The sequence below is a fragment of the Sphingobacterium sp. UBA3519 genome (assembly GCF_002377215.1).
In the GTDB taxonomy this organism is placed as follows: Bacteria; Bacteroidota; Bacteroidia; order Sphingobacteriales; family Sphingobacteriaceae; genus Sphingobacterium; species Sphingobacterium multivorum.
Map to the genome: position 1 here is coordinate 1 of NZ_DFPI01000019.1, position 57671 is coordinate 57671.

Annotated in this window: 46 protein-coding genes and 1 pseudogene (1 of these 47 running past the window's edge); 36 read left to right on the forward strand and 11 right to left on the reverse strand. The window is 41.5% G+C overall.

Annotated features, from left to right (window positions below):
* Nucleotides 1-348: 348 nt before the first annotated feature.
* Nucleotides 349-834 (reverse strand): hypothetical protein, encoded by a 486-nt coding sequence (locus tag B3297_RS09445; protein ID WP_182983091.1) that lies wholly within the window; start codon nucleotides 832-834, stop codon nucleotides 349-351.
* Nucleotides 835-1710: 876 nt separating this feature from the next.
* Between B3297_RS09445 and B3297_RS09450 the strand changes: the two genes are divergently transcribed.
* From B3297_RS09450 to B3297_RS09465, 4 genes are all read left to right on the forward strand, one after another.
* On the forward strand, nucleotides 1711-2094 hold the full coding sequence (locus tag B3297_RS09450; protein ID WP_286766745.1) for a hypothetical protein: 384 nt from the start codon (nucleotides 1711-1713) through the stop codon (nucleotides 2092-2094).
* Nucleotides 2091-2705 (forward strand): TlpA family protein disulfide reductase, encoded by a 615-nt coding sequence (locus B3297_RS09455; protein WP_286766746.1) that lies wholly within the window; start codon nucleotides 2091-2093, stop codon nucleotides 2703-2705. The genes B3297_RS09450 and B3297_RS09455 overlap by 4 nt, the downstream gene beginning before the upstream one ends.
* The gene (locus tag B3297_RS09460; RefSeq protein ID WP_286778819.1) at nucleotides 2702-5848 is read left to right on the forward strand and encodes a SusC/RagA family TonB-linked outer membrane protein; all 3147 of its coding nucleotides are present in this window, start codon (nucleotides 2702-2704) and stop codon (nucleotides 5846-5848) included. The genes B3297_RS09455 and B3297_RS09460 overlap by 4 nt, the downstream gene beginning before the upstream one ends.
* 83 nt (nucleotides 5849-5931) lie before the next feature.
* The gene (locus B3297_RS09465; RefSeq protein WP_286766748.1) at nucleotides 5932-7251 is read left to right on the forward strand and encodes a RagB/SusD family nutrient uptake outer membrane protein; all 1320 of its coding nucleotides are present in this window, start codon (nucleotides 5932-5934) and stop codon (nucleotides 7249-7251) included.
* Between the two features lie 65 nt (nucleotides 7252-7316).
* On the opposite strand, the gene B3297_RS09470 is transcribed toward B3297_RS09465, so the two are convergent.
* Together B3297_RS09470 and B3297_RS09475 are read right to left on the reverse strand one after the other, a co-directional pair.
* On the reverse strand, nucleotides 7317-7712 hold the full coding sequence (locus B3297_RS09470; protein ID WP_286778820.1) for a hypothetical protein: 396 nt from the start codon (nucleotides 7710-7712) through the stop codon (nucleotides 7317-7319).
* Between the two features lie 314 nt (nucleotides 7713-8026).
* Complete coding sequence (locus B3297_RS09475; RefSeq protein WP_286778821.1) at nucleotides 8027-8998, reverse strand: helix-turn-helix domain-containing protein; 972 nt, start codon at nucleotides 8996-8998, stop codon at nucleotides 8027-8029.
* A gap of 325 nt (nucleotides 8999-9323) precedes the next feature.
* On the opposite strand from B3297_RS09475, the gene B3297_RS09480 reads away from it, so the two are divergent.
* The 10 genes from B3297_RS09480 to B3297_RS09525 all read left to right on the forward strand — a co-directional run bounded on the left by B3297_RS09480 (nucleotide 9324) and on the right by B3297_RS09525 (nucleotide 18189).
* Nucleotides 9324-9452, forward strand: coding sequence for a hypothetical protein (locus tag B3297_RS09480; RefSeq protein ID WP_286766751.1), 129 nt, complete (start codon nucleotides 9324-9326; stop codon nucleotides 9450-9452).
* Between the two features lie 84 nt (nucleotides 9453-9536).
* Nucleotides 9537-10460: a hypothetical protein gene (locus B3297_RS09485; protein ID WP_286778822.1), complete on the forward strand. Its 924-nt coding sequence runs from the start codon at nucleotides 9537-9539 to the stop codon at nucleotides 10458-10460.
* A gap of 179 nt (nucleotides 10461-10639) precedes the next feature.
* Nucleotides 10640-11668 (forward strand): hypothetical protein, encoded by a 1029-nt coding sequence (locus B3297_RS09490; protein ID WP_286778823.1) that lies wholly within the window; start codon nucleotides 10640-10642, stop codon nucleotides 11666-11668.
* Nucleotides 11669-11694: 26 nt separating this feature from the next.
* Nucleotides 11695-12468, forward strand: a complete 774-nt coding sequence (locus tag B3297_RS09495) for a LytR/AlgR family response regulator transcription factor (RefSeq protein ID WP_286778824.1) — start codon at nucleotides 11695-11697, stop codon at nucleotides 12466-12468.
* Nucleotides 12469-12534: 66 nt separating this feature from the next.
* Nucleotides 12535-12816 (forward strand): hypothetical protein, encoded by a 282-nt coding sequence (locus tag B3297_RS09500; protein ID WP_286766755.1) that lies wholly within the window; start codon nucleotides 12535-12537, stop codon nucleotides 12814-12816.
* A gap of 313 nt (nucleotides 12817-13129) precedes the next feature.
* Entirely contained in the window at nucleotides 13130-13708 is a 579-nt protein-coding gene (locus B3297_RS09505; protein ID WP_070570023.1) for a hypothetical protein, read from the forward strand.
* A gap of 3 nt (nucleotides 13709-13711) precedes the next feature.
* On the forward strand, nucleotides 13712-14164 hold the full coding sequence (locus B3297_RS09510; protein ID WP_286766756.1) for a DUF5675 family protein: 453 nt from the start codon (nucleotides 13712-13714) through the stop codon (nucleotides 14162-14164).
* Nucleotides 14165-14187: 23 nt separating this feature from the next.
* Nucleotides 14188-14466, forward strand: a complete 279-nt coding sequence (locus B3297_RS09515; RefSeq protein ID WP_286766757.1) for a hypothetical protein — start codon at nucleotides 14188-14190, stop codon at nucleotides 14464-14466.
* Between the two features lie 516 nt (nucleotides 14467-14982).
* Entirely contained in the window at nucleotides 14983-17004 is a 2022-nt protein-coding gene (locus B3297_RS09520; protein WP_286778825.1) for a glycoside hydrolase domain-containing protein, read from the forward strand.
* 90 nt (nucleotides 17005-17094) lie between these two features.
* Nucleotides 17095-18189, forward strand: coding sequence for a PAS domain-containing sensor histidine kinase (locus B3297_RS09525; RefSeq protein WP_286766759.1), 1095 nt, complete (start codon nucleotides 17095-17097; stop codon nucleotides 18187-18189).
* A 143-nt stretch (nucleotides 18190-18332) separates the two neighbouring features.
* Here B3297_RS09525 and B3297_RS09530 read toward each other — a convergent pair whose 3' ends face one another.
* The 5 genes from B3297_RS09530 to B3297_RS09550 all read right to left on the reverse strand — a co-directional run bounded on the left by B3297_RS09530 (nucleotide 18333) and on the right by B3297_RS09550 (nucleotide 25631).
* On the reverse strand, nucleotides 18333-18479 hold the full coding sequence (locus B3297_RS09530) for a hypothetical protein (protein WP_313234329.1): 147 nt from the start codon (nucleotides 18477-18479) through the stop codon (nucleotides 18333-18335).
* Between the two features lie 664 nt (nucleotides 18480-19143).
* Complete coding sequence (locus tag B3297_RS09535; RefSeq protein ID WP_286778826.1) at nucleotides 19144-20136, reverse strand: phosphodiester glycosidase family protein; 993 nt, start codon at nucleotides 20134-20136, stop codon at nucleotides 19144-19146.
* Between the two features lie 2 nt (nucleotides 20137-20138).
* Entirely contained in the window at nucleotides 20139-20951 is an 813-nt protein-coding gene (locus B3297_RS09540; RefSeq protein WP_286778827.1) for a DUF4397 domain-containing protein, read from the reverse strand.
* An 18-nt stretch (nucleotides 20952-20969) separates the two neighbouring features.
* Nucleotides 20970-22535 (reverse strand): SusD/RagB family nutrient-binding outer membrane lipoprotein, encoded by a 1566-nt coding sequence (locus B3297_RS09545; protein ID WP_286735659.1) that lies wholly within the window; start codon nucleotides 22533-22535, stop codon nucleotides 20970-20972.
* A gap of 12 nt (nucleotides 22536-22547) precedes the next feature.
* Nucleotides 22548-25631: a SusC/RagA family TonB-linked outer membrane protein gene (locus B3297_RS09550; RefSeq protein ID WP_286778828.1), complete on the reverse strand. Its 3084-nt coding sequence runs from the start codon at nucleotides 25629-25631 to the stop codon at nucleotides 22548-22550.
* Nucleotides 25632-26061: 430 nt separating this feature from the next.
* On the opposite strand from B3297_RS09550, the gene B3297_RS09555 reads away from it, so the two are divergent.
* The 10 genes from B3297_RS09555 to B3297_RS09600 all read left to right on the forward strand — a co-directional run bounded on the left by B3297_RS09555 (nucleotide 26062) and on the right by B3297_RS09600 (nucleotide 39715).
* Nucleotides 26062-26922 (forward strand): ROK family protein, encoded by an 861-nt coding sequence (locus B3297_RS09555; protein WP_286778829.1) that lies wholly within the window; start codon nucleotides 26062-26064, stop codon nucleotides 26920-26922.
* Complete coding sequence (locus tag B3297_RS09560; protein ID WP_286778830.1) at nucleotides 26919-28196, forward strand: sugar porter family MFS transporter; 1278 nt, start codon at nucleotides 26919-26921, stop codon at nucleotides 28194-28196. Before B3297_RS09555 ends, B3297_RS09560 begins: the two co-directional genes overlap by 4 nt.
* 160 nt (nucleotides 28197-28356) lie before the next feature.
* Nucleotides 28357-29523, forward strand: coding sequence for a glycoside hydrolase family 130 protein (locus B3297_RS09565; RefSeq protein WP_182983117.1), 1167 nt, complete (start codon nucleotides 28357-28359; stop codon nucleotides 29521-29523).
* An 80-nt stretch (nucleotides 29524-29603) separates the two neighbouring features.
* On the forward strand, nucleotides 29604-32750 hold the full coding sequence (locus B3297_RS09570; RefSeq protein ID WP_286766765.1) for a SusC/RagA family TonB-linked outer membrane protein: 3147 nt from the start codon (nucleotides 29604-29606) through the stop codon (nucleotides 32748-32750).
* A gap of 11 nt (nucleotides 32751-32761) precedes the next feature.
* Nucleotides 32762-34660, forward strand: a complete 1899-nt coding sequence (locus B3297_RS09575) for a RagB/SusD family nutrient uptake outer membrane protein (protein WP_286778831.1) — start codon at nucleotides 32762-32764, stop codon at nucleotides 34658-34660.
* Nucleotides 34661-34686: 26 nt separating this feature from the next.
* Entirely contained in the window at nucleotides 34687-35391 is a 705-nt protein-coding gene (locus B3297_RS09580) for a DUF3823 domain-containing protein (protein WP_286766767.1), read from the forward strand.
* A gap of 40 nt (nucleotides 35392-35431) precedes the next feature.
* Complete coding sequence (locus B3297_RS09585; RefSeq protein WP_286778832.1) at nucleotides 35432-36238, forward strand: endonuclease/exonuclease/phosphatase family protein; 807 nt, start codon at nucleotides 35432-35434, stop codon at nucleotides 36236-36238.
* Nucleotides 36239-36257: 19 nt separating this feature from the next.
* A complete protein-coding gene (locus tag B3297_RS09590; RefSeq protein ID WP_286766769.1) occupies nucleotides 36258-37589 on the forward strand; it encodes an IPT/TIG domain-containing protein in 1332 nt (443 codons plus the stop codon).
* A 47-nt stretch (nucleotides 37590-37636) separates the two neighbouring features.
* Nucleotides 37637-38461 (forward strand): endonuclease/exonuclease/phosphatase family protein, encoded by an 825-nt coding sequence (locus tag B3297_RS09595; protein ID WP_286766770.1) that lies wholly within the window; start codon nucleotides 37637-37639, stop codon nucleotides 38459-38461.
* 54 nt (nucleotides 38462-38515) lie between these two features.
* Entirely contained in the window at nucleotides 38516-39715 is a 1200-nt protein-coding gene (locus B3297_RS09600) for an endonuclease/exonuclease/phosphatase family protein (RefSeq protein WP_286766771.1), read from the forward strand.
* A gap of 69 nt (nucleotides 39716-39784) precedes the next feature.
* Here the strand turns inward: B3297_RS09600 and B3297_RS09605 are convergent, their stop codons facing one another.
* Together B3297_RS09605 and B3297_RS09610 are read right to left on the reverse strand one after the other, a co-directional pair.
* Nucleotides 39785-40804: a LacI family DNA-binding transcriptional regulator gene (locus B3297_RS09605; protein WP_286766772.1), complete on the reverse strand. Its 1020-nt coding sequence runs from the start codon at nucleotides 40802-40804 to the stop codon at nucleotides 39785-39787.
* Between the two features lie 376 nt (nucleotides 40805-41180).
* Nucleotides 41181-41621: a hypothetical protein gene (locus B3297_RS09610; protein ID WP_286766773.1), complete on the reverse strand. Its 441-nt coding sequence runs from the start codon at nucleotides 41619-41621 to the stop codon at nucleotides 41181-41183.
* A gap of 273 nt (nucleotides 41622-41894) precedes the next feature.
* Here B3297_RS09610 and B3297_RS24865 point away from each other — a divergent pair, with 273 nt between their 5' ends.
* The 8 genes from B3297_RS24865 to B3297_RS09645 all read left to right on the forward strand — a co-directional run bounded on the left by B3297_RS24865 (nucleotide 41895) and on the right by B3297_RS09645 (nucleotide 52227).
* Nucleotides 41895-42071, forward strand: a complete 177-nt coding sequence (locus tag B3297_RS24865) for a transposase (protein ID WP_376779830.1) — start codon at nucleotides 41895-41897, stop codon at nucleotides 42069-42071.
* A 58-nt stretch (nucleotides 42072-42129) separates the two neighbouring features.
* The gene (locus tag B3297_RS09615) at nucleotides 42130-43575 is read left to right on the forward strand and encodes a TlpA family protein disulfide reductase (protein WP_286778833.1); all 1446 of its coding nucleotides are present in this window, start codon (nucleotides 42130-42132) and stop codon (nucleotides 43573-43575) included.
* Between the two features lie 343 nt (nucleotides 43576-43918).
* Nucleotides 43919-44473 carry an RNA polymerase sigma factor gene (locus B3297_RS09620; RefSeq protein WP_286766775.1) on the forward strand — a complete coding sequence of 185 codons (555 nt, stop codon included), beginning with the start codon at nucleotides 43919-43921 and terminating at the stop codon, nucleotides 44471-44473.
* 46 nt (nucleotides 44474-44519) lie between these two features.
* Nucleotides 44520-45560, forward strand: coding sequence for a FecR family protein (locus B3297_RS09625; protein WP_286766776.1), 1041 nt, complete (start codon nucleotides 44520-44522; stop codon nucleotides 45558-45560).
* A 160-nt stretch (nucleotides 45561-45720) separates the two neighbouring features.
* Complete coding sequence (locus B3297_RS09630; RefSeq protein ID WP_286778834.1) at nucleotides 45721-48927, forward strand: SusC/RagA family TonB-linked outer membrane protein; 3207 nt, start codon at nucleotides 45721-45723, stop codon at nucleotides 48925-48927.
* A 5-nt stretch (nucleotides 48928-48932) separates the two neighbouring features.
* Nucleotides 48933-50528, forward strand: a complete 1596-nt coding sequence (locus B3297_RS09635) for a RagB/SusD family nutrient uptake outer membrane protein (RefSeq protein WP_286766778.1) — start codon at nucleotides 48933-48935, stop codon at nucleotides 50526-50528.
* Nucleotides 50529-50542: 14 nt separating this feature from the next.
* Nucleotides 50543-51418 (forward strand): endonuclease/exonuclease/phosphatase family protein, encoded by an 876-nt coding sequence (locus B3297_RS09640; RefSeq protein ID WP_286766779.1) that lies wholly within the window; start codon nucleotides 50543-50545, stop codon nucleotides 51416-51418.
* 8 nt (nucleotides 51419-51426) lie between these two features.
* Complete coding sequence (locus tag B3297_RS09645; protein WP_286766780.1) at nucleotides 51427-52227, forward strand: endonuclease/exonuclease/phosphatase family protein; 801 nt, start codon at nucleotides 51427-51429, stop codon at nucleotides 52225-52227.
* 321 nt (nucleotides 52228-52548) lie between these two features.
* Here the strand turns inward: B3297_RS09645 and B3297_RS09650 are convergent.
* Nucleotides 52549-53085: pseudogene (locus tag B3297_RS09650) on the reverse strand (helix-turn-helix transcriptional regulator); the annotation flags it as partial.
* 782 nt (nucleotides 53086-53867) lie between these two features.
* Here B3297_RS09650 and B3297_RS09655 point away from each other — a divergent pair.
* From B3297_RS09655 to B3297_RS09670, 4 genes are all read left to right on the forward strand, one after another.
* The gene (locus B3297_RS09655; protein WP_286766781.1) at nucleotides 53868-54959 is read left to right on the forward strand and encodes a mechanosensitive ion channel family protein; all 1092 of its coding nucleotides are present in this window, start codon (nucleotides 53868-53870) and stop codon (nucleotides 54957-54959) included.
* A 77-nt stretch (nucleotides 54960-55036) separates the two neighbouring features.
* Entirely contained in the window at nucleotides 55037-56110 is a 1074-nt protein-coding gene (locus B3297_RS09660) for an endonuclease/exonuclease/phosphatase family protein (RefSeq protein WP_286778835.1), read from the forward strand.
* 60 nt (nucleotides 56111-56170) lie between these two features.
* On the forward strand, nucleotides 56171-56848 hold the full coding sequence (locus B3297_RS09665) for an HAEPLYID family protein (RefSeq protein WP_286778836.1): 678 nt from the start codon (nucleotides 56171-56173) through the stop codon (nucleotides 56846-56848).
* A gap of 297 nt (nucleotides 56849-57145) precedes the next feature.
* Nucleotides 57146-57671, forward strand: the 5' end (the start) of a protein-coding gene (locus B3297_RS09670; RefSeq protein WP_286778837.1) for a sensor histidine kinase. Its footprint extends 2429 nt past the window's final position; the window shows 526 of its 2955 coding nt (coding positions 1-526); its start codon is at nucleotides 57146-57148; its stop codon lies off the right edge, out of view.

Here is a 57671-nt window from a genome sequence, read left to right on the forward strand (position 1 = left end):
CCCCAAGAAGTCTGCTTGATCCATCAAATACGGCTACGTTGTATTTATTTTGAGCCATTTCCGGAAGGGAGTGGCTTTTCATTTTAATGATAGAGTAGTTGTAAAAAAAACTCCCCATTCATCAAGTGATGCGAGAGGAGTACCTTTTATAAACTAAATATATTATGAAAAAAATCTGTTTTTATGTAGATGGGGTTGACTCTTTTAGTAGTAAAGCGCCCTAATAAATAAGGCGCTTCGCTAGATGTTGGTATATTTCAACCGGCTGATCTAATATAGAAATAATTTTTTGGAATTGGAAAAATAAAAATATTTTTTTATGTCTGCTTCTCCATTTTTTGAGCTGGCTTAGCTTAACCCAATTATTGGTCGCTCGCCATCGCGATAGAAGTAGTCGAAGAGTTGACTTGGTTTACACGCTAGAGCTTTAGAAAGGCCATATATTTCATCCGCATATAGTTCATTAAGTTCTCCTGAGAAAAGTCTATTAAATCTCTTCGCAATAATTTTAGAGCTATCACTAATTTGATTCTGGCTATTTATATAAGGATTGATCAAATCGTGAAATAAGTTTTCATTCTTTTTTAGACTCGCTAAAATATGGCCCTCATGTTTTCTAAAATAATTATTACAGAAAGTATCAATATCTTCTCCTAAAAAAATCAAGGTCTTATGAAAGATTCTGCCGTCTAGTTTGGGAGAGCTCTCACTAAGAAGATTTGATATTTCTTTAGATTTATTTTTTAATTCAGATTTATTTTTAATCTTTTTCTTAAGTATGGATAAAATATATTTGGAGAATTCTTCGAGTTTATTTGATTGATATTCAGTCATTTTTATTTGTTTTTTAAAATAAAAAGTCTCAAATGGGACTAATATTGATTTTTATATTTATATTTGTCTTATAATCAGTTGATCTGATTTAGTCTCGAATACGAAAACGACGAAATTTCAATGACGCGAGACGTAGGGTTTGCGAACCCCCTGTGCTTTTTGTATTTTCGCAAAAGGAAGGGGCAAGCTCCCCTATTGGAAACTGTGTCATGGGTATTCGTCGTACCTCGTATTTAGTGGAAGATAGTGGGGCTTGCCTCTTTTATATTTATAGATGCTTGCGTCTTACTTCCCCTTTGAGACTCTTATTGATAATCCAACTAGTAAATTATGAGACAAAAAGAGTCATTAACCACAACAGAATGGCGGCAGATTAAGAATCAGCTTCGTCAGCTTGCAGTATCACTGCTCATCAAGAACAAATACTGCCCACCAGAATAGCTCCTTAAAAGCTTAAAATTAACAATGGCCGATAGCCCCTGGGTATCGAATGGATATAAAAGCCGTAATGGGCTTATTATAGCATACCAATTGTTGATTTTGCCGGCCTATTTTTTTAGATCCACGCTCTAAAATTGAACAGCCCTCATCTCTTTTATCTTCGCACTTTAAAAGTAAGGGTTTCCGATTTCAAAAGCAAAGATTTGAGAAAAATACTGTTATAGAAATTCTATAAAAAAGGTCGGTTTTTTATTTTACCAACGGACGCGGTATCGTCTCTATCAAATTAGGTGTAACTGTCCTGCACCGCGCCCGATAACCTATTTCTTATTTTTTAACCGCTGTGACCTGAACCCATTCAGGTTCCCACAAAAAAGCTGATTTCGGTCGGATAGGGAATGCTATGTGCTATGGTCACAGCTAAAAACTAAACACATGAAAGCCATTTATGAAGATCTCCTGCATCTCGACAGGCCATTCTATGAGATCCATGAAGACAGTTACGATCCATTGAAATGTATCGAAAACCTTTGGGATCATTATTCGCTAGTCACGATACGCGAAAACCTCTATGCATTGGATCTCAAATGCAAAACCCTCGGCGAAGCTACCGAAAGCAAATTAGAAGCTCTACAGCAAACGTTGTTTTTGTCGGATATTTTGCGCGCGCTAATAGCCTATTTCCTGACGCATAGCCGCCATTTAGATACGGGCCAAATTAGACTGTCAGCTCTGGAAGCGAATCTGGAGGAAATCAGACTGACCAAAAAAATCAACGATTTTTTTCAATCCATTGACCAACCTAAAACCTTAAGATGATGAAAACAATACTATATAATTTATACAAGGCTTTTAAAAGCAAACGAGCACGAGCGATGCTGCTGTGTTTGGTTTCTATGTTTAGTTTATCTGCCCAAACGCCCCGCAAGGACAGCGGGGCCAATGGGCTTAATATTGCCCAGCCTGTCATGCTAGGATTTAGGGTGCCAGAAGAGTTTTGGTCGCACGAGTTCATGATCTTTGAGAACGGAAAATATACCCGTCAAACTCTCGAAAAATATCGTGGCAAACCGCTGATTCTGGACTTTTGGGCAACTTGGTGTACTTCCTGTATGCCCAATTTTTCTAAACTTGACCGTTTTAAAGAGCGCTATGGCGATAAGATAAATTTTTTGCTCGTCAATAGTTATGATAATGATACGGTAAAGGTGGCTGATATCTTTATTGGTGAAAAGTATGCTAAATATCGTACGAAAACGCCCTCAATAGTTTTAGGTAGTTATTTAAAACAGCTGTTTCCTCATCAGGCGGTGCCGATTTTTGTCTGGCTGGATGATTTTGGGCGCCTAGGGGCCACATCAACGTCTGACTTTCTAAACGAAAACCAGCTTGAAGCGCTGATCGCTAGAAGGAAAGGAGCGAAGAAATGAAATCGTTACTTATCGTGTTAATTGTACTATGTGCGAGTAATTTATACGGCCAAATAACTTTGTCAGGTAAGGTCCGGAATGAAGCAGGGGACCCCATCCCCCAAGTTATAATACGAAATGGCAAAAACAAATTATTAGCGACCACTGACAATACTGGTTTTTTTTCATGCGCTGTTTTAAAGTTGCCCCTACTGATCAATAGCAATAAGCTGGGGTATAGGCCGGATACCTTGTTGGTGACAAGAGACGAAGCCCTGAATATTGTGCTGAAAAGAAACCTTATACAGTTGGAAGAAGCAGTGGTGTATAGTGACGGTTTTCAAAAACTGCCACGAGAAAGGGCTACCGGCTCTTTCGAACAACTGAATGGTGAATTGCTCAGGAGAAGGGTGTCGACGTCAATACTAGGTCAATTGGATGGAACGGCGACGGGATTACAGTTTGATAATCGAACTAAAAATGCACAACTGAATATTCGTGGTCTAAATTCGTTTTCAGGGGCTAGCATAGCGCCATTGATTGTCGTAGACAATTTTCCATATGAAGGCTCTCTGGATCAGATTAACCCTAATGATGTCGAATCTGTCACCTTGCTCAAAGATGCGGCTGCCACTTCGATCTGGGGAGCTAGAGCCGGCAATGGTGTTATCGTGATCACTACGAAAAAAGCAAGTAATGGGTTTCAGGCCACCTTTTCTTCCAATTGGACTCTTCAGGCCCCTGAAGATCTTTATTATACGCCGGTCGTAAAAGCTACCGACGCCATCGATGTGGAAATGATGCTATTTGATAAGGGGTATTATAATAATCTCTTTACTAATCCGCTTTCACTAAGAAAGATTATTCCATCGCCAGTAGTCAACATGCTGCAAAAAGCCAAGACAGGCGTTATTTCTCATGAGTCAGCAATGCAGTATATCGATGGCCTGAGGGATCAGGATGTGCGTAAAGACAGGGAACGGTTTTTTCGCTGGGGCGGCCTACAGCAGCATTACCTGCGTATAAATAGTGGCTCACCACGATCTGACCATAGTCTTTCCGTTGGATGGGATAGATCCCTAGCAAATGAGTTAATGAAAAGTGATGACCGCATAAGCTTGAGACAGAATAATGTTTTTCGGATTGGAAGCCGCCTGCAAATCCAGGCGGATCTTTCTTACGCCACCAAGACTTTGAGGTCTTCACTCGGAATAAGTAATTACGTCACTTATCCATATACAAGACTTTTTGACGATAGTGGCAATGGTATCACACTGCCTTATTTATTAAACCCAGACTACGTAAAGAGCCTGGCTGGAAGTAAACTGATGGACTGGAGACTAAATCCTTATGATGATCTTGCACAGAGTCAATCTCGGGGCAATATTGCTCATATGGCCGCAAATCTAACCACAACATACAAACTGATAGGAGGGTTAAATATGCAGCTAATTTATGGACTTGAATCCCAAAAGTCCAAAGGGCGGGCGCTATACGGGGAAAATAGTTTCTTTGCTCGTGATATCATCAATAAATTTACGCAGGTGGCTCAGGATGGAACGGTAAAGTATATTGTTCCCAAAGGTGCTATTGAGGACCGATCATACAGTGAGATGATCGGGCATCGTGTACGGGCACAGCTAAATTATGATAAAAACTGGAATGATACTCACAAACTAAACTTCCTCATCGGATCTGAATGGAGCGACCGCCAATCGCAGGGCAACTCGTACCGTAATTATGGACTGGATACGGATGTGCTGACCGTGAAGAAAGTGGACTATGTCAATGCTTATCCAACGTATGATAATTTGTATAATAATGCTTATATCCCCTATAGTGGATCGAATAGCTCGGGTGTGCAACGATTTATATCTATATATGGGAATGCGGCGTATGCATATAGAGGGAAATATATCGTAACCGCATCCATGCGTAAGGATGGCAGTAACAAGTTTGGCGTAGTGACCAACGAGCGCTGGAATCCACTGTGGTCAGCGGGAGTAGCCTGGAATTTATCAAAGGAGTCATTCCTGAAAAGCTACACATGGTTGAATAGCCTGCGTATTCGAAGTACTTATGGTACAAGCGGTAATATCAGCGTAGGCGCAACACGTGATCCAATCATGACCTATTCTAGTGCCGCTAATTATACAAATTATCCCTTTGGAATTATCTCCATTCCGCCGAACCCCAACTTAAAGTGGGAAGAGGTGCGGACCTGGAATAATGGAGTAGATTTCACTATTCTTAAGAATAGAATTTCAGGATCATTCGAATGGTACGACAAATGGTCTCTTGATCTGATAGCACCGGATCAGATCGATCCGACGACAGGATTTGCAGAGGTACAACGCAACATCGGTAAAATCAGGGGTAAAGGTTTCGATGCCAAAATCGAAATTTCATCTTTGGGGTCAAGCCGGCTGCAATGGCGTGCGACGGTAGGACTTTCTAAGTCTAGTAGTGTAGTCAAAGATTATAAAGGAGCACTATATTCTTCTTCCGTATATGTAGAAAATAATGGCGGAATAATTAATCCGATTATCGGAAAAGAGATGTATCCTATTTTTGCTTACCGATTTGCGGGGTTAGATCCTGAAAATGGCGACCCGCAGGGTTATCTACATGGTGATCTTTCTAAATCCTATGCCAAAATGATGAACGATTCGCTCCAGTATATGAGGTATTATGGAAATGCACTGCCTAAATGTTATGGCTTTTTTAGAGGTTTGATTGCATGGAAATCATTATCAGTGACTTTCTCGATTAACTACAAATTTGGATATTACTTTAAGAAAAATACAGTGAGCTATGCGGGCACTTCCATCACCATGGGTGGTCATAGCGATTATTACGACCGATGGCAGCAGCCTGGCGACGAACAGTGGACGACTGTACCATCTATGATCTATCCCGGAGATGCGAATCGGGACCGGTTTTACCGGTACTCCGAAGCGAATGTCTTAAAAGGGGATGTAATCAGGCTGCAAGACATCCAACTGAGCTATGGTCTTAGTAAGCTTCCCGTGCGTTTGACGGCATCGGTCAATAATGTGGGGATATTATGGCGGGCCAATAAAAAAGGGTTGGACCCAGATTATTTTGCTACGCCACCCAGTCGTATTTATGCAATAGGTATTAATTTAAACTTACAAAAATGAAAATGATATGTTGTTGGTCAAGAATTGCAAGGGCTATATGCTGTTGTGTGTCAATGCTATTTTTGCTATCCTGTAATAAATTTTTGGATAAAAAGGCGGAAAGCTCATTAGTGATTCCCAATTCGTTGTCCGCTTTACAAGCTTTGCTGGATAACAATAATATAATGAATGTGTATATGGGGTCTGGATTGGCAGAAGTGGGCACAGATGATTTTTATATTTCTGGTGCTTCCTATAATGCGCTCTCCGAGTTAGAAAAGCATGCTTATACTTGGCAGCCCTATGCTTACTTCACAATAGCGGAAAGAAATATGAATTACTCCAATATATACCGCGTAGTTTTTAATGCCAATACGGTATTGGACCAATTAAAGAAAATGGATGACCGCAATAAGGAAACGTATAACTCTATCAAAGGAGCAGCGCTTTTTTTTCGTGCGTATGCTTTTTATCAATTGGCTCAGGTATACTGTCCAGCTTATAAAGGTGGCGATGCCGAACATAATAGGATGAATCTGGGATTGGCATTAAGACTGTCTCCGGACTTTGAAGAAAGATCGTTTAGGTCTACTCTAGAAGAAACCTATGTCCAAATAGAGAAAGATTTGCTGGCGTCTGTCGAACTGTTGCCGGACCGGGCCGAAATTGCGATGCGACCTTCTAAATTGGCTAGCTTGGCGATGCTTGGACGACTTTACTTAACGATGGGGGCTTACGACAAATCGTTTGTTTACTCAGACCGTGCACTCACTTTAAATGCTGCTCTTATGGATTATAAGGATAGAAGTTTTCAAAGTGCGACTCCTTTTGAGATCTTGAACCCGGAGACGATATTTTTAAGTTATAATGCGACGGTCTTTGCAATAGACCCAAGTATTGCGAATGTTGATACGGCATTATATCGCAGCTATTTGGATGACGACCTCCGAAAACTCTTATTTTTTAACCTTAAATCGGACGGAACTGCTGCTTTCAAAGGTAGCTATGTCGGATTTTATAATTCGGTCTTTTTTAATGGTATTGCAACAGATGAGCTTTATCTCATCAAAGCTGAATGTCTGGCCCGACAAGGTCAGCTTGAATTGGCTAAAGCAACATTGAAATTGTTACTGGATAAAAGGTATCGCAATGGTTTTACCTTTCCTGAAACAATACATGGACAGGATGCAATCTTACGCTATATACTCGACGAGCGACGGAAAGAACTTTTATTTAGGGGATTGCGCTGGACCGATATTAGAAGGCTAAATTTTGATCAGCGTTTTAAAAAAGATTTAAAGAGAAATCTTTCTTTTGAAGGGGGGGAGAAGACTTTTCAGTTGCCTGCTAATGACCAGCGATTCACATTTCAGCTCCCAGAGGATGTAGTCCAGCTTTCCGGTATGCAGCAGAATCCACTTTAAAGAATCAGGGCTATCCACGTAATTTGGACAGCCCTGTTTACAAACGTTTCGATCATTTGTTCTCACTAATTGGCACGAAAGGATTCAACGGTCTCATTTGGTGTACTTGATGAAATGGCTGATTGGATACGTTGCTGGACAGTTTGACTTGTTCCTGGTACCATATAATTAAGATCTATAACACCTGAGCTTGGACTTGTCTCGGGAGCATTTAAGTTACAAGCCGTTTGTGCTAGACCCGGGCATGTTGAACTTTTACCTTCTGAATATTGTGTGGCATCGCTAACATCATTGTTCGAAGGGTTGGTCGCCCCATCGAAATGCCATTCTTTAAGTTCAGGTTCGGTTTTCTCTATTTTAAGTTCAGTTTTTTTTGTCAACGCATTTACGCCTAGTACGATTCCAAATGTCATCACACCAATACTCATGGCGCCAATGCTTCGTTTTGCAATTTTTTTCATTTTTTTATGTGTTTAAGTTTATCCTTGTCGCTTATCCTTATTATCCTCCTGGATCGGCCGTGGAGGTGTTTCCTATTGACCGGCTGGGCATCTCCCTGTCCTCCGATCTGTTATCTTATACCAAAGTTACTGCAGTGATCAGCTTAAGATGTATGACTTTTGGGGAGCTCGTCGTATGATTTTTTGTGCGATGGCGCCCGGTCTCTTCTTTGAGGTTGTATTTCTATTACTGAATGGTAGCGCTCATTTTTGGGACGAGAGGTCTAATTTCAGGGGCAAATGCCAAATATGGTGGGATGGATAGGAATGTTTGTTTATTTATAAGCGCTCGGGCAGATGCCCGTCTGTTTCCGAAAAAAAACTGAAAAATTCTGCTGGGACCCATAGCCGCAATAGTTTGAAACTTCCTTGACCGAATGCCCTGCAAGAAGTAGATCTTTTGCTTTTTGAATTATAAGCGTGTTCCAGGTCTGTCTGGGAGTCTCACCATAGACGGTTTTGTACAACTTATCCAATTTACTAATGTCAATCTGTAGCTGGTCGGCAATAGCCTGTATCGAACAAGTGCTAAATGTCTGCATCACCTGATCCCGGATCATTTGTTCGGCCCTTTCGGCTAGGAATTGATCGGGATCTATCTTTTCATAGTGTTCAAAATTTTTATAAATGGCGATATCAAATAGGTCATAGACAAGTTTTACAGCCATAGCTTCATTGTCTTTATGATAATTGAAAAAATGCTCTTCAATTCTAGAAAGCTGATAGCTTGTCTTTTCTTTGATTGGCCATATTACACTTTGGTAAAGTCGCTTTTTGTCGCGTAGATGTGCTGTACTGAATTTAAAGAGGAAATGGTCTTCTTTAAATATGGCTGATCGTATATACCCTATATCGACCAGAACTCCGTAGATCAAATATTCTCCCTGCATCAGAAGAATTTGCATCTTCCCTTTGGGAATGTAGGCATAAGTATCATATCCAGAAGGCAACTGCACGTGACTATTATTTGCTGAATGTTCTATGTTAATGGTCGAAACGGAATACCTATTATACAGCAGATGATAATCGGATTTATCGGTTTGCAGGGACAATTGAAGCGTTCTTTGCACGTGGGCCTGCACGCGATAAAATATGACGCTATGGTAATCAATATATTCTTCTAGCAATTGGATGCTCGCATCCTCATAGCGCTGTAACTGTGAATCGGGAAGCTTGGGCAAAAATGCTCTTACTTGTCTGGAAAACTGGGGCACCTCGGGCAATATAAAATGAAAAGTTTTGATCATTGGATATACAGTCAATCGGGTTTTATAAAGGGCTCAATCCATGTTTATAAAAGTAAAATCGAGGACTGAGAAATACCTAAAAAAATGATAGATGACCTATTTCTGAGGAAATCATGCACAAAAACAAGGATATCTGACCTCTTTTTCTGTTCCTTCGTCAGTCATTGTCAATATGCCTTCTTTTTTTGTAACCTATCATTCTTTTCCTTTTTTTGAAAGATTTCAGCCACATTTGATCGTTAGCTAATACAATTTTAGTGCTGTACAGCCAGCGGGAGTGGCCTGACCCGTATCGTTGCAGGCCGATGTTTAATTCAATTCAAACATGAACGACAATATACAGACAAGTGATCAGATCGTCGAACTGGGGTTAACTTTGCCTCAGATGATGCAGCTATTTCCGGAAATGGGAGATGTCGTTGACGATGAAAAATGCTGGGTAGAAATACCTTAACGCTAATTCAGCATCGCTTTCCGTCGGAAGGCGATGCTGTTCACTGATTGAATAATAACCTAATTTTTCTAGACCACAATTTAAATGAACAATAATCAATTGACCAAACCGTTTTGGTTTGCCAACGTATGGAATTTTTTTCCGGAATTTACGGTAGAAGATCTTGAAATAAATTACCTGAGATGGAGCGCTTACCGAAAGTCTTTTGCCAAGATGCTGCAACCCGTCCAACTGGACCGAATGCTGGACGCCTCTTGTCTTGAAATGCTTCCAACTGATCTTAGCGGGATTTTCATCTCTTTCCATTATGGCCCATACCGTCTGATACCGCGCTATCTGCTTGCGGCAGGCTATAAAATCTCTGTACTAGCTTCGCCCGGTATCATTAAAAAGGAACAAAAAGAGACTGAACTCCTGATGCAGCTAAACAATTTCGAAGCAGATAGCCTGCGCTATATCGATGCTTCAAGACGTACAGTGCTCAAAAATATACTTTCGGACCTAAATGAAAAGCGTTTGGTGCTGGTATACCTTGACGCGGACGAAGGGGTGAATCGCTTGGCTGCTAAAGGGACCCGATCTTTGCTTAAGGTCCCCGTCGCAGCTAGTGGACTGTATTTCCACGCGAGTATCGCCGAGCTTGCCTTCCGGTTTCATATTCCCCTCTCTTTTCTGCTGATGGAAAAAAATGAGAACAATGGCCTGTGGAATCTGGCTTTATCAAAAGGGCTGCGCTGTAAAAGAGCGGAGCAACCTGATGGGTTTATGAAGAGGTTCAAGGGAAAATTAAACAGGGCGATAAACCGCATTGTCATGAAGGAATGGACAGCATGGGAAAACTGGCCCTTGATTCATTTTTATCATCCGGATCTTAAAGAGAGAAAGGTCGTTTCACAAGATGCACTCACGTGGGTAATGCCTATATATTTACAAGAACGTGCCTTTTTTTTCGACGTGAAAAATCGTCAATTTTTCGAACTAAAAACGGGTAATTTGCTAAAAGGGTAAAAATTATGAAATGAAGTAAGTGAGTTGATGTATAATTTCTTGATAGGGATGGTGTTTCCTTTTGACGAAATATTATTTTTAATTAATTTATTCTTTACGCTTTGTTTTTTGTAATTTAAGTGTTCAAAGTACACCAATTATAGAAAAAACAATTTAGCCAACGTTTAAAATAGGATATAATGGAAGATAGACGGACCAAAATAACCCAGTTTTTCACGCGGAGATACATCTTATTTTTTATCGGAACAGGATTCTTGCTGCTGCTGCTGTTCAAATTGAATATTCAGGTTTGGCATCGATTGACCATGCGACATCTGTTGGCCTTAACCGGACCATACTTGTTTTCATTCGCGATGTATTGGCTGGCGGTAAATTTATTGCAGTTAAGTTCTATTTATCTTAAACTGGTCATACTGCTTGTGCTGGGCTGCTGGCAATACCTGAGTATAGATTTCTGGGTGGATTATACCTACTCGTGGCTTCCTGCTCACGGCATTTCATTTGCCGGAAAACTGACGGATTATCATTTGATGCAATTCCACAATCGGATCATGGTAGGCAATTTATTGGTACTGGGGACAGCCTTAATTGTACACAGCGTTTTTAGAAATTGTTCCTATTGGCTAAGGTTTCAATTGCTCACCATGGAATTGGATGCCGGCAGGCTGGCGGGACGTCTCTCTAAGCATTTCGTGAAAGAATGGATCAAGATCGTGCAGCATAACAAATTGCTGCACCGAAACGATACACTGGAACTATTTCGATACATCATTGCAGTGACGGCAAACCGGAAAGTCAAAGTAGCTATTGCCGAAGAATGGAAGCAGCTCAAGGTGATGGCTTCCTGTTTTACAGACCGCCTGATGCTATTTAAGGGGGAAGAAGTCCTCTTTGCGACCGATTGGAGCCGCTCTATCATTGCTGCATCCATGCTCTCGTGGTTTGAAAATGCCCTGAACTATAGTCCTCGGGGAGCACAGGGTCAAATTATCATGGAATGGACGCGGGTAGATGGTCAGTTGCATTTCCAGATGATCAATTATGTCAGCGGCAAGCGCTCACCGGGACATACTGGGGTGGGCAATAAGTTGCTGCAGGAATTATTTGATGCGGTATTGCCCGGAACATATCGGATTGAATATCGCGAACAAAATACTATTTTCAGCGTCCAGCTTACGCTGCTCCAAAACTACCGAAAAGCGATTTAACTGAGTATTTTATAAAATAATGCCATATGCCAATAATCCCTATTCTTATCGTTGAAGATTTTCGACCTGATGCTGAAAAATTAAAAACTCTTTTAGAAGAAACAGATTTGGACCTCCTTATCGATGTGGCGGATAATAAAAAAGATGCCTTACGGAAAATCAACTCCGGCAAGTATGATGTAATTTTTATGGATGTTGTGCTGGACCAAAGGGCCGACGATACCTTGCTCAATGGAATGGATCTTTACCAGTCTATCGATGCCAAGAAAAGACCTGAGGTCGTATTTGTGACAGAGCATGAAGCGTTTTCGCTGCGCTCTTATCATTTGGATGCGGCGGACTTTATGCCCAAACCGGCTACGTTTCCGATGGTCTACAGAGCGCTAGAAAATGCGTTTCGCCGTTTGGCTGTTCCGATCAATCTTAAATGTGTGCCACAGCCTGAATTCGCCTTTATCGAAATGACCGATAAAATGTGTCAAAGGGTACAGTTCAGTGATATTTACTTCGTGCAGAAAGTGAAAGGGGACAATGAGCTGGCTTTTTTCGAAAGAAATATGAGATTGGATGGGTTTGGCAAACCAGTGCCGCGAAAGGCAAAAAAGACCATAAAAGAGATTGTTGATTTTCTACCGGCAACCGAATTTGTTCAGGTGGATCAATCGACCCTAGTCAATATGAACTTTATTGTTTCCTTTTTGAAGCGTAAAATTGTGATGAGCGAGGGCCCTCAGCGCTCGTTCGCCGTGACCCGCAGCTATATCAAGGAACTCCGGCAGAAGCTGCACGTGATCGAATGAGCAGACGGATAGTAGGGATGAATTAAACTGAATTAATAAACCGAATGATAGTCAAAATAAACTAAGATGATGGAAAAATTTTTTGAAGAAGTAAGATCCGAACTACGCGCGCTCGTACAGGCGGTGCAGGTGATCGCCAAGGAAGCGCGCCAGGTAAGCCAAAACCTGATCAATTCAACGTCCGAACTATTGGATAATACCGATATAAAAGAATTACTGCATATCAGGGATACCAAATTGGGGCAGATCAAACCCCAGCTCCCGGGCTACAATCTGGACGGTAAGGATTATTACTTTAAAAATGAAATCATTGCCTATATTAAGGCAAATCCCAAAAAGTACAAGTAGCGTGGAAGAGACAATTGCCCGGATTTTAGAAGTGCCGGATCTGGGCAATTTTACGCTTCACTCTAGCTTGACACAAGAAACACACTACCTCGACTAAACGATCACCCTACCTTAGCCCTTGTTAAGCTCAAGGATAACCCATGTGCAGGTGTCGTATTTAACCGTTTTCCATCGTATTCTACCGTATTTCACCGCAGTTAGCTGTAGCTATTGACATCGCTTGCTTTCGAGTGCATATTTGTATCGTCAACGCAATGATGGGCGCCCTTTGTTGTGACAGTCAACAGATTATTTAACATTAAAAACACAAGTAATGGCAAAATCAAAAGGTAATGTCGTCATGGAGGGAGCATCAGGGACAGTAGGCAAGATGCTCGTATTTCGGCAACGTGGCGATCAGACAATCATCGCCCGCAGACCGACTTTTCAAAATAAAAAAGCACCCACAGTTAAACAGCTTGATGTACAAAATCGCTTTATGGATGCTTCGTTATACGCTCGTACGGCGATACAGGATCCTGACCTAAAGGCGGCCTATCAGGCCAAGGCTAATATCAACCAGACCGCCTTCAATGTAGCCTTTAAAGATTACTTTACGGCACCGGTCATTCGTCGTTGGGACGATAGTGGATACCAAGGCAATGCCATGGATCAGATTTTATTTATGGTAAAGGATGTGATGAAGGTGGTGAAAGTACAGGTCGGAATTTTCGATGCAAATGACTTGGAACTGGAAGTAGGGATGGCGCAGGACATGGACGGACAAGGGGTATCCTGGATGTACCAGGTGCAGGCCGATAATTCGAATTTCGAAAACGCGAAGTACCGGGTAACCCTAACGGATACGCCCGGGCATGAATATACCTATGAATTAGTATATGGCAATCCGTAACGTATGGAACTGACACTCAAACGTGTTCGGCAGGGGAATAAGAGTACCCTGTCCGAACTCTACATCAACGGAACTTTCCAGTGTTATGGTCTTGAAGACACCGTGCGCGATGTAAAGATAAAAGGCCGGACAGCTATTCCTGCGGGAACCTACAAACTCGGGATCAACAGGAAGGGCGGGATGAATACCGCTTACAAAAAGCGCTTTCCGGATATGCACGAGGGGATGATCGAAATTAGTGCTATCCCCAATTTCAGTCTCGTTTATATTCATATCGGCAATACGCATGAAGATACGGAAGGCTGCCTGCTGGTCGGAACCTATTTTCATAAAAGTAATGACGATTGGGGTGTCTATCAGTCGGCCGAAGCCTATAAACAGTTGTATGAGACAATTATTGAACAGGTAAAAATGGGGCAAGTCACCTTAACGATCGAGAACAAGTTTACAGCCTAACGCGAGTTAAATACAAACGAAATATGAAAAAAATCATAGATAAAATTACAAAGGTCCTACAGGTGATCCTGCTGGCGCCTGTTAAGTTGCCAAATAAGGCGTTGAATATCGCTAAATATATCGCGCTCGGGCTTGGTATTGTAGAATCTGTCCTAGAAAAAGATAAGGACGAATCAGTGACAGGGGACAAAGCTTTTTCTGCGGACGTGCCGGATAACAGCCGACAGGAGGTTGATCGGGATAAGGATAAGAAAACAGTTGCCGGAATTCTTAAGGAAGGGGGGACGGATGCGCTGGAGTGATGTTAAACTTTCTACCATTGGCGGCTCTATTTGTGGCGTCTGGGCATCGTTTTCAATAGGAGGACTACTGTACAGTGCATTAACTGCCCTTGTCGGGACACTCGTCAGCTTTTTGTTGAGCCGGTTGTTACATCGTATGTTCAGGAAGAAATAGAACTTAAAAGCCCTGCTTCTTTTTGGGAGCAGGGTTTTATATGTAGTAGATGTAGGTCGTTTATATTCGTTAGTCCTTCTTAACAGTTATACGTTAAGTAGGAAAATAAATGCAATTTGAGATGAGCTGTCCAACTGCAGGGATTGTGCAGCTGCACTATTAAATTGGAAATTCATTAGCAGTACACTAAAAAAGAATAAGAAAGATCGTATTTTTGCTTGCATATGTTTAGCTATCCCGTTAGCTAGTCTCAAAAGTGCGGCATAAAGAACTGGTTTCAAAGTGCTTTAGTAATTAAATCGGGATTTGTTTAATCGGATTATACTGCTTGAAAGCAGAATTAAAAAATTAATAGACTTTACATGAAAAAGCTGCTGCTTACTTTGCTCCTCTGTTACTCAGCTGCTGCTGGAGCGCAAACCGAACGCGTGAATGTCTTCTTAGGATCTTCCGGTGACCATGGCCAGCTTTCGCCGGCAGCGTCCTCTCCTTTTCACCAATTGAGTATCGTACCTTATACTAATCCTACAACGCATACAGGATACGAGTATCTGGCCAAGGAAATTAAGGGGTTTACCCACAATCGCCTGGAGGGGGTGGGCTGTATGGGCAGTGGAGGATTGATCCTGATTAAACCATTTATAGAAAATGATACAAAACCTTTGAATAAAGTCATTGAGCAGGCCAGCCCGGGTTATTATACGGTAAATACAGCAGAAGGCATTCAAGTTGAAGTCGCTGTTGATAATGATTTTGGCCGGGAACACTATCGCTTTCCCGCGGGGAGAAAAGGTTTTTTTATTGATTTGGAACATGCTTTCAATGGCGCTTTTGTTGACAATGAATTTATTCAAGCGGGTAATCTCCTTGTAGGTAAAATGCGTGCGAAAACGACCTGCCATGTTGGTGTCTATACTATTTATTATGCGTTGGAGATTCCTAAAGCCAGGGGATGGCGAAAAGAAGGAAATAAGATATGGGTGGATCTAAAAGAGGAAGCTTTAGTCGCAGATATTAATATCGCTTTTTCGGCTGTGAGTAAAAATGATGCAAAAATGGCGATCTCAGCATACGCTAAGCTAGATTTTGAGACCATAAAAAAACGCGCGGCTGATCGCTGGAAAAATTCCCTTTCAGGGCTCAAAGTAAAGGGCGATCCGGATAAAGTAGATCTTTTTTATTCCTTACTATATCGCAGTTTGCAATCTCCCTATAGTATCAGCAACTCGCAGGGCGATTTTTGGGGAACAGACGGAAAAATGCATCGTTCAAAAGAGAAACGTTACCACGGCTGGGCCATCTGGGACAATTACAAAACACAATTACCACTTCTGGAATTGCTAGATCCCCATATGTATCAAGGCATCATCACGTCTATAGCCGACCTTTATCGTTATGGGAAATATGATTTTGCTGGCCCGCATGAACCTGCCAATTCAGTCCGGACAGAGCATGCCGCAGTGATCCTGCTGGATGCGGTCAGAAAGGGATATGAGGTTGATCTTGCTGGTATTAGAGACTCCTTGGTAGGTGATACCGCCCGCTTTGATTTTAAGAAACCGGACAAATACCTTGAAGCATGTTATGATATGTGGGCAATGGCCAAACTTTTTCCGCAGGAGCGCAAGACCTACCTGGGACGGGCAAAGTCATATCGAACTATTTGGAATAAAGATTTTAAAGATCTGACAAAACGGGATGTAGATCGTATGTCTGCGCGTGATATGTATCAAGGCACAATCAGGCAATATCGATGGAATGTACCCTTCGATGTCGCTGGATTAAAGCAGCTCGCAGGTGGCGAGGAAGACTTTCTGCGGGAACTAGATGAATTTTATGACGGCTATTATTTCAACAGGGCAAATGAACCGGACATGCAATCACTGACTTTGTATAATGCGAGCAAGTCGCCTTGGCGTTATCAAGAATGGATACATCGCATCGCTTTGGATACCACCATTCAATATTATTTCAACGACAATAGCCGAGGAATCGGAGCACATATCGATCGGATTTATAAAAATGAGCCCAAGGCTTTTGTGCGGACGATGGACGACGATGCCGGCGCGATGTCCAGCTGGTGGGTACTTTCGGCCATCGGATTGCAACAACCCTTGATCGGTGAGCCTATTTTCTATGTTAGCGTACCTTTTTTTGAACGGATTATTCTAGGTAATGGTTCAAATCCGCTGGTCATTGAGGTGCCGAATGCGAGTGACAAAAAGCGTTATATTAAATCAATCCTGCTCAATGGTAAGGATTTAGGGCGTTTATGGATAACACACGATGAGCTCAAAAAAGGGGGGACGCTCTCTATTGAATCTACGGAAAATCCTACAGATTATGGGGTGGCTAATAACTGGATAAGTAATCTCAACGACTAGTTTTAATCACTAAAACAGCTCCTCGAAATGGAGCAAGGATTTTGGCACTATTTTATCAGCTGTAAAAATAAAATAATTATATTAGCGTATATGAAAATTGCAGCTAATTTTCTGATGTCTGTTTTGGAGCAGTGCCCTAGTGCGATCGCAATTTTTGATAGCAAAGAGCTAAATATTGCTTTTGTTAGCCAAGGGATGCTGGATATCTGGTGTGTGGATCGCTCCATCCTGGGGCGTAGTTTTTGTGCATGCTTTCCAAATTTTAAGGAAGAAGGTTTTTCATCCATTTTGAAAAATGTATGGAAAACAGGAATTGTCTATCAGGCTGAGGATACACCCGCTTATATTGTTCATGATGGCACGAAAATACTGCGATATTTTAATTTTGAATATAGACCATTGCTTGACGAGGATGGGAAAACCTATGCTATTATGCATACTGTAAGTGATGTAACGGGCCGGCATCTTGCTTACAAAAATGTGAAAGAAAAGCAAGAGCAGCTTATGTTTAGCCGCGAATTGGACGTGCTCGCCAGCACATTGGCACATGATCTGAAAAATCCATTGTCTGTTTTGAAAATTGGGAATAGTTTTCTGAGTAAAAATGTGGGTGTTTCCGTTAAGGTAAGTAAAAAATGGTTTGAAACCTTTGCGGCATCTATTCAAAATATAGAAAGTATTATAAATCAGACATTGCAGCTTGGCAAGATACGCCGTGCCGAGAAAGAAGTTGCGTGTGTGGCAATGGATAAAAAAATAGGCAATTGTATTGATGAAATTAAACTGGTATATCCCGACAAACACATGGAATTCGTATTAGGAGATCTATTTCCTTTGTATACGGATGGTGGAATCGTTTATCAGGTCTTTATCAATCTCATTGGTAATGCCGTAAAATATGCAAAAAAATCAGGAGAAGCTTTTTTGCATATTTACAGTGAAAAAGCTGACAAGGGGGTCGTATATTATATCGAGGATAATGGCATTGGAATTCCCGGAGATGAGTTGCAGAAGGTTTTTCTTACGAATGAACGGGCGAGTAATACGGCCAAGGTTGCTGGAACGGGAATCGGACTGGCGTTGGTCAAACATCTCATGGAACATATCGATGGGACGATTCATTTGTCGAGCGAACTAAACAAAGGTACCGTAGTTCGCCTATTTTTTCCGGTTTCATCGCGTTAACCCGTTTAGCGATCGCTTGTACCGCAGCTTTGATGCTCCTGATTTAGCCCAGTCAAAAGACTACTGTACAGTGCATTGACTGCCCTTGTCGGGACACTCGTCAGCTTTTTAACCACATCAGAATCTGTGTTTTGTGCTCCGGTCTATATTTTGGTCAAAATCGTCATTGCTGCGGTCAAAGGTTTACAACTGGCAAAATTAATTTCCTCCCAGGATTTTTTGCCGTTTACAGCCTTCTCTGGGTCTTTCGCCTCCAACGAGAAGGAAACCATCTTTAGGCTAAAAAACATACCAGAAGGCTATTCATCACTACCGAAATATTTAGATATTGAGAATTTATGTTATAGGGATGAGGTTCTTGGGTATATTTCTGGTAATCAGCTGGAGATTGATTGTATCTTGTTGTAGAGAGTGCTCAAAAAGTACATTTTTGATGGAAACATGTGAAATAAAAAAAGGTTTTCAGTCGGGGAGAATGAAAACCTTCAAATAACCAATTATAAACCTATTAAGGTGATGTAAATATATGGATTTTTTATTTCTTTTTCAAATTTAATCTGTTTTTTTTGCTAATTTTTTAGATCAAAAGGAGTTTTTATGGATATTTTAATTTATTATGTCTTTTATTTTTGAGTTTTCTACTAATATTCGGTGTTTTTTTTGTTCAAATGTGTACTTATTTGTGTCGGGTAGGTGTTTTATTTGGTTTTTTTACTTCGAATGTAATGTATGATGATGTTTTATCTGGTTGTAATCGTTTAGAAGATGTAAAATTTTGTCTTAAAGCGAATTTTTTACGCAGGTAAATGCTCATCTATGTCTAGTACATGCGCAAAAATAATTTTAGGACGGGTCAAGGCATGGCTAAACGTTCAGCAGATGGCATGGCGAAGGGTAGCGATTTAATCAGCTACTCCAACTTGTATGTAGAGTAGCTGATTTTTTAAAAACGATTTATCGCTTCACAAATCCAATACCACTGATGCTTGCGGATCCGCCTGCCGTTAGGGGTTTAGATACTGTATTCCAGACCACGGGGTTGAATTGGTCATTGGTGATCGTCTTCTGGACCATAACACTGGTGGTGCCACTGTTTAATACAAAAGCATCATGACTGCCTAAAGCACCCATCAAAGCAGAAACATCATTTAAACTGATGCCAACTGAAAAATTTGTGTCGCCACCATCAACAACCAAGGCATACATCGTTTTATTGTCTGCGGACAGGCCAATGGCTGTTACCGCTTGAACAATAGCTGCTGTAGTCAAAACGTTATAACCTCGGTAACGAACCCAGTTGGTCCCGGATACAAGTCCGCTAAATTGATTCAAATCATAAGGCTCAAAAGCAAACTTGGTGGTATCGGGACAATTACCAATATAAGGCGAGCCATCTTTGCGTATGGCAAAGAAAGGTCTGGTCTTTTCTTTGGTTTTTATATTACTGGTCGATACATTGATCTGCCGACCATTTTTAATGTAAGAGTAGGTCGTAGCTAAAGCGGCATTGATAGCCGATAGAATCTGCCCCCCCGCCCGCGGTTCATTATACTTTGCCATATCGCCAATTGGCTGACTAACATATAAATAATCGTCAAATGCACTCATAATTAAAGGGAATACCGCTTTGGATGAAAGGTCTACTGTTAGCAATTGAAAGCTCACCCGTTGATCGAGCTTATTCAGATAACGTATATGGGTGCGTGTAAGTCCATCCGTTACTTTGACGGATGAATCGACCAAAAACGTTTTGATGAGGTCAGTCCGTTCCATAATCCTTTTGGTGACCGCCTCCATCTGTGTATCGTTGGGGATTGTGTCTGTGATCGGATTTTCTACGACCTTATCATCAAAGGAGGGATAATCATCCCTCTGTTTGCACGAATTAGCTATACCCATACAGAATATGCATAGCAGGGCAAAACTAAAAATTGTTTTTCTTTCCATATCTATCGAACTAAGAAAAATGAAACATAGGGCTTCATGATGGTACTGGTAAATCCATCATAGCCTAAGGCATAAACAACATACGACCTGCGGTCAAGTATCGCTCCGGCATTGCTATAAGAGGCGATTACTGTACCATTTGTTACAGGTGATCCGGCTTTGCGGATCTTCCATGTCCGTGTCGCAATACGGTTCAGTTGAAAGTAGGGGCTGGTCTCTAGGTATTTTACATCTTTTGCTACAAGCGAGTCTTGGACAGCAATAGCAGTTGCACTTCCAGTTGCTGCAGCGCCATAATAAAGATCAATGGACGGGACATTGGGCATCAGATTGGTAAATCGGTATTTTGCCTGTGTACTGTCGGGTCGCGAAAGATCCTCTTCATTTAAGATCATTTTCGTATTCTGCGCTGTATCTGTAATATGCAGGGTATAGCGCTTGCCGGCACCAAGGTTTACGGATGATTCGGCCAATATAATGGAGTCGCGTCCATCATCGGTTTTATGTGGAAGGGCAACCTGTACTTTCACATTGCCGGCCTTCCATTTTAAAAAGTCGGGTCTGGAGTCCCCGCGGGTGTTGTACCCGCCGCCGGGAAACGGTTCACGTCCCCGGATGAGCGAAGTGACGCGCTGGTCATCAAATTTGACATACATATAGCGGTCATCGGGATAGATAGATGCCATATTTACCTTCACAATGACATCATCGGGGGCGAGAAACTCTACTTTTCCAAAGTCTTGAATGGACTTCTCGCAAGAATATAGGGCAAATGCACCTAAAGCAAGAAATACTATTTTTTTGAAATTCTTCATAATTTTTTCTTTAATCCGTTAATAAGTTGAAGTGACAAACCAGGTGGGCTTAATCACATACTCCGGCTCTAGGGCGCCCCATCGTTCAAGCTCTGAAGCGTTCCATACGTACTCCGAATTATAACGCGGCCGGACGCGGTAACAATAATCATTGTAAGTCAGCTGGCTGCCGGCCAATGGAATAAACTGCTTGAATATTTCCGTGTTATAATGATATTTTCTTAAATCACACCATTGTTCAAGACCTCCCCAGCCCCATTGCACAATGTACTTTTGTCCCATGATGTCTGCTAAGGTCAAATCAGCAGCAGAGAGGGGTATTTCTCCTCCCTTGATATAGTTATCTGCTTCAACAGAAGTGATGACTTTTTCGTTGGTGGTATTGATGTACTTATTGACGAAGTTTATGTGTGCATAAATTCCTTTGATGTATGCTTCATAGGCCTTTGCGGCATCGCCTTTGATAAATAGGGCTTCGGCCTTGACCATTTGCAGCTGCGCGTAGGTCATCAACGGAAAATCAGCTGCGTCCCTAAAGATAAATTTGCCCACGCCGCTACTGACGTCTCCAAGGATGTTTGGAACTGTTGTGTTGGATACATTGGGATCGCCGCCGATGTAGATGCTGTCAACCGGATTGTTGATCATTAACATGCGCGAAAGACGTGGATCGGTCGATACTTTCGGGTTTTCAATGGGTTCACCGCGCAATCCTCCGGTGAGGTAGCGTACGATCGGCTTGCCTGCCCTGTTATAATAAGATGTGGTGTAAAGACCAAATCTGGAGCTTACCACATTGGCTGTTTCCGATTTATCACCGTCAAATTTAACGCCTGCATCATCGGACGGCGAATCAAAGGAGCGGTCCACAAAATAGGCAATGGAATCGGCATATTTTTCTTTAAAATCGGGTTTGTTGACCAAGTGAATGTACTGAAGTGCTTTTAAGCCGTAGACAAACTTTCGCCAGCGGTCCATATTTCCCCGAAATAGATTATCGCCTTTTTTTGAATTCAGGTTGGCACTATAATCGACAGGGCTTTTTTGATCCAGATAATATAAAGCCGAGTCACACCATACACGTACTTTAGCATATACTTCGGGCTGGTCATTATATTTGAAAGATAACTGCTGTGTACGCAAGGCTTCATCGAGAATAATCGGGCCGTGGTAATCGGTGAGCATCTGATAGCCCCAGGCCTTTACGGCATAGCCGATCGCGGCGTATTCATATTTTTGATTGACTATTGCATCGTTGATCATCAGCTGCAGGTTGAGTCCATGATCAAAATAGACCATACGCCACATCACACCGCCAACATCACTTTGCTGCGGGAAACCATGACGTTCCCAGATCCGGGAGGATTCGTCTGTACTCGCGCCCAAGATGGTTTGATTGAATTTGTTCATCTGCCGTTGGTCATTGGCATAACCATTGGCCATCTGATAGATAATTGGAGCTAGAAGCAATTCGGCTTTGACTAGCTGCGGATTGGACGGATTTTCATTGATGTCCAGGTATTTTTTACAACTGCTCAATCCGGCAAGGACTGAAAAGATGAGTATATAAAGTTTTGTTTTCATGATATATTCCTCCTAAAATCTCAAGTTAAGACCAAAATTGAAGCCTCTTGGCTTAGCCATGTTTCCGTAATCTATACCATATCCGCCGATGCCGCCAAGGCCGGCCGTATTACTATTGCTTTCCGGGTCAAGTCCTGTATAATTCGTAAAAAGAAAAAGATCGGTAGCGGTAAAAAATACACTTAATGCAGTTTGTGGCGAAATACGCTGTGTGAGATGCTTGGGAAGTGCATAGCGGAGCGTAACATCGCGCAGTCTAAATGCATAGATGTTTTTCTCGATAAACATCTGCGGTTCTATATTGGTCATATAGTAGGCTGAAGCTGAATAAGGGGTTACCGCAATACGGTTCGTTGTTGGATTGGCTGTATTTTCGAGTCCGTCCTCGAGTACCCCCTCAATCACCCGAGGGTTTTCCCGATTTAACGTCTTAACAGACTGCCCATAGGTATAGAGCCTATAATCCAGTCCATTGAGCACATCGCCACCTTTGCGGAGGTCCCATAAGAAGGTGAGGTAAAAATCTTTGTAGTTGAACTTATTGACAATGCCCAGCGTGAAGTCAGGAATACGATCTCCAATAGGATAATATTTGTCGGTGCCGGCGATGGGTAGACCGGTTTGAGGGTTTATCAAAATGTCTCCGCGACCGTTTCGCTTAAATTGTGTTCCAGTTAAGGTACCGATACTATAGCCCGGCATGACCGAAGACCTTACGCCGCTCAGTACCCAGGTGTCAGAATCATACAGTTCGGGCAATTCTTCCGCTAATGAAAGTACTTTTCCTTTGTACTGGGTAAAATTAAAGGTCATGTCCCAACTGAAATCGGTTTTTTTGATCGGGTTGACGTTGACTTGCAATTCGGTACCGTAAGTCTTGACTTCACCGCCGTTCATCATCCGTAAAACGAAGCCTGAGCCATAACTCAGTCGTGGTAGAATGATCTGCCCGGTGCTTAAACGGTTAAAATAGCTGAAATCAAATGTAAGGCGGCGCTTAAAAAAGCCAAATTCGAGTCCTGTTTCAAAATCGCGGGTTTTTTCGGCTTTCAGATCGGGATTTCCGCCATTCACACCATAGGCAAATCCACCACCTGTGGATAGCTTGGGCTCGAGATTAGATAACGTGTAATAGCTTTTAAAGGGCGCTTTTCCCGTTGTTCCCACAGAGATGCGGTATTTTCCGTCGCTGAGCCATTGCACTTTATTTTTGAAGAAAGACAAGTCTGAAAAATTGAAGGCCAACGAAGCCGATGGATAGCCAAAATACGGATTATTGGGCATCATTCGGGAGGCTGCATCCAGTCGTCCGGTTAAATTTAGATACAGCAGGTTGTCAAGATATCCAAATCCAGCCTGTGCCAAAAATCCAACTGTCCGAAAGTTATTGGCAACAGATCTTGCCAGGCGTGTACTCGGGAATGTGTTGTTGATGCTGTAAAAGTTGGGATCGTAAAAGTCCTCGCCATACTGTGAGTTGGTGAGGGTATTATAATCTTTAAATTCAGTTCCCAAGTTTGCCCGAAAGCTGATATCACGGCCGATTTTTGTATTTGCCGTAGCCATGAATGATCCTGATAGCACACGGCCATTAACTTGATACACATTCATGGATCCATTGCGTACATTGGTCGAAGATCCAGACCCGGAGTAGGATTGCGGATGGTAAACGCTTTGGCCCAGTGTGTTGGCGAAGTCGATGCCGATGATTCCGTTTAGACTTAGCCAGTTCGTTGCGCGATACGTTATATTGGAAGTAGCCAGAATGCGGTTTACGTCATCATTAGCGGTATTGCGGTATACATCCCAAAAGGGATTGTCGAGCTCGTTGTAAATATCTGAATTGTGGAGTACACGATTCCCTTTTTCGTCAATCCAATCGCGTACATCATACAGCGGGTTGAAGCGCATTAGTGTAATCAAATAACCTGTATTTCCTTTTCGGGCTTTATCGTTCTGTGTATTGATATAATTGAAAGAGGTGTTGAATTCAAGCTTTTCGTTAAACTTAGCTGTTCCGTTGAGACGGGTCGAGAAGCGTTTATAGCTTGTATTTGGTACAATACCGGTATTGTTGCTGTATTCGTTGGACCAGCGGTAGGTCACTTTTTCAGAACCACCTTCAAAGGAGAGGTTATGCTTTTGGTTATACCCGGTGCGGAAAAAATTGTTGACATTGTCTTTGTAGAGGGTAGCTCCTTCAGGATATTTTGGCCCCATAGCGTAGACAGAAGTTCCAGAATACGTACCATTGGTACCCTGTGCATACACATATTGTCGCTCGGGATATTTATTTACCGTTTCAACGCGTCCAGATAAGGAATAATTGACTGTAAACTTACCGGCCTTGCCTCTTTTTGTGGTGATCAAAATAGCGCCGCCGGCACCTTGGCTCCCAAACTGAGCTGTAGCTTCGGGTCCTTTCAGAATGGTATAGGTTTCGATGTCCTCTGGATTAATATCCATGGCGCGATTAGAATAATCTAGATCCCTATTGGCACCATTGCTGGCGAGATCATTTTCGTTTAATGTGGAATTGTTGATGGGGACGCCATCGACTACAATGAGTGCATTATTGTCTCCAGAGATAGAGGCAAAGCCACGCAGTACGATCTGTGCAGATGCACCCGGCATACCACTTGTACTATTGATAGAAAGACCCGGTACGCGACCTTGGAGGCCCTGGAAAAACGATTCACGCTGTGTTTCGGATACATCGGACCCTGCGACAATAGGGGTCGAATACCCTAGGGTTTTACGATCACGCTTGATGCCGAAAGCGGTGACAACGACTTCGTCCAAAGAGGAACTGTTTTCGGATAGGCTGACGTTGAGGACCTGCTGGCCGGAAAGAGCTTTTTCGATCTGTTTATAACCGACATGTCTAAAAATTAAGGTGGCGTTTTCTTGTACCGTGATCTTGTAGATGCCACTATTGTTGGTGATGGATTGGGTGTTTTTCCCTTTTTCGAGAACTGTTACACCGCCTAATGCCGATCCATCTGTCGTAGAGACTTTACCGGTAACGATTTTTTGGGCCAGGGCGACACCATACGTACTCAGTAAACTCACTAGTATGAGCATACTTCTTTTCATAATAAAATTGTTGTTTGATTAGTTTCGTTTAATTTGTTTTGCTAATGCACCTGGTGCTTGGGCAAGGTAATACTGTGCTATTCCATAAAAAATTCATAGCGGTTAGAAATCGGTTTGTATATGTTTTATACCAAATATAGCATAAAAGTGCAATATTTAAAATTTTTTGACGGTTTTTTACGTTTAAAGACGAACATTATTGAATAAAACCGCATAAATATGCTTTGTCTAGACTCTTTTGATAGCTATAGATCAGTGCTTCAATAAATTACATTGTTTTTGGTTTTTAATGGAGCAAAGCTTGAGTAAGCTGTAATATTCGCCAAAAAAAATAAAAAATAGTTGTTTTTAAAATTTATGTGCTATATTAGCAGAATTAAGCAAAACCGGTTTTGCTTAATCATTAGGGATAACCAATTTTAAAAATAACATGCATCATACCGAAAATATAATTTTATGTGTCGATTTGGGTGGTACCCATTGTTCTGCTGGTCTCGTATGTGAGCCTTCTGCACGTGTCATGGACGGATCCTACTTTCGCGGAAATGTAAATAGCAACGCAGAAAGAGGACAGATTTTGTCAGAAATAAAACAAACCATCGACAAAACCCTAAGTTCAACCACGCTCCTGCCATCCGAAATTCTCATCTCTTGCCCTGGTCCGTTCGATTACGAAAACGGTATATCCCTAATGGACGGAATGAACAAATATCAGTCATTACTAAACGTTAATCTAAAAGCATTTTTTGCGCATATCACTGGAATTGATCTAAGTTCGATCCACTTTTATAACGACGCTGCAGCATTTCTGTTGGGGGAGGTTGTCGACAAAAAAATGGAAAATAAGCGCATTATAGGCTTGACCTTAGGAACAGGATTAGGCTCTTCGTTATACGAGGATGGAAAGATTGTAGATCTCAATTTAGGATCGGCGCCTTACCTTAATGGTATCGTGGAAGATGTGATCTCAACCCGGGGCATTCTATCCCATTTAAAAAAAGTCTTTGGATCGGTACCCGTAAACAATATAAAGGATTTAGTACAACAGGATCATTTGGAGGTTTATAGAAAGGAAGCTTTTGACTTCTTAAGCAACGAACTGATTACTTTCATTAAAGAATATATTGGTCCATTAACTCCAGATACCATTATCATTGGTGGCAGTATTGCCAAAGCTCACGCTCACTTTTTTGATAAACTGGCGTCCTCTCTTGACATGAAATTAGCGCTTGCGTCATTTGATGAACGCAACTTATTTCTAGGATTAACCCTTAAGACATTTAGTATATGAAGCCTATTTGGAAATTTACATTAATCGCATCCTTGGGCGGTTTTTTGTTTGGTTTCGAAACAGCCGTCATCTCGGGTGCAGAACAGATTATACAGAAACTCTGGCATCTGGATGCTGTCCGTCACGGACTTACCGTATCCATCTCCTTGATCGGAACTATTATAGGAGCTATTATCGCCGGGCGTATGGCCGACAGGTATGGGCGTAAACCCGTGCTTTATTTTGTTGCCTCTTTATATTTACTCTCGGCGTTGGGCTGCGCCGTAGCTTCCCTATGGGAACTTTTCCTGCTCTTCCGTTTGCTGGGCGGACTTGCTGTTGGGATTAGTTCTGTGGTCGGACCGGTTTATACCTCTGAAATTGCTCCTGCAAAAGACCGGGGTAAACTTACAGGAACCTTTCAGATTATGATTGTGCTGGGTATTTTTACGGCCTACCTGACCAATTTTCTCTTTATGAGCGTTGAATCTGCCGGCTGGCGATACATGCTCGGTATCATGGCGGTTCCTGCCTTATTGTTTGTGCTTTTATTGAATTTCATTCCCGAAAGCCCCAGATGGTTGTTGCAACGGGGACAGATTGACAAAGCGCATGCGAGTTATTTGAGACTAGCTATAAAAGCTGAGATGTTGGGCAACCAGTCTCAGACACCGGCTAAAAATGTCAGCCTTTTTCAAAAAAGGTATGCCAGACCGATACTCTTCGCTGTTTTGCTTGCCTTCTTCAATCAAATGACAGGAATCAATGCGATCTTATATTATGCCCCGCGGATCTTTGAAATGGCTGGTTTTAATGCAGAGCTGGCCTACCTTCAGCCTATTTTTATCGGCGGTACCAATTTGCTCTTCACCTTGGTGGGCATGAGCATCATCGATCGTTTTGGGCGGAAAAAACTGCTGCTGACAGGTGCCGTAGGTATGTTCTTATTTCTTTTATTGGCCGCGTTTGGTCTAAAAGGCGTAAACGCACAATTTTTACTTTTCTACATTATGGGATTTATCGCATCTTTTGCCTTATCCCAAGGTGCTGTGATTTGGGTTTTTTTGGCCGAGATTTTTCCGAACGAAGTTCGCGCTCAAGGCTCTTCCTTAGGAAGCACGACCCATTGGCTATTTGCTGCAATCATATCTTGGGTATTTCCCATTATCGTAGAGGGCAGTACGTTTGGCGGTTATTATGTTTTCCTATTCTACGCACTCATGGTCATCCTGTCTTTCGTGTTTATTCTGTTTATGCCCGAAACGAAAGGTAAGGTATTAGAGGAAATAAACTAAGATTACCTATATTAAATAATTGTTAATTTCTCACAAATAAACGCTATTGATTTATAAACTTCTTAGTTTCGCATTGCAAAACCGGTTTTCTAAATCAAATTGGCTATTAAATGATCTCTAATAAATTTCGACAAGAATATAAATTAAAAAGTTAAAGCATATGAAACATAAAACACATTTAGTAACGTCGCTGTCTATAATGGCTACTTTGATAACTATTTGGAGCTGTAGCGTGCAAAAACAACAAGCACATTCCGGTCCAAATTGGGTAATGGGCGGTTTCGTTCGTCCAGCAGGGGTAAACCCTGTAATCGAGCCGGATAGCACCACAACATTTTTGGATCCCATGACTGGAAAACTCGTACAGTGGGAGAATAATGACACCTTCAATCCAGCCGCCGTTGTTAAAGGTGATAGTATTTATGTGCTGTATCGGGCTGAAGATAGGACAGGTGTGAAAATCGGACATCGAACTTCCCGCCTAGGACTAGCCGCGAGTGCTGATGGGACACATTTTGACCGCCAGCATACGCCTGTGTTTTATCCTGGAAATGACAATCAACGTGAATTTGAATGGCCTGGTGGCACCGAGGATCCGCGCATAGCAGAAGCTGAAGATGGTACCTATGTGATGTTTTATACGCAATGGAATCGAAAAGTACCTCGCTTGGGGGTAGCTACTTCAAAAGATCTTAAAAACTGGACAAAATATGGACCTATTTTTAAGAAATCGAACATCCTTCCTGACCTAGTCAACAGATCGCATAAATCGGCATCGATTGTCACTAAACTGGAACATGGTAAGCAGATAATTACTAAAGTAAACGGTAAATATTGGATGTATTGGGGCGAGCACGGTGTATATGGTGCTACTTCGGATAATTTACTTGACTGGGAACCGGTTGTAGATGAGAAAGGTGAACTCAAAGCGTTCATTTCACCGCGAGCGGGTTATTTTGACAGCTCATTAACAGAATGTGGCCCGCCCGCCATCCTGACAGATAAAGGAATTCTACTATTGTATAACGGCAAAAACCATCCCGAAAAAGGAGATAAGCGGTTTAATAAAGGTACTTATTCAGCGGGGCAGGTCCTCTTCGATAGCAAAGACCCGGGAAAAGTATTAGCAAGGATGGACGTACCTTTTCTGCGGCCAATGGAAGCTTTTGAAAAAAGCGGTCAATACGTAGACGGGACAGTGTTTATCGAAGGCCTCGTTTATTTTAAGCAGAAATGGTTTCTCTATTATGGCTGTGCTGATTCAAAGGTAGGAGTAGCCATTTTTGATCCCAATAAGCCAGCTGCTTTAGATCCGCTGCCTAATTAGAAATAAGTTTAACTATATGGCCATATTGAAGAACGTCTACGTTTTTTAATTAAAAATAATAACCAAAATAATTTTATAGAATGATACAGCGTGATTTGAATGCGCCCTACAAAAAAGCTTTAAAAGTGAGTTTGCTAGGGCTCGCACTAATGACATCCGCGGCTTACGGGCATGAGCGATGGGACAATAATCCTATACGCATGGTCATAGCCAAAGCGCCCGTCCAGATAACTGGACAAGTAATGGATGCTGCCAGCAATCCCATCGCTGGGGCGACTGTGAAAGTAAAGCGCACACCGTCTATCGGAACCAGTACGGACGGCACTGGAAGGTTTTCCATTACAACAGAACCTAATGAAACGCTATTGATCTCTGCCACTGGCTATAAAAGCCAGGAAATCATGCTGGGGGGCAGAACGAGCTTATCCATTATTTTACAGGATAGCGTGGCAATGATGAACGAGGTGGTTGTGGTGGGATACGGGGTCCAGAAGCGTGCTTCGGTAACAGGTTCAGTTGCATCCATACAGGCTGAAGAGCTGATTAAGGTAAAGACGCCAAACGTCACAAATATGCTGGCAGGTCGATTGCCCGGGATCCGTGCGGTACAACGCAGCGGTGCTCCGGGGGATGATGGTGCTTCGGTCGATATACGCGGGTATGGCAGTATGCTCGTTATTGTAGATGGGGTACAAAGGGATTTCGCACAGGTAGATCCTAATGATATTGAATCTATATCTATCTTAAAGGATGCTGCCGCCGCAGTATACGGATTTAAAGGCTCAAATGGCGTTTTATTGGTGACGACAAAAAAAGGAAGCAATTCAAAGACTAAAGTAGAATATAATGGCTATTATGGACTGCAACAGGTAACACGATACCCCCGCATGATGAATGCCTACGAATATGCATCCTTGTACAATGAAGCGATTTATAACTCCAATCCGTACACGGGGGTGCCCGCTTATAGCCAGGAACAGCTCGATAGTTACAAAAATGGAACGCAAGGGACTGACTGGTGGAGTTCCTTGGTGCGTGACAATGCTCCACAGAGCTCACACAACGTCAGCATCTATGGCGGAAATGATAAGGTCAAATATTATAATTCTGTTGGCTATGTTGATCAAGGGGGGATTTTGAAATCAGATGACTGGAACTTTAAACGGTATAATCTACGTTCCAATATAGATCTGAATCTTACATCAAATTTCACGGTCGGATTTAAATTGACAGGTCGTTTACAGGACCGTGAAAAACCCTATGGAGGTGATGATCTTTTTACGCAGGCACAGATGGCTATCCCGATTTATTCCATTTATGCCAACAATAATCCCAGTTACTGGCAGGCTATCGGAAATATGGCTAACCCTATACATAGCTCTTATATCGAAAATAGCGGATATGAGTCGCGGCTGAGAAGGGAGTTCAATGGGTCTGTGGATCTAAATTGGAAGCTACCTTGGGTAGCTGGACTTTCTTTGCGCGCTATGGTCGCTTATGACTATAAGAACAGCGAATGGAAAACATGGCAAAAGGCGTTGAGCGATTATCAGTATAATCAGGCGAACGATCAATATACCGAAGTTGCTTTACGAAAAAAGGCAAGTCTGGAGTCCAAGATGGAAAATCTGTATATGCCTACACAGCAGTATTCGATCAATTACAACCGTGTATTTGGACAAAAACATGATGTCAGCGGCTTACTGTTATGGGAAGCTTATCATGACCGTTTGACCGATATATTAGGTTTTAGGGAATCTTCCATCGGTATCATCGACGACATCAGTAAAGGGGATACCGAGAATCAGAATGCAAGCGGCAAAAGTGTAGAAACGGCTCACGCAGGTTTAGTGGGACGGTTCAACTACGCTTTTGACCGAAAATATCTGCTTGAACTGAATTTCCGCTATGATGGATCTTACAAATTTCAGCGCGACCGCAGATGGGGGTTCTTCCCGGGAGTGTCAGCAGGCTGGCGGATATCGGAAGAGAAATTTTTCAAAGACAACTTACCCCACTTTGATAATGTCAAAATCAGAGGTTCATATGCCAAAGTGGGCGATGAGGGGGATTTTTCGGCATTCCAATACCTCGATGGATATGTATATGGGGGAAGTTATGTGCTGGGCACAGGAGGCTTGTCTTCTGGGCTGAGAAGCAGTGGAATGGCCAATCCTTGGCTGACATGGTACGAGTCTAATATCATGAACCTAGGCTTTGAGGCTTCCTTTAAAAACGGATTGATCAATACGGAGTTCGACTGGTTTAGACGCGAACGCTCTGGCCTTCCGGCGACAAGACAAGGTACTTTCCCGACGACATTCGGCGAGTCAATGCCGCAAGAGAATTTAAATTCTGATATCAATACTGGTTTTGAATGGACGGTAGGCCATAAAAATAAAATTGCTGATTTTGCTTATAATGTTTCGGCCAATTTTTCCGTTACACGCATTCGATATGGCTATGTTGAACGTGCAGCATCAACCAACCTTTACAATGACTGGCAGAACAATAACAATGACAGGAATAAGGATATCCGATGGGGGAAGACGGTCGTTGGGCAATTTTCATCTTATGAAGATATTTTAAACTCACCTGTGCAGGATAATAATGGAAATCGATCCCTGCTTCCTGGAGATTTAAAATTCAAAGATGTGAATGGCGATGGTATCATCGATGGGAACGATGTGGAACCGATAGGCCATGGTGCAACACCAAGAATGTATTATGGACTAAACCTGGGAGCAAACTATAAAGGATTTGATATGACCTTATTCTTTCAGGGTGCTGCAGGTCATGATATTTACATCAGCGGAGATATCCTTGATCCGTTTATTCAACAGGGGCTCGGCAATGGATTTGCATTTATGACAGACAGATGGCATCGGGCAGATCCTGCCGATCCGAATAGTGAATGGATTGCTGGCACGATGCCCGCCGCCCGGGTAACTGGCCAGGTGGATAACCGGTCTGATAACTCATGGTCTTTACATAAAGCGGATTATCTACGGTTAAAAACATTGGAAGTCGGGTATTCTCTTCCAAAAAAATGGATAGAGTCTTTAAAGATTGACCGATGCAGAGTCTATTTTAATGCCAATAACCTGCTGACTTTCACGGGGAGTGATGCGTTATTGAAAAATATAGATCCTGAAAGCAATCAAAGCCGATTGCGCTATTATCCACAATTGAAAACGTTCAATTTTGGTATTAATATAGTTTTATAAAACCCTATACTATGAAAATGAAATATTTCAGTCCACTTCTTCTGAGTTGTGCATTTACACTGAGTTTATATAGTTGTAACGATTACCTGGACCGGGAGCTCACCAGTGGAATTATCACCTCTGATCTCATCTGGAAAAGTCCGCAGGCGATACAGTCTGTATTGGTCACCATGTACGATGAAGGATTAAGATTAGATGAATTTGACGATTGGTTTACCGGGAAATCCAATCTGCTTAATTTGACATCCTTGTCGGATGAAGCCACAGGAGCTTATCAAAAAGATTATGCATTTAGCAATGCCAATTCGATATATACGTATAGTGATTATGTATTTGAAGATCCGTTTGCGACTAGATATGTGCAGATACGGCGTACCAACGACTTTTTGAAGAAACTGAGCGAGACTACAGTCTTGAGCGAAGAGGAGAAGCGCCTAGTCGATGCTGAGGCACGGTGGATACGAGCGATGCAATATTTTGGTTTGGTTAAACGCTATGGTGGTGTCCCCTTGCTAACGACACCACAAGAATATGTGCCCGGCGATTTTTCGGCATTACAGGTTCCAAGAAATAAAGAATCGGAAGTTTACGATTTTATTATCAGTGAATGTAAGGCGATCAGCGACATACTTCCGGTATCGCGATCTGCAGAAAGTAAATACAGAGCCTCCAAAGGTGCAGCCCTTGCCTTATGGTCCCGTGCTTCGCTGTATGCTGGCTCGATCGCTAAATATGGTTCAAATGCAAATTTAAGTGGCGAGGCAGTAACGCGAGGTTATGTGGGTATAGCAGCCAATGAGGCAACACGTTATTTTACGGAATCTTATAATGCTTCAAAAGCATTGCTGGAGGCCGGCACTTACAGCCTTTATAACAAAAATTCCGACAAAGCAGAGAACTTCTATGAACTGTTTTCCAAAAGTGTAAATGGGAATAACGGGGAATATATCTTTCAGAAAACATTCAATGTTTCAGCGGGAAAAGGTCACATGTGGGATAAGATGAATGCTCCTTTTTCCTATCGAGGTGACGGGTGGGGATGCGGTGTAACACCTACGCTCGAAATGGTCGAAGCATTTGAATACAGTGATGGTAGTGCCGGTAAATTAGCCTTAAAAAATACGGATGGGACACCTCGTAGTTTTGATAGTCCCTACGATCTTTTTGTCGGGAAAGACCCGCGATTGTTTGCTTCCATCTACGTCCCCGGAGCTCCTTTAAAGGGCAGTAAGGTCGAATGGATACGGGGGGTAATTAACGGACAGAACGGCTCGGGACAAAAATATCAGGCGCAGAATCAGCCGGACAAAGATAATGTGGCTACAATTGATGGTGTGAGGTACAATACTTCGGGTAAAGATGGTGGTGCAGACGTTGGGGATGCGTCAAAAACGGGGTTTTATATGCGTAAGTTTTTTGATGAAACTCTCACGGATATGACAAATATTGATGCTAAGCGCTCGGAGACACCTTGGGTGGTATTTCGTCTTGGTGAGATATACCTCAATTTTGCTGAGGCCTGCGTGGAGCTTGGTGGCAAAGATGCAGAAGCTCTTCAGGCTGTAAATAACATTCGTGCACGCGCCGGAATTCAACCTCTTGCAACGATATCCACTGCTAAAGTAAGACAAGAACGTAAGGTCGAACTTGCTTTTGAAAAGCTCCGTTTCTGGGACCTCAAGCGGTGGCGCGTGGCTCATCTGGATGAATCCCAGGGAGGACTTACTAACTATAGGGGTACAGCGTTATATCCTTGGTACAATGTCAAAAGTAAGAAGTATACTTTTGAAACTGGAGTTCCTCCAAAACAAAAGAGATTATTTCTGGAAAGAAACTACTATATCCGCATCAGTCCTACGGACTTGAGCACAAATCCGCAGCTGGTTCAGAATCCGGGCTACGGTAATTAATTTAGATGTATACAATTATGATAAGTATGAAGAATATTTTTTTTATGCTCGGTGTTATGCTTATTGCTGTTATGAACAGTTGTGAAAATGAGATCGATAATATGGAGGCTCCGAATGGCGGACTGCACGGTACCATATATGACATGGAAACTAACAAGCCTATTCCGCTGCCTGTGGAGGGATCGGGCGGCGTGCTCGTTTCTTTATTTGAAATAGGCACAAAGGCGACTGCTTCTGTCGATTTCAGGGCGAATGCAGATGGATCTTATACCAATAATAAAGTGTTTAATGGGAAGTACAGGGTGGCCGTAAATGGCCCTTTTATAGGGGTTTGTGAAGGTTATACCACGGTCAATGGTGAGACGCAGTTCGATTTGAAGGCAACTCCTTTTTCCCGTATTACGGCTTCGGCGACTATTTCCGAAAGAAACCGGGTCGAAATAGCATTTAAGGTTGATAAGGCGGACGACTCCTTTACGTTTACCAACGTATCTGTCATGTGGAACTATACGCCGCGGGTAGATGAAAATAATGCTAATTATGTCACAAAGATTGCTAAAGGCAAAATAGATGAAGGTACGCATGTTTTTGAACTGGCCAATGATAAACAGTTTGTCGAAAACTTTTACAAGATCAAGGCAAATGGCAACAAAATCTACGTCAGGGTAAGTGCGACTGTAAACGGAGTCGTCAATTATAGTGATACCATAGAATTGATAGCAAATGACTGATCACATAGCACGCAAAGTGAAAACTAAAAACGAGTCACTGATGAAAAAAATCATAACATTAAGTATAATAGGTTTTTTATTGGTATCATGTAGTAAAAATGAAACCAAGGTTGAAGAGCAGCCTGTAACTGGTGTATCTGTCAAAACCATGACTTATAACATCTATTCAGCACAAAAAAAGGGCATAGAGGCTATTGCCGAAGTGATCAAGAAAAATGATCCCGAACTGGTGGGACTGCAGGAGGTGGAGGTTAACTCCATCAATATGAATTTTGATACGGGTAAGCGGCTTTCGGAACTCACGGGCATGCCTTATTATTATTTTGTTAAGGCGCGCGACCTAGTGAAAGGAGAATACGGAAATTTAATCTTATCTAAATTTCCGCTTAAGGAGACGAAAACGTATTTATTAGATGTTGTAACTTCGGAAGCAAATGCATACATCAGGGCGCTCGGAACTGTTAAGGTGACCAAAGAAAATAAGGACTTTTATTTCGCCGTAACCCATTTGGACCATTTGGCCGATAATGCAAATCGACTCCATCAAATAGATCTTATCCACCAATATACCAAAGACCTTACGTTACCAATTATCTTGTCTGCAGATTTAAATGCCAAACCGACAGAAGAGGGCTATAAAGTTTTGACCAAATGGTTTACACCTGGCTGCCTCAACGGATATTGTGGTTTTACGGCTGGGACACCTAAACCGGATGGAACTATAGATTATCTGATGTATGCGCCAGCAGATGCAGCAGTGACAGAGACATATGATGTTGATTATAGTTCTTATTCGCAATCTGATCATTTTCCGGTCGTTGCAAACTTTTTGATCAAAAATCCATAAAATTTTTACCTAACAAACCATGACAATAATTAGTTTTTTTAAACGGTCAGGTGCCAGAAACCTCTGCTTTGCGGCATTGATGGCATTCAGCATGGGCGTTGTGAGCTGTAATAAAGATCAAGGCAGTGACATGTCTTACCCTGATAAAACTGATGGGGCTCAAATTACACAGTATACGCCGATCTCCGGAGGATCAGCAACTGAAATATCGCTGTACGGAAGCAACTTTGAAACAGACCTGACAAAAATTAAGGTGACCATAAATGATAAGGATGCGACGGTATTGAGTTCAAATGGACGTATTATTACGGCCCGCATTCCACAGAATGCCGGTTCTGGAAAAGTCAAATTGACCATTGGCGGGAAAGAATATATTTACAAACAGGCTTTTGAATATGGCTACCAGACTGTAGTCTATACGTACTTGGGAAGTACCAAGGACGATATGGATGGGGACTATGCCCAAGCCAAATTGTCGGGGCCACGATATTTGAAATGGAGCAAGGATAATGCGCTTTATTTTGTCGAAGAGGGAGCAAGCAGCCGAGATAACTTCGCAGCACTCCGTGTAGCATCAAATAACAATGTGACGACCTTACTCAAGGCTTCTGAAAGTCCTTTGTTCGAACGCCTCCGGGCTTTTGACTTTTCAATGGATCAGAGTACATTGTTTCTTACTAATGACAATAACGCAAATGGCTCCATGGGCCTGGGCAAAATGACGAAATCTTCAGGTAAGTACAACAATTTGACGGCTTTGTCAGCGCAAGGGGGATTGACCGCTGTCGCAACTAACCCAGTGACAGATGAGGTATTCGTGGGAGTATATTCCGGGGGAAAGATATGTCGATTAAAACCCGATGGTAGTCTGGAGGGACTGTTTGGTGTCAATTCAAAAAATGTGAATATCATGGACATCATTTTCTCTAAGGATGGTCAAACCATGTATATTTCTGGCGCTTACAATGCACACAGTGTTTATCGTGTGCCTTATGACATAAGCACCAAGAGTTTTGGAACAGTACAGGTACTTGCTGGACCAAATGCCAATACAACGGGGAATGCGGTGGGAAATGGAGAATCTGCCCGGTTTAACACTCCTGCACAGATGGATCTGGATAACGAAGGAAACTTATATGTTGCCGATCGTAAAAACCATTGCATTCGAAAAATTACGACCACCGGTACGGTAACTACTTACGCGGGTACTGCGGGTACAAATGGCCTCCAGAACGGAAACGCTTTATCAGCAAAATTTTATGAACCCGAAGGCCTGCAATTTGGTCCTGACGGCGCATTGTACGTCGCTGACACCTGGAATCATGTTATTCGAAAAATAGTTATAGAATAACTAAAATATGTTTTACCAAATTCTTACTTAAATTAAAGAATAGGATCATGATGATAGCTTTGTCTATTGCAAGAAATCTAAACTTGCGTCTTCTACTGTTTGCTTTAATCACCACTGTTCTGGTGGCTGTAAGCGCGAATGAAACTTCTGCTCAAAAATTGAGCGGTGAAGTTGAGATCAAAACGATGACCTACAACATCTACAGTGCTCGAAAAATGGGTATTGAAGCTATTGCAGCGGTAATCAGAAAGGTCAATCCCGATGTAGTCTCTCTACAAGAAGTAGAGCGCAATACCGATGTGAATCCGATGGATTTTCCAAAGGAAATAGCGGCGTTGACGGGAATGAAATATTATTTTTTTGCACATGCGCTCACCCTGAAGAAAGGAGACTATGGAAATGTTATCCTTTCAAAATATCCGCTTTTGCAAACAAAGTCCATTCATTTGGGGGTTGCTGATGATGGGGATGATACGCGATCTTTTGGATATGCGTTGCTGGAAAAGGATGGTAAACAGTTTTATTTCGCCACGACTCACCTGGGCTATAAAAAGGAAGATGCCACCCGTTTAAAACAGATCAACGAGATTTTGAAGGAAATTAAAAATTTAAAGCAGCCGATCATTTTAGGGGCTGACTTGAATTCTCGGCCTAATTCGCAGACGATGCCGGCTTTGCAGAAATGGTTTACTTTGCCTTGTCAAATCTCAAATTGTGAATGGACCGTACCGACTCCAAAGCCTACATATACCTGTGACTGGTTAATATATGCACCTCACCAGGCTTTTGAAGTTAAGGACTACGCGGTTCAATTTTGGGCGGACAAAGAGTCAGACCACTATCCAGTTGTGGGAACATTTAATCTGAAATAGTCTTAGTGAACGCTATAGTCGTAATTGTTTCATGTTAACCAAAAGATATAAATTATGAGAAAATTAATTTATGGACTGCAGCTGGCACTTCTGTCCACCTGCATCTTTGCAGCTTGTGCGAAAGATTTAACAAATTCATCACCGGCTGACGAAACGCTGTCCTTACCAACCGAAGTACAAAGTTCAACAACAATAGCCGGAAGCGGGGGGTACGTCATGATGACTTTTAATATCCGGCAGGATGCACCCGATGCGGGAAACCGTGCATGGACGGTCAGGCGATCTTTGGTCAAAGAAAGAATCTTGGAACATGACTGTGATATAGTCGGAGTTCAGGAAGCTTTAGGAAATCAGATGGACAATATGGCCTCAGATCTACAAGGCTACAGCAAAGTGGGCACAGGACGAGAAGGAAATAGTTCTTCTGAGCACTCTGCCATATTTTATAAAAACACAAAATTTAATGCTTTGGAAAGCGGTACATTTTGGCTGGCGCCTGGAGCACCTACAGCTCCGGCCGGACCAGCCTGGGATGCTGCATACAAGCGCATCTGTACCTGGATAAAGCTTCAGGATAAACAGACGGCAATGATCTTTTATGTATTTAATACGCATTTTGATCATAAGGGTGCTGATGCTAAGGTTAACAGTGCAAATCTTCTGTTGACCTATATGCAAAACAAAATCGGCGATCTTCCGGCGGTACTGATGGGCGACCTAAATGCAAATCAAAATTCTGCCGCATATAGTGTGCTTAATAGTCCGTCATGGTTAGAAGAAAGCTGGAATATCGCTGGTTCTAAGTCGCCTGCATTACGTGTTACCGGTAATGGATGGAACATTAGCCCAAGCGGGGATAGTCAGATCGACCATATCTTTGTTACCGGTCAATGGTCAGTTTCCTCCAGGTTAGTCGATTGGTACCATAAAGATCCGGGAGAAATATTGCCATCTGATCATTTTCCTGTTATTGCCCGTTTAAAAATCGATGGAGTAAGTATTTTCAAAGATGCACACTATGGTGGTAAGGGAGTTTTCTTGCCGAGAGGAACTTATAACTTAGCTGACCTGAATGCAAGGGGTATTGAAAATGATTGGGCATCCTCAGCAAGGGTGCCAGATGGGCTTACATTGACGATCTATGAACACCAGAATTTTGCGGGGCTCAGCTGGGCGCTGACTACGGATACGCCGCTGTTTTCTCAATTGACACCAACGGCCAATGATAAGGCTTCTTCAATGAAAGTGCAATAATTGCTGATTCCGCTCTTTTTAAAATAATCTTCTGTCGATCAGTTATTGCGGCCGATCGGGAGGAGATTATTAAGTTTTTCTTTCAGATGATCCTCTTTCTTTCATCACGGAGGGTATCACTACATGACTCGGATTGTCCCTTATCGGTCTCTCTATCTGCTTTAGCAATAGTGATATGATGTTGTTGCTCAGTTCTTCCAGCGGCTGGCGTATGGCCGTGATCGCTGGAGAGATCAGGTTAAAGGCTTCATGATCATCAAAGGAGACAATCCCGAAATTCATTTTCGTGCTAGTGTTTAGCTCATTTATTGCCGTCAGTCCTGCTAAACAGAGATAATTGGTTGCGAAGATGATCGCATCCAATTCCGGATTGCTTTCAAGAAAATCCTTGATAAGCTGCTGTTTTATTGCTTTTTTGTTTTCAAAGGATATATAGGCCACTTTAGGATCAATGGCTAATTTTTCCATCGTCTCTTTATAGCCTAATAATCGGTCCTGCATCTGGCTCTGTGCAGATTCGAGCGTAACGAATCCAATGTTCCGAAAGCCTCTGTCATAAAGATGCATACAAGCTTCTGTCATTGCTTCCCTGTTGTTTGTTCCGACGAAATCTACACCGTCTACCGGATCCCGGTCAAAAAGAACAATTGGGGTATGTTCATCGACCATTTCTTTCACTATATTTTCTATTCCTTTGGTCGGCGCGATAATATAACCATCTAAATGGCTCCGTCTGAAAAAATTGATCATCTCAATGGCTGTATTCGTATCACCGAGGGTACTGCTGTACATTATTCGATAACCTTTCGTTTTGGCTAAATTTTCGATCATAAGCGCTATTGGGCCAAAGAAAGAATCCGAAATATCTTCAACAATAAGTCCGATACTGCTGCTGCGGCCTGTTGCGAGACTTTGAGCTAAGTGATGAGGATAAAAACGAACCTCCCTGACATAATCTAAGACCTTAGCCTGTAATTCTTTACTGATGCGCCTTTCATCAGCTTTTCCGTTAATTATCAATGAAACGGTGGACTTTGCTATATTTAAGTGTTTCGCAATGTCATTTATCGAGATCTTTTTATTTTCCATATATTCTAAAGCTTAAAAATATAGATTTTTATCCACTCGCATCCATAACAGTCCAAAAACATTTGATCTATTATTTTTGCCTTAAAATTAGTTGTGTTTTTAAGGTTGCCTTTGGTTAAGGGGCAAGTTTGAGGCCACAAAATATGTGAGACTGCGGCTTCCATTTTATTGAACGCAATTATAATTCCTGCTTTTTTATATAAGTTTGAAGTTGGAGAAATCGGTAAATTTACGGTGGAGGATAAACGAAATTTTGAGTAAAAGTTTTGAAAGGGAGGATGAAGAAATTGAGCAATTGTAAATAAGTAGTTTTGAAATTTATAGTTAATCAGCTATTCCAACTTGCATGTAGAGTAGCTGATTTTTTAAAAACTATTTATCGCTTCACAAATCCAATACCGCTGATGCTTGCTGAGCCTCCTGTCGTTAACGGCTGAGATACTGTATTCCAGACCACCGGATTAATTTGATCAGTGGTGATGGTTTCCTGGACCATGACGCTGGTGGTACCACTGTTTAGAACAAAAGCATTATAACTGCCTAAAGCACCCATCAAAGCCGTAACATCATTTAAGCTGATGCCTACCGAAAAAGTTGGTGTCGCCACGGTCAATAACCAAGGCATAGATGTTTTATTATCCGCGGATAGTCCGTTGGCTGTCACAGCTTGAACGACCGCTGCTGTAGTCAAAACGTTATAACCCCTGTAACGAACCCAGTTGGTGCCGGATAACAGTCCGCCAAATTGATTCAGGTCATAGGGCTCAAAAGTAAATTTGGTGGTGTCCGTACAATTGCCAATGTAAGGTGAAAACACGATTTCTCTAGTCTTAATGTGAAAAAAAACAGATGCAGTTGATGCGATGCAACTCAGGAATCTAACTCGGTACCATCTTCAGCTTCAGGAACAAAAGACAACACTTGGCAATATCAGGCACAGCAAGAACTGCCACATGATATCCAAGTATTTATTACCAAGATCAACAAAAAACTCATTACTAAGATAGATAAGGAAATCTAAAGATGCCTGAAAGAAATTAAGAAAGCTATCGAAAAGGAAGATGTATTGAAAGAGCATGTAAGAAAGGTTTTGACGATAAGAGGTGTAAGATTGATTACGGTAGCAACGATATTAGCTGAAACAATGGGTTTTGAGCAGTTTCATAATTCAAAACAATTGGTTAGGTATTCAGGCAATGATGTAGTACAAAGAGAATCTGGCACCTCGATTAAAGGCAAGACTAAGATACCTTTTTCATTTAGGTAGATATGGGGTACGAAAGGAGATATTATTTTGTTGTTGTCTAAATAAAATGATTAACTTTATGGAAACCAATAGCCTCATTATGAAGTTTCCATTACTTTCTTTTTTTTCTTTCTTCTTTTTATCATTTGCTACAGCTCAATCATCAGCTGAAAAACCGCTTAAAATCGATCCAAATGACTGGATAATGGAAAAGCTGGCTAATGCTAAAGTGAAAAAGAATCTAGTGTCGTATAAAAACAATTTTTTCCAATTTGATACTGTACGTGTAATTGGATTTATCGAAGATTATAGTCCTGCACTAGAATTTACAAGTGGTATTATTTATAGCAGTAATGAGTTGACTCGTGAAGATTATCCGACTACCATACAGGTTTATCCTGATGGCCGTTTTGAGGCGAGCTACTTGGCCACGCACCCGACAACGAGTTACCTTATTTTCAAAAATAACCAATTTAAATTTTATATCGAACCGGGACAAACGCTAGCCTTGCGATTTAGAGTTACAGCAGATGAGAATTTAGCGTTAATAGGTTTTGAAGGCCCTCTTGCTGCCGAGAATCAGCAGTTCAGAGGTTTTGATTGGAAAAATAATCAACGTGCCTTTTATCGGGGTATGGAAAGCCGTTTGAAAGAGCAACCGATTTCAGCAATAAAAAAGCAAATCTTGACAGCGTGGGATTCGGTACAAAATGAAGTAAACGGACGGCTAAAAAAATCAGATTTTTCACCAAAAGTAAAAAATCTGATCCAAACGGATGTTGCGCTCATATACGCAGTACAATTGATGGATATGCAAATGTATCGAAAGGATTACCTAAGGCACAATCCTACAAATGCCTTCCTAAAAGAACCTCTACCCAGTGATTATTTCAATTTTATAGCTCGCTTAGACCTAAATGATCCGGCCATTTTGGCACTGGGTGACTTTTCAACCTTTATCAACCGATTCGAATATTCGACACTATTTAGTCGTGATGTCTATTATGATGCCTTAAATAGTCAACGTAAAGGGAATTTATATTTGGTATTGGATTCGGCAAATCGAAACTCTAACCCAACAATAGCCAACACGTTGGTCTCCGAAGTTGCGAAACTACGTACCTTGCAGTCGGCATTAAATGGTGCGGCTGATACCGCAGGGATAACAAAAACTACAGAACAATTGTTGGCCGTGTTAACAAATAAAGATTTAAGGGATGAAGCGCTCAAACTGGCAGATCGTGTAAAGAAGTCCAGAAACGGTTATTTACTGCCCCATACTACTGCTGCGGCCGTCTTTAAGAACATGACAGATAAATACCGTGGTAAAGTCGTTGTCGTAGACTTTTGGGCAGAGTGGTGCGGTCCGTGCCGCTCCTGTATTGAATCAACGCAAGGGAAACGCTTAAAACTCAAAGATAATCCGAATTTGGTTTTTGTTTTTGTAAAAGATATTGAGGGGACTCCAGATATGGAGTTTTATAAAGATTATATTGTTAAAAATAGCATGTTTGAATCCTATTGAATTTCTGCCGATGAATATAGGGCATTGCGCGAATTATTTAAATTTAACGGAATTCCGAGGTACATACTGATGGATCCTGATGGTAGAATTAGAAATGATAATTTCCAAATGCATAATCTGACAACTGAGCTTCCAAAAAATTATCCACAGCTGTTTACGTATCAATTGATGCAAGGAATCAAATAATTCGAGAACGGGCACTTATAGGTAAATATTGTATCTTTGTTAATAAGGATACTGTACTCCAGTTTGATGAAATAGGCCTAAGTGATAAGATAACCATTATTTCATCTTAATTTAATAGTAAATAGAAGAAATTAGCGGAAAGTTTCTACTCAGTTTTATGTCTTGGATTGGATTTATACAAGGTAATCAAAGTTCATTTAAGGAAATCTACGATGCGTATATCGATGATTTGTATATCTATGGTAAACAATATCATTTTGATAAGGAGACCGTACTGGACTGTATCCATGATCTTTTCGTAAATTTATTCAATAATCCCAAAATTGCAAAAGAAGTTAATGTTAAGTATTATCTTTTCGCTGCGCTACGCCGTAAGTTGCTCATGATCAAAGTACAAACAGTAGCTATCGACGGCCTCTCAGAAGATATCAGCTGGACAAATAGCCACGAACTGGAACTAATTAATGATGAGGTGGAAGCTAAAGTTGTAAAGGTGATCAAAGAAAAGGTAGATGCATTACCTAAAAGACAACGTGAAGCGCTTTTTTTAAGATATTATCTTGATTTCACCTACGATGAGATTGCTAATATGATGGGGGTCAATGTGGAGACTTGTCGAACACTTACTTTTAGGGCTATCAAGCAATTAAAAGTCGAATTGAACCCGATTGAGCTCTTTACTATCTTTTATATTTTTTTTTATAAATTTTAGTCTATGTTTTCAAGAATTGTGCTCTATATCTTTAAAAGCATAGTTTGTGAAAACCAAAAAAGAAAAAATTAAACATATATTTGATATTGTGCCCGAAGACTGTCTTACTGAAGACGATAAGGCGCAACTCTTTCAACGGATTGTCCACAGTACAAATAATAGCCGCCGGAAAAGATGGTTTGCCTATGTAGGCTCAATTGCTGCTGCGGCTTGCTTATTGATCTGCTTCAAATTATTTTCCCCTTCTAATACCAATGCGGATACAGAACTTGATATCGGGAAAATAGCCGCTATTAGCCAAACTTTCATTAAAAATAACGATAGCTTGCAACTCATTTCTATCGATCCAGCTGCTGAAAACCATGCCATTTCTTTTTTGAAAGTGAATGATCGCCCCGATATATTGAATTTGCTAACTCCTAATAATGCCGGAGAAACTGTTCGTTACAATACGGTATTTGTCCCTTATGGCAGGAGACAGGAATTTACCCTCCCGGATCAGTCTAAAGTATGGTTAAATGCGGGATCTTACCTTACTTATAACCCGGATATGCAAAATAAACCGCGCGAGGTCTACCTCAATGGAGAGGGCTATTTTGATGTGGCTCATACAGGCACAACCTTTATCGTGAAGACAAAAAATGCTGCAGTTAAAGTGCTTGGGACGACATTTAATGTTTCTTCCTATGAGGAGGATAAAAGAATGTCAATTGAATTGATAACAGGAAAAGTGGAACTCAGTAGCCCGCATTTCGATCATATCACCATGACTCCAGGACAGTTTATTGCTTATGACCTTCAACAAAATAAGATGCTGATCGATAATAGTGGTGATGGGAATGAAATATTGTGGACAAAAAAACAGCTTGTACTCGATCGCTTGTCAACCAAGGAACTGATCAGAAAATTAGAAAGAATCTATAACGTGAAAATTCATACGGATCAAACTGTATTGGAAAAAACGACTATTTATTCTGGAAGGATCAATCTGGATGTAAATATACTGACGTCTTTAAGTAACATTTATGAACTTAGAGATTATACGATAACACAACTAGAAAAGGAGGTCTGGATTAAAAGCAATTGATTATTTAACCATAAAATTGGATAAAGAGGAATTGCCGTCCCCTTTATCCGTTAAAATTAAACGTTTCTAAAAATTTAATTTCATCAAAATTATGAAAAAAAAACAGGTGGGACAAAATCTCTCCTCAGGACAACTATTGTCACCTAAAATTAGGTATAACATGAAGATAGGATCCCTTGCTATTACAGGCGTATTGCTTTCTGTAAGTGCACTTGCGTTTCCCCAGCGGATAACGCTCAAAATGAAAAATGCACCATTGAAACATTTTTTGCAGTCGGTTCAGAAACAGACTGATGTGGCGCTGCTTTATCCAGAAAATTTATTATCCGGCAAACGGGTAGATATTGATATTGATAAAGAGGAGTTGCTGCCGGCCTTAAGGCAGGTTCTCCAGAAATTTAATTTAAATATTACGCAGGGAGTAGGACAGCTAACGGTGGTTCCGGGGAAAGGGCTGAACACTGCAAGTGAGGATAAACGGTCAGTCTCACAAGAAAAAATTGTTGTCAAAGGACGTATTTTTAACATGCAGGAACCACCACTTCCTTTGGCAGGTGTAACGGTGTCTGAAAAGGGGGGGATGGCCAAGAGCGTATCGGACAACGAAGGTTATTATTCGCTGGAGATAGTCAAAGGTAGCCGCCTGCAGTTTACTGCTGTGGGCTATCTTTCTAAAGAGGTGTTGGTGAATAAAGCCGAAGCAAACCTCACGGTATCACTCAAAGAGAACGTCTCTGATCTGGATGAAGTCGTAGTCGTGGGAATGACAGAAATGCAAAAAAAGCATATTGCTAGCTCCGTGGCTTCTTTGGATATCAAATCAAATATTGAAGGGAAACCTATTACTAATCTCTCGCAATCATTACAGGGGGGCGTAACAGGCCTTACGGTACAGCAGGGGTCTGGCTTGCCGGGCGGAGATGCCGCCAGTATCAAAATTCGGGGTATTTCTACCTTGAATAATTCGGATCCGTTGGTGCTTGTCGATGGTGTACCGATGGATATGAACCATATTGATCCCGTTACAGTAGAAAGTGTGACTATATTAAAAGATGCAGCGGCAGCGGCGATATATGGAGCGAGGGCAGCGAATGGAGTTATTTTGGTTACAACGAAACGTGGAAAAGCTGGACAGATCAATGTTTTGTATGACGGATATTATGGACAACAATCTCCAACAATCCTTCCGGAGTTTGTTGATGCGCCAACGTACATGCGCATGTATAATTATGCCCAGGTGGCATCAGGCGGACAAATACTTTATACGGATGAGCAGATCAGTAAAACCGAATCCGGTGAAGATCCCATCACTTATCCAAATACCAACTGGACGGATATCGTTATTGATGAAAATAGTCCCTTGACTTCGCACTCCTTGGCCGTCAGCGGAGGAAATGATGTTGCGCGTTTTGCGGTTACAGGAAATTACATGTACCAGAAAGGTATGTTGGCCCTCAATAAAATGGACCGTTTTAATATTCGGGCAAATACCTCGGTATCGCTTTCCAAGCGTTTTTTGATTAATCTGGATGTATTAGGTATCAGGCGGAATACTTTATACCCTAACAGGACCATAGACAACGGGGGCAGCAGAATACTGGACGATCTATATCGCCTGCCGCCAACGGTATTGCCTAAATATCCACAAGAGGAAGGCTGGCCAGCAATTTATGGTCGATACGCTGATATTGTCAATCCATTAGCTTATGAAGAGGTCGGCGGTACCATTGGTTATCAATATGACCAGGCAACAATCAATCTACAGCCAAAATGGTCTATTACTGACAATTTAAATTTACGGGGGCAGTTTAGTTACCGGCTGAATAGTGATGTGTATAAACAGAATAGAGATAATTTCTATTTCTTTGACTATTATACCAAGCAACTGGTGCAGACATGGGCGGTGCAGCGGAATGCTTATTCAGAGACAAGAAACACTTATTACTATCTGAGCGGTGCTCTAGACTACAACAAGACATTCAAAAAGCACAATATTTTTGCAATGGGTGGTTTTTCTGTCGAAAAATTTAATGATGGTTATTGGAAAGAATCATCCTTGGTATCCAGTTATGCCAAGGCAAATTATTCCTATGATAATCGTTACTTGGCCGAACTGTCGTTTCGTGCAGATGGCTCGTCCAAATTTGGTCCTGGAAAAAAATATGGTTTTTTCCCCTCATTAGCACTAGGCTGGAATCTGCATAATGAACGCTTTTTCCATGTGGATGCCATCAGCAACTTAAAGCTGAGAGCTTCCTATGGTCAGCTGGGCAATGAAAATATTGGCCTTTACCTCTATCAAAATCTGATTAACGCAACGAATGGATTGGAGTCTGTGTGGGGAAACCCCAATATTACCTGGGAAAAGGTGAATATTCTCGATTTGGGTTTGGATATGTCTATCTTTAAGAATAAACTTTCACTGACTTTTGATTATTATGATAAAAGGACAAATGATGTTCTCCTTAAACCTACTGTCGCTCCTTCAGGCGCTATTGGTTCTGCTCCTTTAAATGCGGGTAAGGTGAGCAATAAAGGCATGGAACTGTCGTTGAATTATAATGATAAGATCGGTGACGATTTTAGTTTTTCCATAAGACCGGGTATTTCTTATAATAAAAATAAAATTACGGAACTATTGGGTGGTCCATATTATTCGGGAATCTCCACGAATGAGGTTGGTTATGCTATTAAAAGCCATTACGGTTATGTAACCGACGGTATTTTGCAGTATGATGATTTTGCCGCGGACAAGAAAACTGCCCTGGTTCCGGCGCTCGCCGGTGAAGGTCCCGGAGATATCAAATACGTGGACTTAAATGGTGACGGAGTGATTGATGAGAATGATCAAAGAGTAATTGGAGACCCTACGCCTCGCGTCAATTATTTCAGCAATGTGAGTTTTAGTTATAAAAATTTTGATTTTGAATTCTTGTTGCAGGGAGCTGGCAACCACGATTATTCAGCTAATCTGGGGGGAAAATCTGCGGGGTATTTATGGCACCCGCTTAATTTAAGTGCATCGGGAGGGATTCCAACGACTTATCGGGCAGCCAATACATGGCGCGAAAATAATCAGGATGCTATCTATCCACGTTTGCTGGCAAATCCCGCAAACAATATCCTGCGTAGTGATTTTTGGTTGTTTAATGCCAAATATCTCCGTGTCAAATTTATTCAGGCGGGGTACCGATTTAATAATGCTAACTTGAATAAATATGGGATAAAAAATGCGCGTCTATATGTTAATACGCAAAACCCATTTCTCTTTACAAAGTTGAAAATGGCAGATCCCGAATCGCAAGGTGGATCTTGGACTTATGGTATGATGCGTATATTTTCTATTGGACTAACGGCTAATTTTTAAGAAAGATGAATACGATAAAAACGAAAATAAAAGTTTTTGGCCTACTGCTGATGGCCATGTTAAATAGCTCGTGCGAAAAATTCCTGACCGTTGACAGCCCTGACGGCGTGTCTGACGGGCAGTGGTGGAATACGGAGACGGATGGATATAATGCCTTGGCAACGGTGTATGCTGGAATCCCTGGGGGAAGTTCGGGCCGAAATATCATGTACTATGCAGGTCTTACCGATGAAGCAGTACAGCGGGGCGACTTCAAGGGCGAGTACGATGGTTTTACAAGGGGCTTGGCATCTAGTCGCTGGGGAGTGTCCAGTAGTTTGTGGGCAGATGATTATACCTGTATCCGTAGAGCCAATAGATTCTTGGAAAATATAGACGGAGCCTATATAGATGCCGAATTGAAAGAAAGAATGAAACTGGAGGCAAGGGCCCTGCGGGCTTACTATCATATGGAGTTGATGCTGGTTTTTGGAGATGTCCCTTTATTGACCAAATCTCTCACACCAACGGAAAATCAATCTTTTCGTACGCCGCAAAAAGAGGTATATGATTTTGTGGTCGCCGAGCTGCAAGACTGTGGAGCAAAGCTGCCGGCGACGTATGTAAATGCTGATCGGTGGCGCATGACCAAAGGTGTTTGTCTCTCCCTGCTATCTCGTCTGGGATTGTATTATAAGGATTTTGAACTGGCTAAAACTGCCGCAAAACAGGTAATTGACTCCAAAGTGTATAAACTCTGGATAAGCACAACAAACAAAAGTGATAGTTATTCAGAACTCTTCAGCTATGCTGGTGAGCTAAATGATGAACGGATATTTTTCAAAGAAAATGGCTGCTCTAATGCCTGGACATCTTTTGCACCTTTTGGAATTGGCGGCGAAACGTACCTCTCACCAACCAATACTGTTGTCAATAATTATGAGACGAAACAAGGGAAGACTATTCAGGAGCTTGGGCGTGACTCAACACTGATCTATCAGCAAAATCCAAATTATAAAAATAATAGGGATCCGCGCTTGTCAGCTTCCATATTTGTGCCGAATGATAAGTTTCAAAACCAATACGCGCTAGATCCATTTTACAATCCAACAGATAAAATAGGTGAGACCAAGTCGACAGCGACGGGGTATTGGATAAAAAAATACATTGATGCCAGAGATAGACAGGCCAAAAGCGGTAGTCTTGATTTTATGATCATCCGCTATGCGGAGATATTGCTCAACTATGCCGAAGCAATGATTGAAACCGGGCAATGGAATAACCCCGAAGCGCTGGCGGCGATTAATGAAGTGCGGGCAAGAGCTGCGATGCCGGCAGTGAATAGCGGTTTATATGGTACGCAGGTCAAAATGCGTGAATTGATCCGCCGTGAACGTCAGGCAGAAATGGCTTTCGAAGGAGGACGTTATTTTGATATCCGCCGTTGGGGCATCGATGAAGCAGTAATGAATGGAGAGGTCTTTGGGGCAACAAATCCCAAAACAGGAGAATTGGTAAGGGTACAGAATCGCACCTACAAAAGAAATAGGGAGGGGCTATGGCCAATTCCTGAGGTGGAAATGATTGCCAATCCAAATATGGTACAAAATCCAAATTATTAAATGTGTATTTACAGATGAAAAAGAAAATAAAGATAATCTTACTAAGCTTGCTTTTTCTGCAGACTGCTATAGTGTTACATGGTTGCCGCAAGACCTATAGTCCCGGTGATTGGAATCTGCTGCCGGCGAAAGAGCCGGAAAAACCGCAAGAAACGGATGATACACCGACAAAAAGTTTTAAGGTAATGTCCCTAAATATGAATGTAGGGACCTCGATCGCCAATTTTGATGTCATGGTAGAGCTAATCAAGGAATATGATCCTGATCTTTTGTTTTTGAGACAGGTTGATAGTGCGACTACCAGAGCTGGGAAAGTCGACCGGCCGGGCGCCATTGCTAAAGCATTGAATATGCAATCTTTCTTCAGAAAAAATATAGATTACCAAACTGGGGGATTCGGAAACGCAGTATTATCAAAATTTCCGATCAAGGATAAATTCAGTCAGTTGTTAAGTCGGGAAGAAGGGAATACGGCAGAGTTACGGAGCATGACGATGATTAAGGTCGAAATACAGGAAGGACATGAGTTGTACTTTGCGGGTACCGAACTTGATCCTTCTGTCGCCAATAACAGGGCGCTTCAGGTCGTTGATCTGCTCAATGCCACAGAGAAGCTTACCCAACCTGTGATTTTAGTAGGAAATCTGAATGAACAGGAATCGGCAAATGGCCCTGTGCTGTCTTATCTCAAAGGGGCTTTTACCTTTGGTTGCTTAGGCACTGGATGCCCTTGGAATGCTCCGAAAGATAAACCGACAGGCGTATTTGACTATATTACTTTTAAGGATGGTAATGAAAGGTTGCAATTGAGTAACTACGGTACATTCTCGAAATCTGCAAATACCTTTTTACCCATGACGGCAGAATTCAAATTAAAACTTCCAAAATAGATCATACAATGAAAAAGATTATTCTTGGAGCCTTGGCTCTTTTACAATTATTTAGCTGCAGCGGGGATGAGAACCCTGAGTTGCCGCTCGCAGCAAAGAAGAAGCTGGTTGCCATGACCTATAATATTCACCATGGAGCACCCGAAAATTCGGATGTCATCAATTTGTCGAATATTGCTACGGTGATAAAAAACAGCGGGGCTGAACTTATTGCCCTCCAGGAGGTGGATGTTAATGTGGGGCGCTCGGGCAACGTAAATCAAGCTGCAGAATTGGCAAAACTTTTGGGTATGGAATACTATTTTTCTAAATCTATTGATTACAATGGTGGGGAATATGGGGTCGCTATACTTAGCAAATATCCGTTGTCCAATAAGCGCCGGGAATTACTGCCCATGCCAACGGCTGGAGAGCAAAGAAGTATTGCTTTGGCTACGGTAACTTTGCCTAATGGCAAAAATATTGACTTTGCGGCCACTCATTTTGACCTCAACGTGCCCAATCGTTCAGCTCAGGCCGCGTATCTTAATGAGATGAGTGGTGACCTTAATAAGGAATTGTTTGTAGGGGGAGACTACAATGCAGAATCGACAACCGCTGAAATGCTTAAGTTACAGGAAGGCTTTAGGCTCTCTTGCATGAGTACCTGCCCGCTATCTTTTCCTGTACGCAATCCAGCTAAAGCAATAGATTTTGTGATATTTAATCCCAAAGCTGCAACAACATATACATTGGCATCAGCTGTAGCCCTGACTGGTCAATATGCTTCAGATCACTTGCCAGTAGTTGTAGTCTTTCAGTATGAATAAAAACTAGGTTACAGGACATTAAAGTTGAAAGCAAGATTGAAATGCTTAGGGAGGTAGAATTTACAATTGTTGAAATCTGCCAAAAGCTTGGTATGGCCAAGCCTGAGGTTGAGAAGTATTTCAAAGGAATAGAGAAACTGTAATAAAGTAGTTTGAAGTTTATATTTATTTAATTTATTGAAGCCATTTCCGAAAGGGAGTGGCTTTTGTAATTGGTAGCTGTTTTATGCGGCAAATCCTATTTAAGAATAAAAAAATGGCTTTTGTGGAAAATAATTGAAATTTTTGATCTCACGTCTAAGCCGTGTTCTAAGCCGATCCCTATTCTGTATATATGTCTAGAATATTCCTAGCAGTTGTTTTTAAGTCGTTAATTAAACTACTGGGTGCTATAACTTTCACATCATTTCCATACGATAGCAATTCCATAAAGAAATCGTGTGTGAGGAATAGTTTCAGTTTTACACGGACTTCATCATCGTTATCGATTAGCAGCATTTGTGATTCATGTAAGGGTAATGATTTGATATATTTCCCTTGCAAAGGGTTGAATGATAAGGTGACTTCCTCTGGTTTGTCACTATTCGGGCCTATAATACCGAAGCAGTATCTATAATGCTCGTTAACATCAAAATTTTTCGGAAATTCAAACTTCTTTTTCAATATTTCCAATTCGTTCAGTCGATCAAGTGCGAAACATTTGATTTTTTCGTTTTTAAGGTCCTTTGCCAATAGGTACCACCTGTTTCTAAATTCCTTCAAGGCATAGGGTTCAACATGACGGTCAGTCAATCCATCTTCCCAATATTTTTGATAGACAAACTTGATCTGGATATGATTTTTAATGGCATGCAATAAGCCGTAAAGATGCTCCGTACCCTGTGGCTTTCGCTTTCAAAGTGGATATAGTTCGATAATCTGTCCGTGAGGTTCAAGGCATTGAATATGTCGAAAGCTTCCAATATCCGTTCGTTCAACTCGGGTTGTTCTGCCTGGTCAATGTAATAAACCTTTTGGATAAAGTCGTATTGGATATCGATATTATAAATGGAGAAAATATCTTTTCTGTCCCGCTGAAATGTACGTATAGATACGTTAAAATCATATTCTTGTATCTCAGACTCTGTAGTGGCAGTTTACGCAGTACATCTTTCGATCGTGAAATATGAAAAATAAAAAAGGTTTTCAATCGGGGAGATGAAAACCTTTAAATAACCAATTATAAACCTAATAAGGTGTTGTAAATATAGGTTTTTTTATTGTTTTCGCAAAATTAATCTATTTTTATTTTGTTTTTTACTTGTTTTTCTTCTATTTCTTTTGTTTTTAATGTGTGATTTCTGTTTTTTTTCTTTTATTTTTCCGTTAATATCTGTTAATGTTATTTTTTTTGTTTTTATCGCTTATATTTTTGTGTAATAATGTATTTTTCAATTTTTATTTTGAAAAGTTATTGATTTTTGGTGTTGTTAGTGTCTTTTTTTATAGCGGGATCAATGCTCATGGGTGCTAAGCAAAGTGCATGGCCGTATTCTTCACTGTTTATTTAACCAATCTTTCTCAAAAAAAAACAAACGTTAGGCTTTCTTAGCAGTTATACTTTAATGAGAGACAAATTTTGAACGCAAAGAAAGAACAGCATGATAAACGAAACATTAATTCAACTTTCACAGAAATGGCCTTCATGGCTCTGGAATATTGCATTAATTCTATTTTCATTTTTAATTGGTTTCCTGATCAAACTGATTTTTATGCCGCTTTTACGCAGGCAGGCCATTCAGCAGGAGTCTTATAGCCTATTCCGTTCCTTTGTGAGGCGCTTTAACCGGGTGCTGAGTGTGTTTATCCCATTGATTGTTTTTAACAGCTTATTGCCGTTTGCCCAATTTAACGAACGGACGTTTCGCGTGGTCAGTAAAACTAATGAACTTTTGCTGGTCAGTTTTTTTGCCATCGTGCTGATACAGGGGATCAAGGTTTTTGAAGACTACCTCTACCATCGTTTTGATATCAACAAGGAAAATAACCTGCGGGAACGGAAGATCAGGACACAAATTGTTTTTATCCGAAAAGTGGTGGTCACTCTGATCATCGTAATTTCCTTGGCAATCATCCTACTCAGTTTTGATAGCATGCAGAAGATCGGCGCCGGCTTGCTCACAGGGGTGGGGGTTGGCGGAATTATCATCGGTTTTGCAGCACAGAAATCTTTAGGGAACCTGCTCGCCGGTTTTCAGATCGCTTTTACACAGCCTATTCGTATGGATGATGTATTGGTAGTCGAAGGGGAATGGGGTCGTGTAGAGGAAATCAATCTGACCTATGTTGTCGTCAATATCTGGGACAAACGCCGTTTGGTATTGCCCATTACATATTTTATTGAAAAACCTTTCCAGAATTGGACACGTACGACCTCTGAGATATTAGGTACTGTATTTATCTATACAGACTTTACCGTACCTGTGCAGCAATTGCGGGATAAACTCACGACCTTACTTACCGGGCATCCACTTTGGGACGGTCAGGTAAATGTACTTCAGGTGACAGACTTTAAAGAGCGTACCATGGAGATCCGATGCCTGATGAGCTGCCGTAATTCGGGCCAGGCTTTTGACCTACGCTGTTATATACGTGAACAGATGATTGCCTATATCCATACGAATTTCCCGGATGCATTAGCCAGAACACGGGTGGATTATCAGGAAGGTTCAGAAAAGAAATTGAATAACTAAGGAGCGATCGAAAATGATGGTCTGTTGAAAATGAGCGTAATTTGTTTAAGTTTGTCTAAAATGTTAGTTCTAGCGATATGCTAATTTTCTATATGGTGTTCTCGGGACTATTAATTGTACTGAGTGTATTACCCTTTATCCAGAGCCAGCATTGGATCTTTCGGGTAGCTGAATTTGTTAAACTGCAGCTGCTGGTGTTTCAGGTGCCGGCATTGGCAATAGGCTTTTACCTCGTGGGTAAAGATTCATGGATATGGTGGCTGCAGGGGGTGCAAATGGCTCTGATTGTTTATCATGCCTATATATTAATACGTTATACCAAATTTTGGCGACGGGAAAAATATGAAAAAGGTGAAAATGCATCCGATAGTATTAAAGTGATCTCCTGTAATGTGCTGCAATTCAATACGGCGTATAAGCGCTTCATTGACCTGATTCAGAAAGAAAAACCGCATGTTTTTTTGACCATGGAAAGCGATGCGGCATGGGAAAAAGCCTTACGTGTGCTGGAAAAGGATTATCCTAATTTTGAGAAGGTAACCTTGGACAATACCTATGGTATGCATTTTTATACTAACCTGAAGATCAAAAAATGTCAGGTACATTATTTTATAGCGGATGATATTCCGAGTATTGAAGCTGAGTTGGAAACCGCCGATGGACATCGTTTTATCTTTTTTGCCGTTCATCCGCCGCCGCCAAGCCCGACGGAAGAAGAAAATTCCAAAGAAAGGGATGGTGATCTGCTCAGTGTGGCCAAACGGGTTCGGGGTTATAAAATGCCAGTAGTTGTCACGGGAGATTTTAATAATGTGGCCTGGGCTAAATCTTCCCTTTTGTTCAAGAAAACAAGTAAATTGATCGATGCACGCATTGGCCGGGGCATTCTTTCTACCTTTCATGCCAAGTATTGGTTTTTTAGAGTGCCCTTGGATCTGTTGTTTCATAGTCCAACAGTATTTATCGATAAACTTTTTATTTATCCTTCTGTTGGATCGGATCATTTTCCAATGGGCTGTACCTTTTTTATCGACCGCTACTCCGAAGAGCAGGCGGAGGATATTGAGCACCTGGAGGAAGGTGATATGACCGATGTCAACGAGATGATTGCTGATGGAAAAGAGGAAGAAAGTGATAATCGTATGGCCTAATCGGGACTGCCGAAAAAAGCATTCCCAATTCTTTCCATATTTCAGACGGATGTTTGTGATATGGAAAACAATACACTTACTTTTCGATCCTTACGGGTATGTTTATTTATAGGTATCCTATCTTTTTCAGCTGCTGTTGCTGCCCCGGAAAATAAATCCCTGCCGGATAAAGTCCATCATGCCGAACCTTTATATAATGATCTTGTCCGTGATCTTGGTGCACGGAAAGGAGAGAAGGAATTTAATGTCGGCGCAGATATCAAAAGAACGCATGTGACTGATGACTATGGCTACCTTATGGAATATGAATTTGCGCCTATAGATCGGTTAGGATTGGAAGCAGAGACAGATTTTGTATATTCAAAAAGCCGCATGGCCAATGGATCCTCGAGCAATCAATTGGAAAGACTGCGCTTATCTTCGCAATATTCTTTTTATGTTTCTAAAAAACATGCGGCAACCTTAGCTGTTGGGTATACACAGGTCTTTGATTTTGTGAATGGCGCTACTGCTTTTAATCCATTTTTTATAGCCGCTAAAAACTGGCATAGCCATTGGCATGCGTTGGTCTATAAAGGGCCGGAATTGGGTTATCATTATGCTTCATCCAAAATGGGTATGATATGGCAGCTCAATACCTCATTTCATTACACCGTACCGCAGACAGACCATTTTATCGGTGTTGAGGTCAATCAGGAAATTTCTTCCGATGGGATACAAACGACGCTACATCCTTAGATTAAGTTAGGACTTAGTGATAAACTGGCTATCGGGATGGCTGTGGGATTGCCTGTTTCGGGTAAGGAGCATGCTGCGAGCTCGTTCTTTCGATTGATCTATCAGTTGTAAGAAATAGAAGTTACATTAGGATAGGGGGGGACAATGAGGTTTCTGGGAGATATTTCAATTTGGTAAAATAGACGATCTATTTTATTCTTTTAACAACATCTTGTTTATAGTATTAATTTATATTTTTTATATTTGACAGTCCATTTAAATTGAACTTAACCTAAAGTGTTTATAAAAGTTTTAAAATTGTTACTTGTATTAAGCACTTCCTTCGCCATGCTTTTTATGAAGGAGGTTATGGCGTCCAATTACTATCAGGTTCAAATCGTACCTGGTGTAGATCTCTATCACAAAAATATTGAATCGGTCTCAAAGGACTATCAGGGTTTTATCTGGTTTATTGCGGGTAACTTGCTGTACCGTTACGATGGTATTTCGGTCAAGCCATTCACAGAACTGTATTTGGGGCCGCTGCATTTTACGGAAGTAAATAATCTGCTGACCGACTGTCAGGGCAGATTGTGGCTTGAAACGAGAAATGGCTTGTTGATTTTCGATATAAAAAACTGGAAATTTATCCAAGATAAGGATTGGGTAAAAGAACTCTTGGGAGAACAGATTTTAGCGATGTTTGACCAAAATAAAAAACAATATGTCGCGACAAAAAATGGGGTGCTCTGGGAAATCAACAAAACTGGAAAAAAGAAACTGTTAAGATTTCCGCCCACAAGCAATGAATTGCGACGGCCTGTGGGAAGGCGCTTGATTGCCG

Coding starts and splice junctions, on each gene's coding strand:
- B3297_RS09590 (WP_286766769.1), top strand. CDS start 36,258: ATGACAATAATTAGTTTTTTTAAACGGTCAGGTGCCAGAAACCTCTGC.
- B3297_RS09640 (WP_286766779.1), top strand. CDS start 50,543: ATGAAAAAGAAAATAAAGATAATCTTACTAAGCTTGCTTTTTCTGCAG.
- B3297_RS09560 (WP_286778830.1), top strand. CDS start 26,919: ATGAAGCCTATTTGGAAATTTACATTAATCGCATCCTTGGGCGGTTTT.
- B3297_RS09600 (WP_286766771.1), top strand. CDS start 38,516: ATGAGAAAATTAATTTATGGACTGCAGCTGGCACTTCTGTCCACCTGC.
- B3297_RS09475 (WP_286778821.1), bottom strand. CDS start 8,998: ATGATCAAAACTTTTCATTTTATATTGCCCGAGGTGCCCCAGTTTTCC.
- B3297_RS09595 (WP_286766770.1), top strand. CDS start 37,637: ATGATGATAGCTTTGTCTATTGCAAGAAATCTAAACTTGCGTCTTCTA.
- B3297_RS09530 (WP_313234329.1), bottom strand. CDS start 18,479: ATGTTTTTTAGCCTAAAGATGGTTTCCTTCTCGTTGGAGGCGAAAGAC.
- B3297_RS09495 (WP_286778824.1), top strand. CDS start 11,695: ATGCCAATAATCCCTATTCTTATCGTTGAAGATTTTCGACCTGATGCT.
- B3297_RS09525 (WP_286766759.1), top strand. CDS start 17,095: ATGAAAATTGCAGCTAATTTTCTGATGTCTGTTTTGGAGCAGTGCCCT.
- B3297_RS09540 (WP_286778827.1), bottom strand. CDS start 20,951: ATGAAGAATTTCAAAAAAATAGTATTTCTTGCTTTAGGTGCATTTGCC.
- B3297_RS09535 (WP_286778826.1), bottom strand. CDS start 20,136: ATGGAAAGAAAAACAATTTTTAGTTTTGCCCTGCTATGCATATTCTGT.
- B3297_RS09655 (WP_286766781.1), top strand. CDS start 53,868: ATGATAAACGAAACATTAATTCAACTTTCACAGAAATGGCCTTCATGG.
- B3297_RS09510 (WP_286766756.1), top strand. CDS start 13,712: ATGGAACTGACACTCAAACGTGTTCGGCAGGGGAATAAGAGTACCCTG.
- B3297_RS09555 (WP_286778829.1), top strand. CDS start 26,062: ATGCATCATACCGAAAATATAATTTTATGTGTCGATTTGGGTGGTACC.
- B3297_RS09550 (WP_286778828.1), bottom strand. CDS start 25,631: ATGAAAAGAAGTATGCTCATACTAGTGAGTTTACTGAGTACGTATGGT.
- B3297_RS09460 (WP_286778819.1), top strand. CDS start 2,702: ATGAAATCGTTACTTATCGTGTTAATTGTACTATGTGCGAGTAATTTA.
- B3297_RS09545 (WP_286735659.1), bottom strand. CDS start 22,535: ATGAAAACAAAACTTTATATACTCATCTTTTCAGTCCTTGCCGGATTG.
- B3297_RS09570 (WP_286766765.1), top strand. CDS start 29,604: ATGATACAGCGTGATTTGAATGCGCCCTACAAAAAAGCTTTAAAAGTG.
- B3297_RS09630 (WP_286778834.1), top strand. CDS start 45,721: ATGAAGATAGGATCCCTTGCTATTACAGGCGTATTGCTTTCTGTAAGT.
- B3297_RS09585 (WP_286778832.1), top strand. CDS start 35,432: ATGAAAAAAATCATAACATTAAGTATAATAGGTTTTTTATTGGTATCA.
- B3297_RS09470 (WP_286778820.1), bottom strand. CDS start 7,712: ATGAAAAAAATTGCAAAACGAAGCATTGGCGCCATGAGTATTGGTGTG.
- B3297_RS09515 (WP_286766757.1), top strand. CDS start 14,188: ATGAAAAAAATCATAGATAAAATTACAAAGGTCCTACAGGTGATCCTG.
- B3297_RS09485 (WP_286778822.1), top strand. CDS start 9,537: ATGAACAATAATCAATTGACCAAACCGTTTTGGTTTGCCAACGTATGG.
- B3297_RS09615 (WP_286778833.1), top strand. CDS start 42,130: ATGGAAACCAATAGCCTCATTATGAAGTTTCCATTACTTTCTTTTTTT.
- B3297_RS09660 (WP_286778835.1), top strand. CDS start 55,037: ATGCTAATTTTCTATATGGTGTTCTCGGGACTATTAATTGTACTGAGT.
- B3297_RS09445 (WP_182983091.1), bottom strand. CDS start 834: ATGACTGAATATCAATCAAATAAACTCGAAGAATTCTCCAAATATATT.
- B3297_RS09450 (WP_286766745.1), top strand. CDS start 1,711: ATGAAAGCCATTTATGAAGATCTCCTGCATCTCGACAGGCCATTCTAT.
- B3297_RS09500 (WP_286766755.1), top strand. CDS start 12,535: ATGATGGAAAAATTTTTTGAAGAAGTAAGATCCGAACTACGCGCGCTC.
- B3297_RS09565 (WP_182983117.1), top strand. CDS start 28,357: ATGAAACATAAAACACATTTAGTAACGTCGCTGTCTATAATGGCTACT.
- B3297_RS09605 (WP_286766772.1), bottom strand. CDS start 40,804: ATGGAAAATAAAAAGATCTCGATAAATGACATTGCGAAACACTTAAAT.
- B3297_RS09645 (WP_286766780.1), top strand. CDS start 51,427: ATGAAAAAGATTATTCTTGGAGCCTTGGCTCTTTTACAATTATTTAGC.
- B3297_RS09455 (WP_286766746.1), top strand. CDS start 2,091: ATGATGAAAACAATACTATATAATTTATACAAGGCTTTTAAAAGCAAA.
- B3297_RS09575 (WP_286778831.1), top strand. CDS start 32,762: ATGAAAATGAAATATTTCAGTCCACTTCTTCTGAGTTGTGCATTTACA.
- B3297_RS09635 (WP_286766778.1), top strand. CDS start 48,933: ATGAATACGATAAAAACGAAAATAAAAGTTTTTGGCCTACTGCTGATG.
- B3297_RS09620 (WP_286766775.1), top strand. CDS start 43,919: ATGTCTTGGATTGGATTTATACAAGGTAATCAAAGTTCATTTAAGGAA.
- B3297_RS09480 (WP_286766751.1), top strand. CDS start 9,324: ATGAACGACAATATACAGACAAGTGATCAGATCGTCGAACTGGGGTTA.
- B3297_RS09665 (WP_286778836.1), top strand. CDS start 56,171: ATGGAAAACAATACACTTACTTTTCGATCCTTACGGGTATGTTTATTT.
- B3297_RS09520 (WP_286778825.1), top strand. CDS start 14,983: ATGAAAAAGCTGCTGCTTACTTTGCTCCTCTGTTACTCAGCTGCTGCT.
- B3297_RS09505 (WP_070570023.1), top strand. CDS start 13,130: ATGGCAAAATCAAAAGGTAATGTCGTCATGGAGGGAGCATCAGGGACA.
- B3297_RS09490 (WP_286778823.1), top strand. CDS start 10,640: ATGGAAGATAGACGGACCAAAATAACCCAGTTTTTCACGCGGAGATAC.
- B3297_RS09580 (WP_286766767.1), top strand. CDS start 34,687: ATGAAGAATATTTTTTTTATGCTCGGTGTTATGCTTATTGCTGTTATG.